A 56671-nucleotide genomic window follows, 5' to 3' on the forward strand; every position below is an offset into this window, starting at 1 on the left:
TGAAGGTGACGAGCAGGCTTGCGTTCTCGCCATCATCGCTGATGAGCGTCGCGTTGCGGATGTCGACGGTTCCGACTTTTCCGTTGACGCCGTTCGCCGCCTCGACGATTTTTGTGGTCGCCTGCGGGGTGATGAATGCGCAGCCGGCCGTGCCAAGCCCGAGAAGGGCGGCCATGGCCAGTGCGGCCCCGAGTCGTGCTCTCACAAGTTCCTCCAGAAGTGGTTCGGCGCGGTCTCTTCAGGAGACCGGACGCGGACTCCTCTAGCCTACCGAATGGCGGGCCGTGCATTCGGTCGTCGCGCGCGAGCGGAAGGGGCTCGAGCGCCCTTCGCGGCCGGGGTGAAAAGACGCGTCGTGGTATCCTGGAGGTCGTTGAAGGGATTCCATCGATGATTTTCGAAGTCGGCGAGACAGTCGTCTACCCCCACCACGGTGCGGCTACGATTTCCGAGGTCAAGACCCGCATCATCAAGGGTGAAGAGAAGACCTATCTCAAGCTCCGGGTCGCCCAGGGCGATCTGACCATCGAGGTGCCCGCCGAGAACGTCGAGCTCGTCGGCGTGCGCGACGTCATCGGTCGAGAGGGCGTCGACCGCGTGTTCGACGTGCTGCGTGCTCCGTTCACCGAAGAGCCCACCAACTGGTCGCGCCGATACAAGGCCAACCTCGAGAAGCTGGCGTCGGGTGACGTCATCAAGGTCAGCGAGGTCGTACGCGATCTCTGGCGCCGCGACCAAGACCGCGGCCTCTCTGCCGGAGAAAAGCGCATGCTCGCCAAGGCCCGTCAGATCCTCATCTCCGAATTGGCGCTCGCCGAGAAGACCGACGAAGAGAAGGCATCCCTGGTTCTCGACGAGGTTCTGGCCTCCTAGGTCGTGACCGCTCCTAGAACGGCGCCTCGCGTCGCGATCATCGTCGTGGCCGCCGGCAGCGGAACGCGCCTCGGCGAGCCCGTGCCGAAGGCCTTCGTCGACCTCGACGGGCGCAGCATCCTGTCGAGATCCCTCGATCCGATCTTCGGTCTTGCCGACCCCGCGCAGGTCGTGGTGGTGGCTCCGTCGAGCCATCTCCAGCAGGCTCGAGACATCGTCGAGCAGAGCGCGGGTGCGGCATCGGATGCCTGCGGCGTCGTCGTCGGAGGCGACTCCCGACAGTCGTCGGTGGCGTCGGGCCTCGCCGCCCTCCTTCCCTCGATCGAGATCGTGCTCGTGCACGATGCGGCACGTGCACTCGCTCCCGGCTCTCTCTTCGAGAGGGTGGTCGCCGAGGTCGAGTCCGCGGGCCGCGGTGTGATCCCGGGCCTGGCCGTCAGCGACACGATCAAGAGGGTCGACGCATCCGCGACGGTGCTGGAGACCGTCGACCGCGCGCAGCTGTCGGCCGTGCAGACCCCGCAGGCCTTTCCCCGCACCGAACTCGTGGCGGCCTACGCCGCCGCAGACCGCGAGTTCACCGACGACGCGGCGCTGATCCAGCACGCCGGCGGGTCGGTCGCCATCGTCGCCGGAGATCCGCTCGCGTTCAAGATCACGACGCCGTGGGATCTGCGCCGTGCCCAGCAGTTGCTGGCCGAGACATCGTCGGCGAGCCGGCCATCGGCATCCGCATTGGCCGTTCGAACGGGTGTCGGTGTCGACGCGCACGCTCTCGATGCAGACCAGCCTCTCTGGCTCGCCGGTCTTTTCTGGCCCGGAGAGGCAGGGCTCGCGGGCCACAGCGACGGAGACGCCGTCGCGCACGCTCTGTGCGACGCACTGCTCTCTGCTGCGGGTCTTGGAGACATCGGCGGCATCTTCGGCGTCGACGACCCACGGCTCGACGGAGCGCACGCCGACGTCTTCGTGCTCGAGACCGTACGGCTCCTGGCTGTCGCCGGCTTCGCGCCGTCGAACGTCTCGGTGCAGCTGGTGGGAAACCGTCCCCGTTTCGCGCCGCGCAAGAAAGAGGCGGAGGAGTTCCTCTCGGCGTTGGTCGGCTGCCCCGTCTCGGTGTCGGCGACGACCACCGATTCTCTCGGCTTCACGGGCAGGGGCGAGGGCGTCGCCGCCATCGCGACCGCCCTCATCGCGTCGGCGACCCAGCCCGCTGCGGGCGCGGTCACGTAACACGTGCTCCGCGCCGCCTAAACTAACTGGGTGGCGCTTCGACTGTATGACTCGAGAAGCCGGACCCTGTCCGACTTCGTTCCCCTCGTTCCTGACCAGGTGGGAATCTACGTCTGCGGACCCACGGTGCAGTCGTCGCCGCACATCGGACACCTTCGCAGCGCTCTCGTCTATGACCAGCTGCGCCGCTGGCTTGTCCACTCGGGACACCACGTCACCTTCGTTCGCAATGTCACCGACATCGACGACAAGGTGCTCGTGAACGCGGCCGGCAGCGACGAGCCGTGGTGGGCTCTGGCGTACCGCGTCGAACTCGAGTTCACGGCCGCCTACAACGCCATCGGCGTGCTCCCGCCCACCTATGAGCCTCGCGCCACCGCGAGCATCCCCGAGATGCACGCGATCATCGGCCGCCTCATCGACAAGGGCTTCGCCTATCCGGCCGACGACGAGTCGGGCGACGTGTACTTCGATGCGCGCGCCTGGCCCCTGTACGGCGAACTCACCCACCAGAGCCTCGACGACATGGCTCCTTCCACCGACTCCGACCCCCGGGGCAAGCGCGACGTGCGCGACTTCGCGCTTTGGAAGGGACGCAAGCCCGAAGAGCCGAAGTCGGCGTCATGGCAGAGCCCTTGGGGCGCCGGACGCCCCGGCTGGCATATCGAGTGCTCCGCGATGTCGACGAAGTACCTCGGTGCCCAGTTCGACATCCACGGCGGCGGCATCGATCTGCGCTTTCCCCATCACGAGAACGAACTGGCGCAGTCCACGGCGGCCGGTGACCCCTTCGCGAACTACTGGTTGCACAACGGACTCGTCTCGGTCTCGGGGCAGAAGATGTCGAAGTCTCTCGGCAACTCGATCTTCGCCGCGGAGCTCATCGCCTCGGCGCGCCCGCTCGTGCTGCGGTACTACCTCGGTGCGGCCCACTACCGTTCCACTCTGGAGTTTCACGATGGAGCTCTGGCTGAAGCCGAGGCAGCACTCGGACGCATCGAGGGATTCCTCGAGCGCGCGGAACGGCGACTCGAGGACACCCGCTTCGCCTCCGACGCCGTTCAGGTCATGCCCGACGAGTTCGTCGCGGCCATGGATGACGACCTCGGCGTTCCCCAGGCCCTCGGTGTCGTGCACGACACCGTTCGTGCGGGCAATGCTGCCCTCGACAACGAAGACCTGGTCGAGGCTGCGCACGCGTTGGGCGCCGTCATCGCGATGACGAGCGTGCTCGGCATCAACCCCCTATCCAGCGAGTGGTCGACGAGCTCGAGCGGAGCGACCGATGTCGCCCTCGCCGCGCTCGTCGAACGACTGCTCGAAGACCGCCAGGCTGCCCGGGAAGGTCGCGACTTCGTCACGGCCGACCGAGTTCGTGATGAACTGAACGCAGCCGGCATCACTATTGAAGACGGTCCTTCGGGATCGCATTGGAGTCTCGATGGCTAAATCAGGAGCGAGCAAGCCCACAAGGGCAGGCGCAGTACGCAAGGCGAGTCGCGGAAAGGCCGTCGGATCGGGCGGCCAGGGTCGGCAGGCCTTGGAGGGCAAGAAGCCCACGCCGAAGGCAGAGGATCGCCCGTACCACCCCGCCGGGAAGGCGAAGGCTGCCAAAGAGCGCTTCATCGCCGCCGGCGGCAAGGGCGGTCGGGGCGGCAGCAGCCGGGGCGCATCTCAAGACCCGAACCGCAAGCCGGCCCCGCGTCGCAGCGCCAAGAACGAGGAGTTCGAGGTCGTGACCGGCCGCAACTCGGTCGTCGAGGCGCTCCGTGCCAAGATCCCTGCGACGGCGCTGTACCTCGCGACCCGTATCGAGATGGACGAGCGTGTCAAAGAGGCGCTGGCTCTCGCAACCAACCGCGGCATCCCGATTCTCGAGGTCATGCGCCCCGAGCTCGATCGGCTCACGAGCTTCGACTCCGTGCACCAGGGACTCGCTCTCAAGGTGCCGGCGTATGAATACGCGCACCCCGTCGATCTGCTCGACGAGGTCATCTCGCGGGGCGACACCCCTCTCTTCGTCGCGCTCGACGGCATCACCGATCCCCGCAACCTCGGCGCCATCATCCGGTCGACCTCGGCCTTCGGTGGCCAGGGCGTCATCGTTCCCCAGCGCCGCTCGGTGGGCGTCACGGCATCCGCATGGAAGACGTCGGCCGGAGCGGCCGCTCGTACTCCCGTGGCGATGGCGTCGAACCTCACGGCCACGCTCAAGGCCTTCAAGCAGAAGGGCGTGTTCGTGATCGGCCTCGATGGCGGGGGAGACGTGTCGCTTCCCGGCCTCTCGTTCGCCGACGGTCCGGTCGTCATCGTCGTCGGCAGCGAGGGCAAGGGCCTGTCGCGTCTCGTCACCGAGACCTGCGACGCCGTCGTGTCGATTCCGATCACCGCGGCCACGGAGTCGCTGAACGCGGGAATCGCGGCGAGCGTCACGCTCTACGAGATCTCCCGTCTGCGCGCAGCCAAGAAGTAGGGGCCTCCGCCGATCGACCACTCTGCGCCGGTCGAGTAGGCCGCTCCGAAGTCGGAGCGGCTACTCGATCAGCGCAAAACCGCGCTAGACCTTGAGGCGCCAGTCCTCGTCGTCTTCTGCCTCGACGGGCACCGAACCCGTCTGCACGTCGACGGGCAGGGTGATCGTTCCCGTGGGCGGGTCGATGACCGTGGCCTCGTCGCGCCGGTGGCGGAGCACGTCATTGATATAGGCGTTGAGAGCCTCAGCCAGCGGGATGTCGCGCCCCTGCTGCTCGCTCATGAACCAGCGGTGCTCGAGCAGTTGGTGGAACAACTCGGCGGGCTCGAGCTTGCGCTTGAGATCGCGCGGAACACTGCGCACGACGGGCTCGAACACTTTGGCCACCCAGTCGTGCGCCATCATCTCTTCGTCGTAGTCGTCTTTGCTGTACCGCGCGCTGAAGTCGTCGAGGTCGTTGAGCAAGCGACGGGCCTGATTCTCCTGAGCGTCGACCCCGGTGAGACGCAGCAGCCTGCGCTGGTGGTGGCCCGCATCCACGACCTTCGGCTGGATGCGCACCGTCGTGCCCTCGTCGTCGGTCTTGATATCGAGCTCCTCGATGTCGAAGCCGAGCTCGTTGAGCCGGTCGACGCGCTGATTGATACGCCAGCGCTCGCTCGACGAGAACGACTCCTTGCCCGTGAGCTCAGACCACAGCGTGCGATAGGCGGCGAGGATGCCGTTGCTCACCTTGATCGGGTCGAGCTCGTCGTCGACGCGCCCGCCGGCCTCGAGATCCATGAGCTCGCCGGCGATGTTGACGCGCGCGATCTCGAGGTCGTTCTCGCGCTGGCCGTTCGAGAGCCCGCCCGAGAAGAGCTTGCCCGTCTCGGCATCGACCAGGTAGGCGGCGAAGGCGCCGGCGTCGCGGCGGAAGAGCGTGTTCGAGAGCGAGACGTCGCCCCAAAAGAATCCGATGACGTGCAGGCGCACGAGCAGCAGTGCGAGAGCGTCGACGAGCCGCGTGGCGGTGTCGGGTCGCAGCTGCTGCGAGAACAGGGCGCGGTAGGGAAGAGAGAACTTGAGGTGCCGGGTGACCAGAACGCTGGGCAGCGGCTCGCCATCGTCGTTGGTGCGGTCGGTGATCACGGCGAGCGGATCGACGCACGGGATCTCGAGGCTCTGCAGCAGGCGGAGCATCTTGTACTCTCCTCCGGCCATGTCGTCGGTGGTCTCCTTGATCGCGATGACGTGGCCGCTGAGATGGGCGAAGCGAACGAGGTGCCGCGAGAGGCCCTTGGGCAGTGCTGCGATGTACTGGTCGTCCCATTCGCCGAGGGGGACGTCCCACGGCAGGTCGAGCAGGGCGGGGTCGGTGATGGCCGAGGTGATGGTGAGGGAACCCCTCATAGCTGCTCCTTGCTGATGTGCGAGATAGAACGCTGTCGGAGGGGACCGACGCGGATGCTGCGGGGAGAAACACGACGAGCCCGCCGCCTGTGCACCGAGCCGCAGGGCTGGTGCATCAAGCGACGAGCTCGACTGTGATGTTCGTCAGACGGTGTCTGCGGAGACTAGCTCGAGACGACTGCCTTGTTGCCGAGGCGCTCGCCCGACTCCGTGTCGAAGACGTGCACGTGGTTCGGCGTGGCCGTGAGGTACACGGTGTCGCCGAGTGAGGGGTGTGAGCGGCCGTCGACGCGGGTGACGATGTCGGTGCGCTTGCCGTCGATTTCGGAGTGGCCGTAGAGGTAGCCGTCGGCGCCGAGTTCTTCGACGAGGTCGACCTCGACTGCGAGGCCCTGGCCCTGGGTGGTTGAGACGATGATGTCCTCGGGGCGCACACCAACGGTGACGCTCTTCGCGGTGGCCTGCGACAGGGTTTCACGGTCGACGGGAACGACGGAGGATCCGAACGCGATTCCGCCATCGACGACGTCGGCGTTGAACAGGTTCATCGCGGGGCTGCCGATGAAGCCGGCGACGAAGACGTTGTTCGGCTTCTCGTAGAGGTCGCGGGGGGTGCCGACCTGCTGCAGCAGTCCGTCTTTCAGAACGGCGATGCGGTCACCCATGGTGAGCGCCTCTGTCTGGTCGTGGGTGACGTAGACCGTGGTGACGCCGAGTCGGCGCTGGAGCGACGCGATCTGGGTGCGGGTCTGGACGCGGAGCTTGGCGTCGAGGTTCGACAGCGGCTCGTCCATGAGGAACACCTGGGGCTGGCGCACGATGGCGCGGCCCATCGCGACGCGCTGACGCTGACCACCGGAGAGGGCCTTCGGCTTGCGGCTGAGGTACGGCTCGAGGTCGAGGAGCTTCGCGGCTTCGAGAACGCGGGTGGCGCGGTCTTCTTTGCCAACGCCGGCGATCTTGAGCGCGAAGCCCATGTTCTCGGCGACCGTCATGTGGGGGTAGAGGGCGTAGTTCTGGAAGACCATGGCGATGTCGCGGTCTTTCGGGGGAACGTCGGTGACGTCGCGGTCACCGATGAGGATGCGTCCCTCGTTGACCTCTTCGAGGCCGGCGAGCATACGCAGCGTGGTCGACTTTCCGCAGCCGGAGGGGCCGACGAGAACGAGGAACTCGCCGTCAGCGACCTCGAGATCGATCTTGTCGACCGAGGCGCGGGTTGCACCGGGGTAGATGCGGGTAGCTTTGTCAAAAGTGACAGATGCCATGGGTGTTAATCTCCTTCACCGGCAGGTACGTGCCGGACGATCCGTTGTGATGGATTGAACTGGACAGACGACAGCGTCGGTCCATCGCTCATTATGTCACGGTTCACGGCCCCCGAATGAGGCACCCCTGCTGGGCTGTTTGGATATTTCCCAGTTAGGCCCTCTACGCTGGGGGTTCCGGCCGCTTTCGGCCCGATCGATTTTTCTCTTCTCTCACCCGGAGTTCTACACGTATGTCTTATGGCTCAGCCGGAGATGGTCGTCTCTCTAAGAACGAACGACGCGAAGCCGCCCGCGAAAAGGCGAAGGTGCTTCGCGAGCAGCAGCGTAAGAAAGACATCCGCAACAGGATCTTCCTCTTCGGAGGCCTTGGAGTCGTCGTGATCGCCATCGGCGTCGCGGTCACGCTGATCATCGTCAGCGCCATCAAGCCCGCCGGACCGGGGCCGATGAACATGGCCAGCGACGGCGTCACCGTCAGCAAGGGGTTCGTCGCGACGACGAGCCCGTCGCAGCCGGCCGACGCGGCACCCGTCGCACCGACGCCCGACTACTCCAAGGGAGTCGTCGACATCCAGGTCTACGTCGACTACCTCTGCCCGTTCTGCGGCCAGTTCGAGGCGACCAACTCCGAGCAGATCGGCCAGTGGCTCGATTCCGGCGCGGCGACGCTCACCACCCACCCGCTCGCCATCCTCGATCGCGGCTCGCTCGGAACGAAGTACTCGACCCGCTCGGCCAACGCCGCAGCGTGTGTCGCCAACTACTCGCCCGACAGCTTCTACGCGTTCAGCGCTCTGCTCTTCAAGAACCAGCCCGCCGAGAATACCGAGGGTCTCGACAACGCCGCCCTCAAGGGCTACGTCACCGATGCCAAGGCCGAGAAGGTCTCGCAGATCGAGAAGTGCATCGACGACACCGAGTTCAAAGACTGGGTGAGCGCCTCGACGGCCCGCGCCCTCAAGGGCCCGCTGCCGAACACCGAGGTCGAGAAGGTGCAGGGCACCCCCACCGTTCTCGTCAACGGACAGCAGTACTCGGGTTCCCTGACCGACGCCGACGCGTTCTCCGCGTTCGTGCTACAGGTCGCGAGCGAGGCGTACTCGACGACGACGCCCGCACCGACGCCCGAGCCCACCGTCGCGCAGTAGCGCGTCACCGGAGCGCCTCATTCGGCCGCAGGTCATGGCTAGAATGAGGTGTTCCATCTGCCGGCGTGGCGCAATTGGTAGCGCACCGCTCTTGTAAAGCGGGGGTTGCGGGTTCAAGTCCCGCCGCCGGCCCCAAAGACCGACCTAACCAACCGAGATGGTTGGTGTGGGTGACGCACAACGCTGGCGCGTTGTGGGGTTCAAGTCCCGCCGCCGGCCCCATAGACCGATCTAACCAACCGAGATGGTTGGTGTGAGTGACGCACAACGCTGGCGCGTTGTGGGGTTCAAGTCCCGCCGCCGGCCCCATTGACACCGAATGCCCCCGTATCTCCCAAGATGCGGGGGCATTTTCGCGTCGTCGACGCGTGCGGTGCGCCAGCGGAGAGCAGCCGCTGAGATGGCGCACATGGCGGCGGGATCGAGGTCAGATCAAGCCATTCGCGACATCTCGCGCCGCACTCGATGCGACAGGTCAATTGCGATGGTTGCAGTGCGACTGGTCAGCTGCGGCGGGCAGCTCGGCGATCGAGTCCCAGCGAGACGAGAAGGATGCTCACGCCGGCGATCGAGAGGCCGATACCGACCCAGGCGGGCGCGATGTATCCGAAGCCGGCGGCGATCACGATGCCGCCGAGGAAGGCGCCCAGCGAGTTGCCGAGGTTGAGCGCCGAGTGGTTGAGGGCCGCGGCGATCGACTGCGAGTCGTGGGCGACATCCATGAGTCGAGCCTGGATCGTGGGCGACGCGGCCGAGACGAACGCGCCGATGAAGAAGATCGAGATGAACAGCCCCGGCACGCTCGCCGCGGTGAGCCCGAAGGCCAGGCAGGCGAGGCCGATGCCGGGCATGAAGAGGAGAAGAGAGCGCGTCACAGACTTGTCCGCGGCCCAGCCTCCGATGAAGTTGCCGATGGTCATGCCCACGCCGAAAGTCACCAGAACGAGCGGCACGACTCCCGCCCCGAGGCCGGTGACGTCGGTGACCACCGGGGCGACGTAGCTGTAGACCGCGAACATTCCGCCGAAGCCGATCGAGGCCATGGCCAGCGTGAGCCAGATCTGCGGACGGGAGAATGCCCTGAGCTCGTTGCGGATCGTGCTCTCGGGATTGCCCGCTTGGAACGGCACCGTCGCGAGGATCGCCACGAGCGTCGCCGCGAAGATCACCGTCACGAGCCAGAACGCGCTTCGCCAGCCGAAGTTCTGGCCCAGGTAGGTGCCGATCGGAACGCCGATGACGTTCGCGATGGTGAGGCCGGAGAGCACGAACGCCACACCGCGTGCGCGCATTCCCGGGCCCATGAGGGTGGCCGCGACCAGCGAGGCGATGCCGAAGTACGCGCCGTGGGGAAGCCCAGAGACGAAGCGCGCGACGAGAACCCAGCCGAACGAGGGAAGGATCGCGGTGGCGAGATTGCCGATCACGAAGCAGGCCACGAGCACGGTGAGCAGGCGCTTACGGGGCCATCGAGCCGCGGCGGCCGCGATGGTCGGCGCTCCGACCACGACTCCCAGCGCGTACGCAGAGATCAGGTGTCCAGCCGTCGCGTTGGCATCCGCCGAATTCGAGGCGTACAGCGTCGGGAGAAGATCCTGCGCGATGTTCGGCAGCAAACCCATCGACACGAATTCGGTGACGCCGATGCCGAAACCGCCCAGAGCGAGTGCGAGCAGCGCGAACCACCGCCGCCGGGGCGAGTACTGCAGGTGTCCGACGCGTGGCGCATCGACAGCGGCCCCGTCGTTCGAGGGGGTCGTCGATCGGATGGTCTGGGTGGGTGCGTCGGATTCAGTCACGAGAACTCGATCCTATCCCTCGGAGGACCGCGGTTCGAATCGATTCGACCCAGGTTCGTTCAGAGGGTCGAGACGTGCCTGGCGACGTCAATTCGAGAGCGCCGTCGTTCCCGGGGGCGATCGACCCGCCGACCCGTGTAGATCCAACCCAGCATCTGCTCGTCGGATCCGAGACGGTGCGCGATCCGCACGGGCTCGCTGCGCGTCTGGATGCCCGTGCGCCACATCGCGCCGTAGCCGCGTTCGTGCAGCAGCAGGGTGAGAGCATGGGCGACACCGGATGCGACGGCCTCCTGTTCCCAGTAGGGCACCTTCACACTGGGCCGCGGCGAGACGACCACCGCGAGCAGCAGCGGTGCACGGAACGACTTGCGGATGCTCTTCTCTGCGTCGTGCCCGTGCAGGCCGGATGCCGCGGCGAGGCTCTCGCCGACGAGCCGCCGGGACTCTCCTCGGATCTCGATGACCCGCCACGGAGTCAGGCCGGAGTGGTCGGCCACCTGGCCGGCGGCTTCGACCAACTCGAGGATCTCGTCGTGACTCGGCGCCTCGTCTGAGACCTTCGAACTCGAGCGGCGCTCGTGCAGGGCATCGTAGACGGATGCCACGCCGTTACTCGGCAGGATCGAACTCGAGCGAGATCGAGTTCATGCAGTAGCGGTCACCCGTGGGGGTCTGCGGTGCGTCGTCGAAGACATGGCCCAGATGCGAGCCGCACGCGGCGCAGCGCACCTCGGTGCGCACCATTCCGAGCGTCGAGTCCGTGATCAACTCGACGGCGTCGGTCGTCGACGGGTCGTAGAAGCTGGGCCAGCCGCAGTGTGAGTCGAACTTCGTCGTGCTGCGGAAGAGCTCTGCGCTGCACGCCTTGCACCGGTAGATGCCCTCGCGGCCCTCGTCGAGCAGCTCGCCCGTCCATGGACGCTCCGTCGCGGCCTGACGCAGCACGGCGTACTCGTCGGCCGACAGCTCCGCGCGCCAGTCCTCATCGCTCTTCTGAACGTCGTAACCCATCGAAAAGACCCTCCTGTGTCGCCGTCTGATCACGGCATCGCGATCGTCAGGGCTCTTCCATCATCACAGTAAACTTCTCTGCCATGCCCCTCGAACCCGTACCCGCGATCGTGCAGAAGAGCTGGAGCGAGCTGACCACGGTCGAGCTGTATGAGATCATCAAGCTCCGCACTGATGTCTTCTTCGTCGAGCAGAGAGTCGACGAGAGCGAACTCGACCGTCGCGACAGGGAGGCGAGCACCGTCCACCTGTGGATCCCGGGTGAGAACGGGGACGTGGCCGCTTATCTCCGGGTGCTCCGCGACGAGATAGCGGAGTACGGCGACGCGCATCGCCTGCCCGGCCGGGTGGTCGTCGGCGCCGCGTACCGGGGCCGCGGGCTCGCCCAGTTGCTCCTCGCCCGGGTCGTCGAGCTGTTCGGGGCGGAGCCGATGCTGCTCCACTCGCAGAGCTACATCCAGAGCCTCTACGCCGCGTTCGGTTTCGTCGTGGTGGGCGATGAATTCGTCGAGGGCGGCATCTCGCATCGCACGATGTTCAGGGCCAGCACCTAGGTATCGCGGCATGCCCGGCCCATTCGGGTGATGCAAAGGATGCGAACCATAGGATGTTCAGGATCGGGGACCGACGGTTCCCGGCAGGATGTGGAGGCCGCGTGGGTGTCGCGAAGAATCTCGATGAGCAGCATGAGGGCGACGGCTCGACGCTGCGCCTGAGCGCTCGCGACATCGCGATCCTGGCCTTCGAGCGCACATGGTGGAAGCACGCGGGCGCCAAGGAACAGGCCATCCGCGACGAATTCGGGCTCTCGGCGGCCCGCTACTATCAACTGCTGGGGGCTCTCATCGATTCGCCCTCCGCCCTCGCTCACGACCCGATGCTCATCAAGAGACTGCACCGTGTGCGGGATGCCAGGACGGCGGCACGATCCGTGCGCCTCACGTCCCTCGACGACTAGGACCCGAGACCACACCATGGCCAAGCCTCCAACAGATCGCTTCGACACCATCCCCGCAGATCTCCATCGCACGGGAGCGCACCGCGGGCCGCGGCGCAAGGGCCGAGGATGGATCGCGTTCGCGTGGGCCGCTCTCGCAACCGGCGTCATCGTCGCCGGTGGAGTCATCACTCTCGCCGTCATCAACGACAGCATCAAATTCGACGATCTGCTCGGCGGCGGCACGACCGCTGCCACGCAGACCCCGACTCCGACGCCCACACCCGAGGTGACACCGGTCGTCGACCCCGCGGCTACGGTCACCGTGCTCAACGGCACAGAGACGGTCGGGCTCGCCGCGAGCGTCGGCGACGCGATGCGTGAGGCCGGATGGGCGGGCATCGGCTCGACCGCCAACGCGAGTGCCACCGACTTCAAGACGACCACGGTCTACTACGTCGACCCCGCTCAGGAGGCGGCCGCTCTCGGGCTGGCGAACTCACTGTTCACCAAGGCGACGGCCGATGCCGCGGCCAACGGAGTCACGTTGTCGATCACCGCGATCAGGGTCGAGCAGTCGGATCAGTTCCAAGGCGCTCAGCTCACCGTGGTTCTCGGCGCAGACTTCATCGAGCCGTCTGCCGACGGCTCGACAGACGAGCCCGTGCAGTAGTTCTCGGAGCCTGCCGCCTCGACCCCATATTTCGGTGATGTTTCCGTCATGTTGAGATGCGGAAACGGATATTCCGTTTCGATGTCAACGCCTGAATTCGGGCCATCTCGCTGATTAGTATCGGCCTTGGTCGCCCGTGTTCCAGCGGGTGTCCTGACGACACACATTCGGCAATGGGGAGTAACAATGGCGAACGGAACCGTGAAATGGTTCAACGCTGAAAAGGGCTACGGTTTCATCACCGTCGACGAGGGAGGACAGGATGTCTTCGTGCACTACTCGGCGATCGAGATGGGCGGTTACAAGGTGCTCGAAGAAGGCCAGCAGGTTGTCTTCGAAGTAGGCACCGGAGCGAAGGGACCTCAGGCCGAAGCCGTCAGGCTCGCCTAGCCCTGCTCGCCCGCACAGCGCGTCGCCGACCGGCGACGCCCGACACTCTGAACGCCGTCCGCGAAAGCGGGCGGCGTTCGTCGTCGCAGCTTGCACTCGCCTGCCCTGAGTGCCAATATTGTCTTAGCACTCTCTCCAATGGAGTGCTAATTCTTTGATTGTCTCCGGGAGGGACAGAAACACTTATGGCAAAGATCATTGCTTTCGATGAAGAGGCCCGCCGTGGCCTCGAGCGTGGACTGAACATTCTGGCCGACGCCGTCAAGGTCACGCTCGGCCCGCGCGGTCGCAACGTCGTCCTCGAGAAGAAGTGGGGCGCTCCCACCATCACGAACGACGGTGTTTCGATCGCGAAAGAGATCGAACTCGACGACCCGTACGAGAAGATCGGTGCAGAGCTCGTCAAGGAGGTCGCCAAGAAGACCGATGACGTCGCTGGCGACGGAACGACCACGGCTACCGTGCTCGCCCAGGCGCTCGTCCGCGAAGGCCTGCGCAACGTCGCGGCCGGCGCCGACCCCATCACGCTGAAGCGCGGCATCGAGAAGGCCGTCGCCGCTGTGACCGCCGAGCTCGTCGCCAACGCGAAAGAGATCGAGACGAAGGAAGAGATCGCGGCAACCGCATCAATCTCCGCCGGAGACCCCGAGATCGGCGCGTTGATCGCCGAGGCGATCGACAAGGTCGGCAAAGAGGGCGTCGTCACGGTCGAGGAGTCGAACACGTTCGGCACCGAGCTCGAGCTCACCGAGGGCATGCGCTTCGACAAGGGCTACCTGTCGCAGTACTTCGTCACCGACCCCGACCGCCAGGAAGCCGTCTTCGAAGACCCCTACATCCTGATCGTCAACAGCAAGGTCTCGAACATCAAGGACCTGCTGCCGATCGTCGACAAGGTCATCCAGAGCGGCAAGCAGCTGCTCATCATCGCCGAAGACGTCGACGGCGAGGCTCTGGCCACGCTCGTGGTCAACAAGATCCGTGGCATCTTCAAGTCGGTTGCCGTCAAGGCTCCCGGCTTCGGCGACCGTCGCAAGGCTCAGCTGCAGGACATCGCGATCCTCACCGGCGGACAGGTCATCTCTGAAGAGGTCGGCCTGAAGCTCGAGAACGTGACCCTCGACCTGCTGGGTAAGGCTCGCAAGGTCGTCATCACGAAAGACGAGACCACGATCGTCGAGGGAGCCGGCGACGCCGACGCCATCGCCGGACGCGTTCAGCAGATCCGCAACGAGATCGACAACACCGACAGCGACTACGACCGTGAGAAGCTCCAGGAGCGTCTCGCCAAGCTCGCCGGTGGAGTTGCCGTCATCAAGGCCGGAGCCGCGACCGAGGTCGAGCTCAAGGAGCGCAAGCACCGCATCGAAGACGCCGTGCGCAACGCCAAGGCCGCCGTCGAAGAGGGCATCGTCGCCGGTGGTGGCGTCGCCCTCATCCAGGCCGGCAAGACCGCGTTCGAGAAGCTCGAGCTCACGGGTGACGAGGCGACCGGAGCGAACATCGTTCGCGTCGCCATCGATGCTCCGCTCAAGCAGATCGCTCAGAACGCAGGCCTCGAGCCTGGTGTCGTCGCCGAGAAGGTTCGCAACCTGCCCGTCGGACACGGCCTCAACGCCGCGACCGGTGAGTACGTCGACATGCTGGCCGCCGGCATCAACGACCCGGTGAAGGTCACGCGCTCCGCGCTGGTCAACGCTGCGTCGATCGCCGGTCTGTTCCTCACCACGTCGGTGGTCGTGGCAGACAAGCCCGAGAAGGTTGCGGCTCCGGCCGGCGACCCCACGGGTGGCATGGACTTCTAAGTCCCACGTCCGACCAGACTCCGGTCTGAGTAGACAAGACACAGGCGGGCGGCTCCTTCGGGAGCCGCCCCGCAGGCGGCCGGTGCCGGCTACGCAGAGAACATGCGCATGTTCTGCAGCTCGACGTCGGCGTAGGTCTGTGCCGCCGCCGAGAGCGCCTGGGTGATCGAGGCGAGACTCTCTTCGACGCGGGTCTGGGTACCACGCCAGTCGAGCACGACCGCCTGGAACGCCACAGCCGCCTGGCCTGTCCAGCTGCCCTCGAGCGATGTCAGCTGGCCGTGCATGGCCGTGACGTCGGCCTGAATGCGCTCGATCGTATTGCGGATGGATGCGGCGCTCGCGCTGACGGCCTCGCTGTCGACCTGGTATTGGCTCATGATGGTGCCTGCTCTCTCGTCTCTGTTGCTCTGACGCCGATGAATCGATCGGCAGCTGCAACGGTAGACGCGAGCGGCTCCGGGTCAGACGGTCGGAGCGCCCTCTGTGGATGACTCGGAGGAGGCCTGCTCGACGAGGAGAGGAAGCGACACTCGGAAGGTCGCTCCTCCGCCGTCTGTCTCGAGAGCGCGCACGGTTCCACCGTGCGCGGCCACGATCGACGACACGATCGCGAGGCCGAGGCCGCTGCCGCCCGTCTCTCGGGTACGGGAGCTGTCGGCACGCCAGAAGCGCTGGAAGATCTTCTCGCGGATCTGGGGCGGGATTCCCTCGCCATGGTCGATGACGTCGACCGTGGCCAGCCGGTTGCGCTCGTCGACGCTGACGGCGAGTTCGATCGGGCTGTCGTCGGAGGTGAAGCGCAGGGCGTTGCCGATGAGGTTGGCGAGCACCTGGCGGATCTTGTTCTCTTCGGCCATCACCAGGGGCTGAATCGCGTTCTCATCTGTGGCGTGTTCGAGCTCGAACGAGGGTGTCACCGTCGCGGGCACGACGAGATCGTCCGATGAATCAGGCGCGGTCGCACCCGTTCGTCCGCTGCGACGGCGAAGCCGGGCGAACGCAGACGAGAACGGGATCGAGCCGGTCGCGGACTGGTCGGGCTGCGACGACGTGCCGTCGGCATCCTGCGCTCTCTCGGGCGCCACGGCCAGGGCCGGGTTGAACGTGATGACGGGATCGGACGGCCGCGAGGTCGAGACTCGGATGACGCGGCCCGGGCTGGAGGCCCGCGCGTCGAGGGCCGCATCCATGGCGATCGGAATGAGGTTGACCGGACTGAGCTTCAGCGGCTTGGTCTCGTCGAGTCGCGCGAGCTCGAGGAGGTCCTCGACGAGCGACCCCATACGGATCGCCTCCTTCTCGATGCGGTCCATGGCCTGGCTCACATCGTCGGGGGTCTGCAGGGCGCCCATGCGGTAGAGCTCGGCATAACCGCGCACGGAGACCAGGGGAGTGCGCAACTCGTGGCTGGCGTCGCCGACGAAGCGACGCATCTGCTCGATCGTTCGGGCTCTGTCGTCGAACGCCCTGTCGATGCGGCTGAGCATGGTGTTGAGCGACTTGTTGAGTCGACCCACCTCTGTATTCGGCGTCTCGACAGCCATGCGCTGGCTGAAGTCGCCGCCGTCCGCGATGGCGGCCGCGGTGCGTTCGACCTGCCTGAGGGGAGCGAAAGTGCTGGTCACGAGCAAGCGGGTGAGCATGGCACCGAGCACGACCACACCGATACCGAAGGCCAAGAAGATCGACAGGTAGGTGGTGGTCGTGTTCTCGGTGTCTTCGAGCGACTGGGCGATCACGAGCGTGTTGTTCGTTCCGTAGTCGTCGACCGGCAGAACCATCGCGACGGCGAGCCAATCCGCTGATCCCTTGGTGCTGTGCACCGTGAAGCGCGCGTCGGCCAAGGTCGTTGCCGTCGACATGCCGATGCCTGCGACCATCGGCGCCGGGAGCCCGGTGCCGCTCCAGTTGGTGACGATCGGCTGGCCGTTGGCATCGAGGAGGGCGACGAAGTACGTCTTCGGTGCCGAGAGCACATCGTCGAGGTCGAAGCCGCGCTGGTTCGCGTCGGGACCGAGAACAGACGTGGGCTCCGCATAGGCATTCTGCAGACGCACATCTACCTGATTCATCAGGTAGGTGCGCAGCACTGTCATGGTGCCGATGCCCGACACGACGAGGCCGAAGGTGAGCATCAGCACAGTCACGCCGGTGATCTTGTTGCGCAAGGAGATCGCGTTCCAGCGCCTGAGGATTATGTGCTGCATGTCGCAGATCAGATTACGCCAGGCGCCTGGGTAAACCGCCCTATGCCTTCGAGACCTTCAGCATGTATCCGAAACCGCGCTTGGTCTGGATGAGTGACTCCTCGGAATGCGCGTCGAGCTTGCGCCGCAGGTACGAGATGTAGCTCTCGACGATGCCGGCGTCGCCGTTGAAGTCGTACTCCCAGACGTGGTCGAGGATCTGCGCCTTCGACAGCACGCGGTTGGGGTTCAGCATCAGGTAACGCAGCAGCTTGAACTCCGTGGGGCTCAGCTCGATGGCCTCGTCTCCGACGTAGACCTCGTGGGTGTCCTGGTCCATGGTCAGTTCGCCGGCGCGGATGATGGCGTCTTCGTCGGCCTGCATCGTGCGACGCAGGATCGCCTTGATCCGCGCGACGATCTCGTCGAGGCTGAACGGCTTGGTGACGTAGTCGTCGCCACCGACGGTAAGGCCGGTGATCTTGTCTTCGGTGTCGTCTTTCGCCGTGAGGAACAGGATGGGAGCGGTATAACCGGATGCCCGCAGTCGCTTCGTAACGCCGAAACCGTTCATGTCGGGCAGCATCACATCGAGGATGATGAGGTCGGGTTCTTCCTCGAGAACGGCGGAAATAGTCTGCGCGCCATTGGAGACAGCGCGCACGGCGAAGCCTGCGAAACGGAGGCTCGTGGTAAGCAGGTCGCGGATGTTGGGTTCGTCATCGACGATAAGGATTCGGGGTCCAGTCATGAGATTAGTATCTGCGGGTATTCTGGGCGTTGTCTGGGAGTAGTTGGGGAACAAAAGTCAACTTTCCTGGGAGCCGTGCTATCGCACGTCGATCGTGCAGAGAGCATTACGATCGATCGGTGACTTTCGCCGCAACTCTGACAGACGACATCGCTCTCCGGCTCCTTCGCAAAGAGGATGCCGACGAGATAGCGCAGGCCTACTCCCGCAACCGGCAGCATCTCGAGCGGTGGGAGCCGAAGCGCACGGAAGAATTCTTCACGGTGGCGCACCAAGCAGGCGCGGCGGACGCACAGCTCGCGCAGTACGAGGCCGGAACCGGGTTGCCGCTCGTTCTCGCCGCCGGGGATCGTATCGTCGGCCGGCTGAATCTCTCGAACATCGTGAGAGGACCGTTTCAGAGCGCGAGCGTGGGCTATTGGATCGACGCCTCGCAGACAGGGCGCGGGTTGGCCACGGCGGCGCTGGAGGCGCTCATCGCTCACAGCCGTGATGCGATCGGGCTGCACCGACTCGAGGCGAGCGTCCTGCCCGACAATGCCGCGTCTCGGCGCGTTCTCGAGCGAACGGGGTTCGAACCCATCGGTGTCGCCCCCGCCTATCTGAACATCGCGGGTCTCTGGCAAGACCACCTGCTCACGCAGCGCATCCTGTACTGAGGCCCGCTCGTCAGAGGGCGGGCTGCGGGCTCAGTTCGTCGGCGTCGAGGATGGTGTAGCTGTAGCCCTGCTCGGCGAGGAAACGTTGCCGGTTCTGCGCGAAGTCCTGGTCGACGGTGTCGCGCGCCACGAGCGTGTAGAAGTTGGCCGACAGGCCAGACTCCTTCGGTCGCAGCAGGCGGCCGAGCCGCTGGGCCTCCTCCTGACGCGAGCCGAACGACCCCGACACCTGGATGGCGACGCTCGCCTCGGGCAGGTCGACCGAGAAGTTCGCGACCTTGCTCACCACGAGGATGGGCTCGGTTCCGTCGCGGAACGCTTCGTAGAGCCGCTCGCGTTCGGCCACCGGGGTGGCGCCCGTGAGAGATGGCACTCCGAGTTCCGCCTCGAGCTGCTGAAGCTGGTCAAGATATTGGCCGATCACCAGGATGCGCTCGCCGGAGTGTTTCTCGATGAGCCGCTTGACGACATCCAGTTTCGCGGGAGCCGTCGCGGCGAGGCGATACCGTTCGTCGTCGGCCGACGCCGCGTATTCGAGCCGCTCGTGCTGAGGCAGATCGATGCGCACCTCGAAGCACTCCGCGGGCGAGATGAAGCCCTGGGCCTCGATCTCCTTCCAGGGAGCGTCGAATCTCTTGGGGCCGATGAGGCTGAACACGTCGCCCTCGCGGCCGTCTTCGCGAACCAGCGTGGCCGTCAGGCCGAGGCGGCGACGGGCCTGCAGCTCGGCGGTGAGCTTGAACACGGGCGCGGGAAGCAAATGCACCTCGTCGTAGACGACGAGTCCCCAGTCGAGGGCGTCGAGCAACTCGAGGTGCGCGTAGGCGCCCTTCCGCTTGGCGGTGAGGATCTGGTAGGTCGCGATGGTCACGGGCTTGACCTCTTTGAGCTGGCCCGAGTACTCGCCGATCTCGTCTTCGGTCAGCGTCGTCCGCTTCAGGAGCTCGCTGCGCCACTGCCGAGCCGAGACCGTGTTCGTCACGAGGATGAGGGTGTTCGTCTTCGCGGTCGCCATCGCTCCCGCGCCGACGAGAGTCTTGCCCGCGCCACAGGGGAGGACGACGACGCCCGAGCCCCGTTCGAAGAAGTTGCTGACGGCGAGCTTCTGGTAGTCGCGCAGCGCCCAGCCGTCTTCTTGGAGCGCGATCTCATGCGGGGTGCCCGGCGTGTATCCGGCGCGATCGTCTGCGGGCCACCCGAGCTTGGTCAGTTCCTGCTTGAGCTGGCCTCGCGCCCAGGGGGCGACGGCATACGTGTCGGGCGCGCGTCGCTCGACCAGGAGCGGAGCGATCTTCTTGCCCGACGCGATCTGGCTGAGCACCGCGGAGTCGGTGGCACGCAGCAGCAGCCCGCCCTCCTCGTCGCGCTCGATGACGAGGCGGCCGTAGCGGGCCACGGTCTCCTCGATGTCGATCGAGACGGCCTGGGGAATCGGGAACTTCGAGTAGCGCTCGAGCGTGCCGAGGATCTCGGCGGCCTCGTGGCCTGCCGCTCGCGCGTTCCACAACCCGAGTCGCGTGATGCGATAGGTGTGGATGTGCTCGGGAGCGCGCTCGAGTTCGGCGAACACCGCGAGCTCGTGGCGCGCGCTCTCGGCATCGGGATGCGCGACCTCGAGGAGGACGGTGCGGTCGCTTTGGACGATCAATGGGCCAGACGGCATAACGTACGAGCCTACCGGCTGCCGGGCGCACCCTGCCCTGCCCGCATGGGGCTTGCGCGTTACGGGGCGGGCGCTACGGCGGTGATGTTGCGGAGGGGAAGCGTGCGTTCCACTCCGGCCTTCTCGTCGATCGCCCTGAGGCGGCCCGCCGCCAGTGAGAGCGGAGTCACCAGGAAGACCACCGTCTTGTCGTCGGGCATGCCGACGCTGACCGCGAGCGGGCTCTTCGCCTTGATGGCGACGTCGAGCTGCCGAGCGATCCACGCCTCGGGGGCGTCGCTGACCGCGTGAGCGGATTCACGGAGGCGTGCGACGAGGTCGACGAAGGGGCGCGGCTTCGGCGCGGGCGTCTTCTGCGAGACGCGGGCGCGCACCGGCGCGAATGTGGCCCCGGATGCTCGTTCGGCGACGATCGGATACCTCGCGTCGGAGATCATCCAGAACAGCGTCTCGAAAGGGAACCGGCTCGTGAGCCTGTCGCCGCCATCGTGTTCGAGGCCGAGCGAGGCGAGACCGTGGTCGACCGCGAGCGTGCTCAGGAGCGCGTCGTCGTCGCTTCGCACGTAGCTGCCGATGCCGCGCAACTCGTCCTCGGGGCTCGCCGCACCCGCCCGCAGCCTGCCGTAGCGCGAGCTGGCCTCGGTGACCAGATACTCGACGGGCTGAGGAACGCCGGTGAGCGAGACAGAGCGGAAGAACGACAGGATGCCCTCGGCCGTCTCGCCCTCGGCCAACGCTCGGGTGACGCTCGCCGCAGAGATGCGATAGGTGGATGCGAGGCCGCGGCCCTCGATGTCGGCCAGCGTTCGCAGCCGCACATCGACGTCGGGAGTCAGCGGTCCTGGAGCGATGACGGTGAGGTCGTGCTGAAGGTACACGTTCGACACCTCCGACGGCAGAAGCGCTGCTGCCACGTCGGAGAGCGGCTCGGTGGTGTTGTCGAGAAGCGCCCGAGCGGCTGCTCCCGGATATCCGTTTGCAGTGATGCCGAGATACTCGGCGCTGTCGAGTACGAAGGCGACTCGTCCCCGCAGCGCATCTCCGCCCGCCGGGTAGAGGTAGGCGATGGTGCGCTGGGCGTCGGCGCCCCACGGGCGGCGACTGCGCGAGCGCAGTACCTCTCCGATGTCGGTCGCCAGGGCGTCGAGCCACGAGGTCGCCAGGGCGATCCAGCGATCTGCCGAACCCTTGAGCAGCCAGGGCAGCGCCTTGTCGGTCGCGGTCCACAGAAGATCGTCGAGAGTCACGAGACCGGCTCGGCGCGCGATGCGCAGCAGAGCGTCGAGGTCGTTGGGCTCGATCGACAGAGAGGCGAGCAGCCTCTTCGCGTCGGGGGCTGCGACGCCACCCTTGGCGAGTTCCCTCACGGGAGTCGCACGCAGTTCGTGCAGGAGTTCGGCGATGCCGGCGGTGGCGGTGAACGCGCGTTCGGCGGCCATCCGGTCACTGCTGTCGCGCTGCGGTGCGCGGTCGGTGTCCTCCGGTGCAGGCTCGTTCGCGAGTTGCTCGGCCGACGGCAGGCCTCGGGCCGGCCACGACTCGAGAACGCGGGCGACGGCATCCAGGGGCCCGCCCGGCGTCTGACCGTCGGTCAGAAACAGTCGGTCTGCCGGCTCGAGATCGGCCGGGTCGGTGTCGGGCGACGGATGCGCGAGGGCCGCGAGAGTGCGGCGGGGGAGCGTGGCGAGTGCGGCGTCGACGGCGGCCGGGTCGAGGAGCCGGTCGGCGAGATCGAAGAAGTCCTTGATGCCGCGGGCATCGGACAGACGTGTGGAGACGAGCGCGACGAGCGCGTCGTCATCCAGAAGCTGGAGTCGACCGGCGAGAGCGAGAGTGTCGCTCATCGAGGCTTCGGTGCCTCCTTGGCGCGGCGGCGGAGATTCATGAACAGCAGCACGATGATGAGCACCAGTCCGATCGGGAGGCCGATCAGCGGAAAGATCACGACGACGGGCCAGACGCCCTGCGACAGCGCCTCGCCGCGCACTCCCACCAGCGACGCGATGAGGAACGACGCGAAGCAGAGCAGCGACGCCCCGATGATGCCGGCGATCATGAAGGCCAGGATGCGCTCGCTTGAGCGAACCGGCTGTGTCTGATTGTCTGTCACACCCCTAAGGATACGGTCTCCGCGCAGGCCGGTTAGGCTATCGTGTGCCCGCCAGCCACGTGGCGGCCAGTATTCACACAAGGAGATCCGCGAATGCCTACCGGCAAGGTCAAGTTCTACGACGATGAGAAGGGCTTCGGCTTCATCAGTTCCGATGACGGCTCAGAGGTCTTCCTGCACGCGTCAGCCCTGCCCGCCGGTACGACGGTCAAGGCGGGCACCAAGCTCGAATTCGGCATCGCCGATGGCAAGCGAGGCGCCCAGGCCCTCTCGGTGCGCGTTCTCGAAGCCCCGCCCAGCCTCGTGAAGCTCAGCCGCAAGCCGGCCGACGACATGGCGATCATCGTCGAAGACCTGGTCAAGGTTCTCGACGGCATCGGTACGAACCTCAAGCGGGGCCGCTACCCCGACACGGCGCACAGCCGCAAGATCGCTGCGCTGCTGCGCAAGGTCGCCGACGAATTGGACGCGTAGACACCGGTGCAGCACTCCGACCCCACCCCCGACGAGTCGTCTGACGACCAGGTCGAGGGCGAGACCGTCGACACAGCGCCCGTCTTCGAGGCGGATCCTGTTCTTCTGGCGGCCGTCGATCAGGCGCGCGCGGCGCTTCTCGAGATCACTCCGGCTTCGACGATCGGCGCGGTCGTCGGGCACACCGCTCACGACGAGCACGTGCTGAGCCTGCACTTCGCGTCGCTGATGCCCGGCTACCCCGACTGGCACTGGACCGCGACGCTCTCACGGATCGACGCCGACAGTGAACCCGCGGTTCTCGAGACCGAGCTGCTCCCGGGTGAGACCTCTGTTCTGGCGCCCGAGTGGACCCCATGGTCGGATCGCCTCGAGGATTACAAGCTCGCGCAGGAGCACGCCGCGGCGCTCGCGGCGGACGAAGACGACGACGATGAAGACGATGTCGACGACGACTCGGACGATGAAGACCTCGACGACGACGAACTCGATCTCGACGACCACATTCTCGACGACGACGTGCTCGACGACGCCGTTCACGAGCAGGCTGAGGCGGCCGTTCTCGACGCGTCTGTTCTCGTTCGCGGCGACGACGCACCGGCCCCGGCCAAGGCGGAGCAGACGGTCGATGTCGACGAAGAGGGCCTCACCGTGGTCGAACTCGACGACTCCGAGCCCCGCTCGAGCGTCTACTACGACGAAGACGCCCCCGAAGACCTGCGCTGAGCCGCGCCGCTCCGGAGCTCGTCGAAGGGGCGGCATTCGGCGAGCGAGAACGCAAACGGGCGGAGATTCCGCGGGTCCGACGCTCTATGCGCGTCGGATACCCCGAATCTCCGCCCGTTCTCTGCGTTCGGAGCGCTAGAGGTTCTCGACCACGTACTCGATCGACGAGATGAGTGCGCGCACGTCGGACGGCTCGATGGCCACGAAGGTGGCGACGCGCAGCTGGTTGCGGCCCAGCTTGCGGTAGGGCTCGGTGTCGACGATGCCGTTGGCGCGCAGCACCTTGGCGATGGCGGCTGCATCGATCGCGTCGTCGAAGTCGATGGTGACGACGACCTGCGAGCGGTGCTCGGGGTTCTCGACGAAGGGGCTCGCGTAGTCGACAGAGCCGGCCCAGTCGTAGAGCGCGCTCGACGACTCCGCGGTGCGAGCAGACGCCCACTCGAGGCCGCCGTTGCCGTTGATCCACTCGATCTGGTTGTCGAGCATCACGAGGGTCGCGATGGCGGGGGTGTTGAGGGTCTGGTTGAGGCGCGAGTTGTCGACCGCGTTCTTGATGCTGAGGAACTCGGGGATGTAGCGGTCGGACGCCGCGATGCGCTCGACGCGCTCGAGGGCGGCGGGGGAGAAGAGGCCGAACCACAGGCCGCCATCAGACGCAAAGTTCTTCTGCGGGGCGAAGTAGTAGACGTCGGTCTCGGCCGCGTCGAACTGGATGCCGCCGGCTGCGCTGGTCGCGTCGACCACCGTGAGAGCGCCCGCGTCGCCGTGAACGCGCTTGATCGGTGCCATCACACCGGTGCTGGTCTCATTGTGCGGCCAGGCGTAGACATCCACGCCCTCGACGATCTCGATCTCGCTTCGTGAGCCGCCCGGTGCGTTGATCACGTGGGGTGCCTCGAGCCACGGGGCCTTGGCCGCCGCGGCGAACTTCGAGCCGAACTCGCCGAAGGTGAGGTGCTCGCTGCGCTTCTCGATGAGACCGAATGCCGCCGCGTCCCAGAAGGCGGTCGATCCGCCGTTGCCGAGAACGACCTCGTAGCCCTCGGGCAGCGAGAACAGCGTCGAGAGTCCCTCGCGCACCGATCCGACGAGGTTCTTGACCGGCGCCTGACGGTGCGACGTTCCCAGTAGAGAGGCCCCGCGCGTGGTGAGGTCGACGAGCTGCTCGGGGCGAACCTTCGATGGGCCGCAACCGAAACGACCGTCGACGGGCAAGAGGGCGCTGGGAATTGTCAGTTCAGGCATGATGTTGAGTCTAGTGAGCCGAGCCTTACCCAACGCGTCCAAACGTTATGGTGGAGGCGTACGTGCGCAACTTCCTAAGGAGTGATCGTTGGCCGATCTCATTGACACAACGGAGATGTACCTCCGCACGATCCTCGAACTGGAGGAGGAGAACATCATTCCGCTGCGCGCACGCATCTCTGAGCGCCTCGGACACTCCGGCCCCACCGTCTCGCAGACCGTCGGCCGCATGGAGCGCGACGGCCTCGTCGTCGTCTCGGGAGACCGCCACCTCGAACTCACCGGCACCGGTCGCACCAAGGCCGTTCACGTGATGCGCAAGCACCGCCTGGCCGAGCGCCTGCTTAGCGACGTGATCGGTCTCGACTGGGAGTACGTACACGAAGAGGCATGCCGGTGGGAGCATGTCATGAGCGAGCAGGTCGAGCGGCGCATCATCGAGATGCTCGACCACCCCACCGAGTCGCCGTACGGCAACCCGATCCCCGGTCTCGACGAATTCGGCGACGCTCCCTCGGTTCCCTTCACCCGCGGTGTCGTGAACCTGCTCACCCTCGTGCACGGGGCCGTCGGGCCGCAGACCAAGACCATCCGCCGTCTCGGCGAGCCCGCGCAGGTCGACCCGGAGCTGCTGCTGCAGCTCAAGCAGTTCGGCGTCGTTCCCGGAAACACGGCCGCGTTCTCGCAGGTCGGTTCGTACATTCTGGTCGAGGTCGAGGGATTCGCCGAGGGGCTCGAGCTTCCCAACGAGGTCGCGGGTCACATCTTCGTCGGCATCTGATTCGCCTGCTCCGATCCTGTTTGTGCGCTGGAGGCGCGCTGTCAGGTGACCGGGTCAGTGTGACACGGGGGTCGGATTCGCATACCCTCGAACAGTTCCTGCTGCTCGTCAGAGCGGCGGAGCTCCGGATCAGGATGCGCCCTCCGACTGTCTCCTGCACTACCCGGCCCCGTTTTGCGCCAAGACGGTCGGACACGTCTGCCAGTCATGGCATCGAAGGATACTCAGCCCCGTGGTCGAACCCGCCGAATCGCAGAAAGACGCCGAGAACACTCGCCGCCGCCGCGATTCACGGTCGACGCAGCCCGCGGCCGCACTGAGCCGCCGGCAGCTGCGTGATCGGGAGCAGGCAGAGGCCGAAGCCGAGGCTCAGCACCGAGCTGCTGCCGCACAGGCGGCCGCCGGCCTGAGCCGTCGAGAGCGGCGCGAGCGCGAGTACGAAGAGCGTTACGCCACCAGGCGCGATGCGCCGGCCGCTGCTCCGGATGCCGTGGTCGCCCCCGACTCGGACGTTCCCGCCGAGCGTGTGACCGAGCCAGAGCCTGTCGTCGAGGCTGTCCTCGTCGAAGAGCCAGAGCCTGTAATCGAGCCAGAGCCAGAGCCAGAGCCAGAGCCAGAGCCAGAGCCAGAGCCAGAGCCAGAGCCAGAGCCAGAGCCAGAGCCAGAGCCAAAGCCTGAGCCCGCACGCGTTGCACCCACGTCGAGGCGAGCCCGCCGTGCGCGGATAGAGACGCCCGCCATCGAGATCGCGGCGACCCCCTCCGTCGAGGTCGAGAAGACGCCGCTAGCGGAGGCCGAGGAGGCTCCCGTCGTCGCCGAGGAGCTCGAGGCGGAGCCATCCGCAGAGCATGCGATCGACGAGCGGATGCTCGCGGTCGCCAACCTCGAGACGGTGCCGCTCGAGATCGAACTGGTGGCGCAGCATCCGATGCTCGAGATCGAGACGGCCGAGCACATCGCCGCCGAGACCGTGATGAGCGCAGAGGTCGACTTCGCCGAACATCACGTCGTGATCGAGCCGAGCACGGTGAGCACCGAGATCGACATCGTCGCGCCGCATTCGGCTTCCGAGGTGATGTCCGCCCTAGCGACAGCGGGCGACGACGCCCCCGTGCGTCCCGTGCCGATCGCCTCTCCGCGCATCAGGCGCTCGCTTCCCGTTGCAGAGCTGCTGTCGTCGTCGAGTGGCACCTTCGTGTCGCACGCGCGGTCGCAGCCGATCAAGCGACGCATTCTCGCGGGCTTCGTCATGATGATCGCTGCTCTGTTCGTCGTCTCGATCTCGATTCCCTCGCTGGGCTTCGCGAGCCCGTCGGACTTCGCGGCCAAGCAGACGCCCGGTGACGTCACCGACAGCCAGAATCTCTCTGTCGGCGAAGGCCCGGCGCTCAACGCTGTGCGCGACGACTTCTACGCCGAAGGCGCCCCCGGCTCGCTCTACTCGACCACGAACAGCTACGTCTCGAAAGAGTCGCAGAAGCTGGCTCAAGAGCTGATGGCCGCTGTGGCCGCGGGCAAGCTCAAGGGGTCGGTGCCCGATCACATCCCCGAGATCCAGGCCCTGGCCGACGGCATCGTGAAGCCGGACTGCGGCATCGACCTGCGCATTCTGCAGGTGATGGTGATCGCCGTGCGCACTTTCGACACCGTCGCCGTGAGCGACATCAACCGCAAGTGCACCGGCCAGATCGAGGGCGCGGGAACCGGGTCGTCGCACTACATCAACGGCGGTGGCCACGCCGTGGACTTCTATCTGATCAACGGTGCCTCGTTGCCCGGCGCAGACCAGAACACGGTGAAGTTCGCCGAGGTGCTCGACCCGATCATGCCCTCCGGTTCGAACCTGGGTCAGAGCGAGTGCCGCGCGTCTGCGGGAGTCTCCCTCAACCTCCTGAATTTCAAGGAGTTCCCCGACTCGTGCACCCACATGCACATCGACGTGGGTAGCACGACAGGTGCCTTGAACGTGAACCTCGACAGAGACTTCAAGTAGCCCTTCGCGCTGAGCTTTTTTCATTCCCGCCGTTACCAATCCGTTAAATTCGGTGTCATTTAGGTGACAAATAGGTAACGGTCACGTAGCATCGGACGAGTCCAGACAGCCGGAGCATGGCGAATGGACCGTTCCAAGACACCTCTTTCCCCGTCTCTTGGCATGTATACCCCGCAGACAATTCAGTGGGACGGGACGGCACCCTAGAGGCCGCGCGAGGTGCCGGAGGTACAGACTTGACCGAATTTCGTGAGTCGCTGGACGCCCCGAACGACCAGCCGAACCCGAACACCTCGATCGACGAGAACGCCATCGTTCCGGCCGTTCCGCGACCCCTCACCCCGGTGACCCGCTCGGCTACGTCGGTGATTGCGGCGCCCCGCGCATCCGCCGCCGTCGCCAAGAGTGCTCAGACCGCACCGCCGCGCCGCTTCAAGATGCCCACCAAGCGCAACGTCGCGGGCGGCGTCGTCATGGCGTTCGCCGTGGGGCTCATCGCCACGATGGCGCTTCCCGCCTACGCCTTCGGCAATGGCAACGCTGGTTTCGACGCGAAGAACTCGACCGATCTGGCCGGGGGAGCGCAGACCCTCACCGTCGACGACACCGCCGCCGCACTCGCTGTGAGCCGCGACGCCTACACCGCTCCCACGAGCGAGCAGTTGCAGGCCGCCCGCGATGCGGCCGCCGCCGCGGTCGCCGCAACCGAGGCCAGCACGGCATCCGCTTCGACCACGCCCACCGCCGGAACCTTCGCCGTGAACCCGCCCTCCGGCGCGTACAGCGGCCAGGCCGTCGTCGACTACGCCGAGCAGTTCGTCGGCGTCGTTCCGTATAGCGCCGGCGCCACTCCCGAGGCCGGTTTCGGATGCGATGGGCTGACCCAGTACGTGTTCGGCCAGTTCGGCGTGTACCTGCCCCGCATCGTCGGCAACCAGGCCGCCATGGGCATTCGCGTCTCGCCCGAAGACGCCCAGCCCGGCGACCTCGTGGTGTGGCCGATGTACCACATCGGCATCTACGACGGTGCCGGCGGAGTGATCGATTCGCCCGACTGGGGCCGCATGGTCGAGCACCGTGCGCTGTGGGGCAGCTACTACTTCGTGCGCATCGTCTAGCGATATTCGTCGCTGGCCGATTTGTGAACAATCGGTTACAGCTCACCCGAACGGCGTGCCACAAGGTTTGTGGTACGCCGTTCGTGGGTTACTCTTACTGCAATTATTCGAGCCTTTAGAGGAGACCTCGTGATAGCTGGCAGGAGCATCCGCACCACGGGTTGCCGCCTGCTTGCCGTCAGGAGTCACACGAGTGGACGTTGTCTGAGCCGGGTTCGGCTGAGTTAGGGTGCTGTCATTTTGACGGTGCCCTTTTTTGTGTCCATTTGCTCCTCTGATCGCGAAGAAATCGATGGGTGACACATCGGGTCCCTGCAAGCCGTGCAGGGCAATTCGAAAGGGCAACAATGCGAACACTTGTTTTGAACGCGGGATACGAGCCACTCGGAGTGGTCTCGTTCAAGCGCGCCATCGTTCTCGTGATGAACGAGAAGGCGACGATCATCGAGAGCGACGTCGAGCATCCGGTGTGGGCGACCTCGGGGCTGTTCGACCGACCGAGTGTCATCATCCTCACGCGCTACGTGCGCATTCCCTCGACCAGGCTCATGCCCGTGTCGCGCCGCGGAGTGCTGCGCCGTGACGGTATGCGTTGCCTCTACTGCGGGGGATCAGCCACCACCATCGACCATGTGATGCCCAAGTCGCGCGGAGGCAAGGACACGTGGGAGAACCTCGTGGCCTGCTGTCTGCGCTGCAACAACATCAAGAGCGATCGCACCCCGGCCGAGATGGGCTGGACTCTGCGAGCCACTCCGAAGATGCCGCACCAGGCGGGCTGGACGGTCCGCGGAGCGGAGCGCGCGGAGCCGGCGTGGGAGGGCTACATCGAGAGCGCGGCGTAGCTAGCGCTATTGAACGGCTTCGCCGTGCCCATCCGATTGGGCGGCTTCGCCGCGCTTGCTGGATTCGCGCTGGTCGAGTAGCCAAAGGCCGCCTGCGGCCGACGCGTATCGAGACCACCACCTCGCCGGATGCGCCGGTCGAGCGAGTCCCGCAGCGACCGTATCGAGACCACTCACCCTCGCCTCTAAGCTAAACTCCTAAAGGCCAGCCTCTGTAGCTCAATGGAAGAGCAATTCCGTCCTAAGGAACAGGTTGGGGGTTCGAGTCCCTCCAGGGGCACCACACCTTCGTAGCTCAGCGTGCGCCGACCTCGTCAAGCTTCCGCAATAAGACTGATGCGATAGAAAGATGATCCAAACAGAGATCAGGTGAATCTGTCAGATCTGTCTCGTGACCGCGAGGATTCCGAATGGCCGACTGCGCACCTGCAAAGATAAAGCGATAGCCGAACTGTTCGTCTTTGTCCGAATCCGTGGCCATTGAGTTGAGAGCGACAATAGGGTTCTGCTCGTTGAAAGCGGCCATCATCAGTTTGTTGCCGGTTAGGCCCTGAATCTTGCTGATTCGTTTGACCTCCTTTTCAACATACTTGAATGCTTCAAACGTCGCCTCTGCGTAGTAGCCATCGTCGTACAGTGCGCGAACTTTTTTTGGAAGATCCGGGTGGACATCTCTTGTCTCGAAGGGATGTAATTGCTCGGCATCCTCCTGGGTCGATTCAGTAAAAATATGAGCACGACGGACCACGTCCTCGAACCAATTGAGGTCAAGCACGGTCGATTAGGTTCTTCCTAATGCTTGCAAATATCGCGTCGTATACGTCGGCGGTTCCCGCTGCGGGCAGGTTTACCTCGATGCGGACGGTCAACCCGATATCGTCTCGCCCCTCGCCCGTCGAAGGATTTGTGCTTACAGAGCCGGGGCCTGAAGTCGAGGTCGAATCTGCTTTATCCGACTTGTTGACTTTCTTGACGACAGGCTTCGGGGAAGCGGCTGGCTTCGTTGAGATGCTAGGGCGAACCGGATCTCCGTGTCCGGCAAGTGCGGCCAGAGTGAGAAAGGTGGAAGCCTGTCGACCACCGATGAGGTCGGAAGTCTTGTCCTTAACCCGGAACCACGTAGCGAGGGTGTCTCGACTTTCATCCCATGCCGTGGCTCCGTGATCCGCAAACAGGTCGGCATAGGCTGTTTGGATTAAGCCCTCGAGCCCACTTCGGAATTCATCTTCTCCGTGAAAGAAAAGGTCCGTCGTACCGTCGACTTTTTTTCCTTCGTCGTCGATGAGGCCTAAGAAACGATAAATATTGATAACATACGATTCGTTTGCTGGGGCAATGTTAAATCGCTTGAGTGTCGAGGCATCTAATACGGGCGGGAAGGCTTTTCGGAATTGCTCGAACGCCTTAACAAGCGCTCCTTGACCGGACGTGTATGGGTAAGTGGCCAACGAAGTCTCCTAATCCGAAAAGCCTGTGTTAAACAGGACGGTTAGTTGCATTATGGCTGTTCGTTGCACAATACCGAGCAGAAACCATGATTAAGTCGAAGTCTCAGGCGCTGCGGGCTTCATCACTATGAGCTTGAACGCACTGCTAGCCCGTCAGCGCCCATATAAACTTCGCCGTCGTTGGAGTTCTGGGTCATGGCTTCGTCGCGGGCGACAGCTTTGAGTCCGTCGAACCCGAAATCGTCTCCTTTGTGCAAAAGAAGCTCGGTTGCGAAAGTGGAGGATTCGGGTAGCTGTGATCGATGTCTTGTGATTACTTCAACCGCGTCCACTACGCGATGCGAGATTCCAAACTCGACGTTAAGTTCGCCGATTTTCGCCCATCGGTAACGGGATCCGCTGTCTACGCGGGCTGGCAGCTTCTGCAGCCAATCCACGAGAGGAAAATAGTAAGCCCATAGAGCGCGACCCCCGGTAGATTGCACATAATTCGATCGGCCTGATTCGTACTGCAGGCGAGCGCGCCAGACCCCATTCGGAAATTCTGAATAGTGCGCGTAGCGGAGCGTATTTCGGTAGCCCTTGAGCGAGACGCGGGTACCGAGCTGCAGAATCGCCTTTCGTTCTGCCTCCGCGTCAACCTTGCGCCGCACCGTTCCCTTCGTTTCGATGACGAAAGTATTAAGTGAAAGCGCATCGATCCCAACAAAGTCCGGAAGGTTGCGGACACCTGCGGTCCGCCGAGATCGGTCAAGCGATAGAGCCTTTAGATGAAGCACGTGGGTAGCGCCCAACACCCGATTCGCGATGAGGCCGGTCTGAGCGTTGGAGAGAATATATGCCAGAGCCGATTTCTCACTAGGGTCTAGAAGTGCTACCCCGTCATTGATATTGAGTCGACCGGATTCGTCGAATTCTACACAGCCGTCCAGCACGCCGAGTTTCCAAACCAGTTCACCCACTGTGAAGGGGATCCTGGTGCCCAGTAGGTCGCCACCCTTGCCCGTGGTTATCGCTGCGAGAAACAATTCCTCTCGACTCACATCTATCTCTATCTGGCGCGCATAGCGATTCGGAAACCCTAGAAGCTCGACCGACAGGTTGTGTGTCACGGTGTAATTATCCCCACCCACTTGAATGAACGCGAGAGGAATCGGTACTTGTATCCAGGCAGATATTGACGTTTTGTCAATTCGCGTGGAGCGAGGCAGCCGTTGTTTTCCTCACTGCGGAGATCAGTTCGATCAACGCGAATGAGGTCGGCCAGATCTCGCGTCGTCGAGGATCGCGTCTTCGCTCGCGGCCCTTGCGTGGAATTGCATCTTGCACTTTTAGCCACTCAGTAGGTCGGGATTATTTAGCCCTGTTGTTCTCGACGTCCAGCTGGCCTCGGCATGAGTTCGGGCGGGCTTCGTGTCGAGTTTGTTCGCATGTCCGCGACAGCGGCGTCCGATCTGGGACGTAACCTCGCCGTAGGGTCTACTCTGCGCCGCAGCCCCGAGCGATTCCAGATCTATCGCTCATTGAGGAGCGCCGACCGGAGCGGCTCGCTGAGCCCGGACGCAACATCCACCTGGACGCCGAGTGCATGAAGCGCCCGGCTGTAGTAATTCCGGACGGCAGCCACGAGGGCGATGTCGACGATCTCCCGATCGGTGAACCCGTGATCGCGAAGGGTCAGGCTGTCGGCATCCGTCATCGCTGCCGAGTCGGCGCCGAGCTTCTCGGCGAACTCCATCACGGCGACCTCTGCGGCCGACAGACCGGCGTCGTGATAAGCGAATGAGCTCGTCTTTGGAGATCACGGCAGTCCTACCGAACGATTTCGATATTCACGCCTTCGCATTGTTAGTTGGAGTTTGACCAGCTGCGTCTTCGCCCTGTTCGAGAACTACAGGCTTGTTTGCTTCGGCGAATGCTTCGAACACATCAAGGTAATCAGTGATGAGGTGCTTCTGTCGGAAGAAGCGCGGGTTCTCCGACATGATCTTTCCCGCCTTATGGGTGGTGAAACCGAGAGCCACAAGCAGGCGCACCTCGAACAGCATCCGTAAAATATCCCGACCAACCTGTATTGGGATCATGTTCTTCTTGAAGAAGTCCGCGCTAGGTAAGCCGTGGATGACAGCATTCCGCACATCAGGGACTCTCGTCTTCCACGATTTATCACCCAGGGTTGTGCTCACGAATGAACCGCTTTGCTTGTCCAAGCGGCTTAGACGGCTAGCTAGGGTTGCCCAGTGAGCTTGTAGCACTGCTCTGGACAGATCACGGGCATATTGTCCAAGCTCAGGATGGTCGAGGTTCTCGGTAGCTAACTCCATGATTGCTGCTGCGTGATCTTTCACCTCAGGGCTAGGTTCAGGGTCTGGGTTCAACGAACGATCGAAAGCCTCCGTGAAGGAAGCCAATGAGGTAAATGCAGTGAGCGGCCGTATTGAGGGCTGGTGAATGAAGTCAAGGAACTGATCAATTACGAAGCCATGAGCGAAGTACGTGTCGAACACCACCGGCAGCTGCTTCTGGTAATCGAAATCTCTGAGGTGGTGAAGCATGCTTGGGTGGTCCTCCGCGTCATAGTTACGCTTCGGATTGCGCGGGATCATTTGGGTGGGCGGAAAGGGTTCTTCCGGTATTGCTGGGTCTTTCCATTCACGGTTGTGGATGTAAAGGTATTCAACTCCGGTCGTTCTCCTGGTTCCGGTAGAAACCCAGAACTGGAGTGGCTTGAGCCATTCACCTATAAACGCGCGTAGAGGTATCGAGTTAGGGAACTTTAACTTGAACTGAGCTCGCTGCAGCAGGGTGATCCTGCCCAACCCGCTGAACGTTTGCCTTGCTGAATCTTCGAGGGTCACGGTCGCTCCCTTGTACTCGGCGGTGCTCTCTGGGATACGGTGCTGGGTTATGGTGACGCCTTCACTCGCGTTCTCTAACGGCTCGATCGAGAAGCTTTCGAACGTTGCCCAGTGATCCATATCCCAAAAGCGAACCGTGGCTTCCGTGATGAACAACTCTTCTTCGGAGAAGTGGCCGTGGAGCACGAAGCTCGGGATGAGTTTCACATCAGATATCCCTGAACCATGCTGCCGATGCACAATGGTGCTGTCGATCGCGGTAAAAAGTCCCTCCAGGGTTTCCCCATAGAGAATGGGATACGTCTCCCGTTTGCTCTTACCTAAGAAGATCGCTGCGAACACATCGGCTTCGGAGACATCAGGGAACTCCTTATGGAGACGGATGGTGTGTGTTGGATGATCTGGTGATATCTCCAAGGTTCCGGGGACGGTCGCATCCTCCCACCCTTCCCGAACCAACGTCCATTCGGCTGGGATCACGCGGTTTGGCATCTTCTTCGGCATGTGTAGATGCTATGGGTTGAAAGGCAGCTAGACGCCGCATCTTGGACAGGGAGCCTCGGCGGGGAAAGTACGTCTGGGAGGTTGAGTGGCCCGCGCACGACAGGCGGAAGTCATTCCCGGATTACGGTGGTTGCTTGCACTCCAACCTCAGGTACATGCGGTCGTTCGCTGGTGCCTGGAACAACGAAGCAATCGTCTAATAGGCTTCGTCAACTCCCCTGAGAGGAAACATCGTGCTTCTGAAGATGCGTCAAAGACGCGGATGATGCGACCGGAACTGGCGTCGCCGTTCCGTGGAAGACTCAGCCGGTTGCCCTCGAGCGGTCGGCGTATTCGACGAGGTCGGTGCCGGTGCCGAGAATTCGCGCAACGTTGCGCCGAGAATAAGCGCGATACGTACCCTCGAGTTCGTGACCGTTGTTCTAGTCTCACGCACAGTCGTGCGCAGTCTCCTACGCCCAACAACGGCGCGAAGCTATCTCAGCCGGCCGCGCCCAGGATGAGCTCCGCGATCCTCTTCTCCACCGCGGGCGTGATCTCGAGCACGGCAAACGACGTGGGCCACATCTGCCCGTCGTCGAGCTGCGCGTCTTCACTGAAGCCCAGCGTGCAGTAGCGCGTCTTGAACTTCGCCGCGCTCTGCACGAACAAGATGACTTTGCCCTCTGTGTTCGCGTAGGCCGGCTGGCTGTACCAGGTCTTCGGCATCAGCTGGGGCGCGTGCTCTGCGACGAGTTCGTGGATGCGGCCCGCGATAGCGGCATCCGATTCGGGCATCTCTTCGATCGCCTTCGCCACGGCCTTCTCGCCGGCCTCGCGGTTCTTGCCTGCCTTGGCCTCCTCGCGCAGCTCCTTCGCCCGCTCCTTGACGGCGTCGCGTTCCTCTTTTGACAGCCCTGCGCTCGACTCGGCCATGCCGTGCTCCTTTGCTCGTGTGGCTCTAACACTAGGGATAGCGGGGGAGTCGGCGCTGCTTTATTCGGGGTCGGATGTTGCGTCGATCAGCACGCGGCGCTTGTCGAGCGGCTGCCTCGGCGCGTCGACCACGGCGTTGTAACGCAGGCTCGGTGGCTCCGCCTGCAGAGACGAGATACTCGCCGCCGTGATCTCGAAGGGGAACGCGGTGAGCAGCTTGCCGTCGACGGCGTAGAGGAGCGCCGAATACCCGCTACCCGGGTGGCGCACCAGAACGGTCGTGGCCACGATGCGATCCGAGCTCTCGTGCATCACGAACTCGACGCCGGGCGCCTGGTCGGGAGAATCGAAGATGGGCGACAGCGCGACCGCCAGCCGGTGCAGGGGAGTGGTCGCCGACGCGGGCCCGAACCACGGAGTAAAGACGGATGCCTCGAGGCCGAGGGCACGCGCCACATCGCCGTTCACCCAGCGGTCGCGCTTCAGTCCATAGGGCGTCGACACGGTCGACAGCAGATAGCCGTAGACGTGGATGAGCCCGGCATTGCCGACGGGCCAGGTCGCGTCGAGGCCGGCCAGTCGGTGCAACTCGGCGAAGAGCTCGGGCGAGATGACCGGCGTGCCCGTGTTCTCGTCGACGACGGTCGACAGGCCCCACTGCGAGAACCGCCGGGCCGACGCATCCTGCCCGATCTGGCGCGCGAGAAGCGAACCCTCGAGCACGGCCCGCGGTGATTCACCCGCGTCTATCCGGGCGGAGGCAGCCAGCAGGTCGTCGATCGTCACGTCGCCATCGTAGGCGGCGACGGCCGCTCGAAAAATCGTTTACATGCTGTTCACCCAGCGTGGTCATTGCGTCTATACGCTCTACCTATCATGGACGCTGTGTCCACAAGTGAAAGGAAAAGCGTGCCGTACCGCGACAAGAGCCTGCTGTTCGATTTCGATGGGACGCTCTCCCTCGGGGTGGGACCGGTCGTCGCCTACGCCCGCGCTGCGGCTCAGCAGCTGTCCGCTGACCAGGCCGACGCCTTCGTCGAGACCGTCGTCGCGATGCTCGAGCAGCACCCCTCCGGCCGCGCTCCCGGCACGAGCGCCATCGACGGATACGACCTGGTGCGGCTCATGTCGGCCGACCACGGCATCCGGCCCGACACGCTCGGCAAGGCCTATCTGGCCAGCCGTGCACACCTCGGCTCGCCGCTCGCCCCCGTCGTGGCCCCCGACGGCCTCGCCGAGTTTCTGAGCGAGGCGCGCCAGCACGCCAACCTCATCGTCGCCACCAACGCACCCGACATCCGCATCGATGCAGCCCTCGAGATGCTCGGTCTCGCGGGCCTGTTCGATGCCACCTACACCTCACTCGGCAAGCCGAACGGCATGGGCGCCGTGCTCGACGAGTGGCTGCCCCGCGGCCAGGTTCTGAGCATCGGCGACGTCTGGGTCAACGATCTCGCTCCCGCTCACGCACGCGGGGCGCTGACAGCTCTCGTCGGCTCGACCCCAGACGAGACGCCGGATGTGACGCCCACGTTCTCGGCGCACCACCTGCCCGACCTCTACCCGGCCATCACCGAGTGGCTCCGCGACTCCTCTTCTTCATCCTCCTCACCCGCTCCTCTCATCACACCCTCCGAAAGGTAGTTCCATGATCTCTCGCAAGCGCCTCACCTTCGCCGGGGCGGCCACCGTCGCCCTCGCGACCGTCGCCCTCACCGGATGCTCGGCCTCCGGCTCGACCGACGGCTCGACGGACGCGGCCCAGGCCGACCCGACCTCGCTCACGCTCGCCCTCGTTCCCTCGCAAGACCAGGGCGCGCTCGTCGACACCGCTAAGCCGCTCACCGACATGCTCACGAAGGCCCTTGGCATCCCCGTCACCGGCGTGGTGTCGAAGGACTACCAGGCCGCCGTCGAGGCGATGGGTGCAGGCCAGGCGCAGATCGGCTTCCTGCCGTCGCTGCAGCTGTGGCAGGCGAGCGACATGTACGGCGCATCCGTCGTGCTGCAGACCGAGCGCAACGGCAACATCACCTACCCGGCCCAGTTCATGACGAACAACCCCGACAAGTACTGCGACGACACCCCCGTCGAGCGCGACGGCAAGCTCTTCTGCAACGGCGCCGACGCTCTGAAGGGCCCGGCCGGGCTCGACTCGATCTCGAAGATCAAAGACGGCGTCAAGGTGGCCATGCTCGGCCCCGGATCGCCCGCCGGTTACATCTACCCGGTGCTCGCCCTGCAGGAGGCCGGCATCGACACAGACAACGACATCGAACAGCTGCCCGTCACGGCCAACGACGCCAGCGTTCTGGCCGTCTACAACGGCGACGCCGAGGTGGGATTCAGCTTCTGGGACGCCCGCGACATTGTGAAGAGCGACAAGCCCGACGTGGGACAGAAGGTCGTTGTCTTCGCCCTCTCCGACGAGATCCCCAACGACGGAGTGGCGCTCACGAAGGACCTGCCGAAGGACATGCAGGACAAGATCACCAAGGCGCTCGAGGACTACTCGAACACCCCCGAGGGGTCGAAGGAACTTACCGCGATCTACTCGATCACCAAGCTGGCTCCGGCCGACCCGGGCTCGCTCGACGTCGTCGCCCGCGCGGCCGACAAGCTCGGACTGAAGTAGCGTGACTCAGCACACTGCGGAGGTCGGGGCAGTCGCCTCGGCCTCCGCGCCGTGGGTTATCCGCATGCGCGATGTCAGCGTGCGCTACCCCAACGGCGTCGTCGCGCTCAAGAGCATCTCGATGGACATCGAGCCGGGCGAGATGGTCTCGGTCGTCGGCCTGTCCGGCTCCGGCAAGTCCAGTCTCATCCGCACGATCAACGGGCTCGTTCCCATCACGTCGGGTCAGCTGACCGTGGGCGGGCACAATCTCGGCGAGGCGAAGGGTCGCGAGCTGCGTCGCCTGCGCGGCGAGATCGGCATGATATTCCAGGGGTTCAACCTGGCCGGTCGCACGAGCGTTCTGAACAACGTGCTCGTCGGTCGTCTCGCGCACACTCCGACGTGGCGCACGCTGCTCGGCGTGCACACGACCGCCGACAAGCAGATCGCGTTCGACGCGCTCGAGCGGGTCGGCATTCTGGCCAAGGCATGGGATCGCGCCTCGTCGCTCTCGGGCGGCCAGCAACAGCGGGTCGCGATCGCGCGGGCCCTGTCGCAGGAGCCGCACCTGGTGCTCGCCGACGAACCCGTGGCCAGCCTCGACCCGCCCACCGCGCACGCCGTGATGCGTGACCTGCGTCGCATCAACACCGAGCTCGGCATCACGGTGCTGACCAATCTGCACCTCGTCGACCTTGCACGTGAGTACGGCACCCGCCTCATCGGCCTGCGCGCCGGCGAGGTCGTCTACGACGGCTCTGTCGACGACGCGAGCGACGCCGTCTTCGAAGAAATCTACGGCCGCTCTATTCGGGCCGAGGACGTGCTCGACCGATGACTGCACCCGCATCCGTGCCCGCCCCGGCCGCGACGGCGAGGGCGGCGTCGTCTGCCGCCACCCCGCCGCCGCGGCCCGCTGGCCGATGGAAGCCGTGGCTCGCGTTCGGTGTGATAGCCCTGATCACCGCCGTCACGCTGAGCCCGCAGCTCGGGATCGCGTTCTCGCTCGACGCCATCGCGCGCAACTGGCAGAACGGCGCCGCCAAGATCGTTCAGCTTCTGCAGCCCGACTGGTCGTTCTTTCCCCGCACCATCCCGCCCATGCTCGAGACGCTCGAGATGGCGGTCATCGCCACCGCGGTGAGCACTCTCATAGCGCTTCCGCTCAGCCTCTGGGCAGCCCGCCTGACCAATCCCAACTGGGTCGGGCGCGGCATCGTACGCGTGATCCTCAACATCGTGCGTGCCGTGCCAGAGCTGCTCTACGCCGCGATCCTCGTCGCCATGGTCGGCGTCGGCGCGTTGCCCGGCATCCTGGCGCTCGTGCTGTTCAATGTGGGCATCATCGTGAAGCTCGTCTCCGAGGCCATCGAGTCGAACGACGCCGGCCCGCTCGAGGCGGGTCGCGCCGCCGGTGGCACCCAGGCGCAGATCAACCGCGCCGTCGCCCTGCCCGACGTGTGGCCCAGCTTCGTGAACCAGGTGCTCTACGTTCTCGAACTCAACGTTCGCTCCGGCACCGTTCTCGGTCTCGTGGGCGCCGGCGGCATCGGCTTGCTCATCGACGCCGTGCGCACCTACTTCCGCTACGACCAGCTGTCGGTCATCATCCTCGAGGTCCTCGTCGTCGTCATCCTGCTCGAGCTCGTCTCCAGCGCCATCCGGAAGAGGCTCGTATGAGTGTCATCGCCCCACCCCGCCCCTCCCGCACGCGCGGCCGGGTCGTCGCATCCATCGTCTGCGTCATCGTGGTCGTCGCCTTCTGGTCTGTCGACATCAACTGGGCCAGGCTCGGCAATCTGCCCTCCGAGATCGTTCGTTACCTCTGGCTCATGTTCTCGGCCCCCGACTGGTCGAAGCTCGGCGAGGCGCTCTACCAGACCTGGCGCTCGGTCGAGATGGCATGGGTGGGAACGGTGTTCGGCATCATCGTGGCGACGCCGCTGAGCTTTCTTGCCGCGAAGGGGTTCGGCCCGCCGCCCGTGCAGGCCGCGCTGCGCGGAGTCTTCGCCGTGATCAGGGCGGTGCCCGAAATCATCATCGCCATCATCATTCTGTCTGTCACCGGTCTCACGCCTCTGACGGGTGCGCTCGCGCTCGCGGTCGGGGGCATCGGAACGCTCGGCAAGTGGGGCTTCGAGTCGATCGACGGAGTTCCCCGCGGCCCGATCGAAGCCGTGCGCGCCGCCGGTGGCTCGACGTCGCAGGTGCTGCGCTGGGGAGTCTGGCCGTCGGCCAGCCCCGAGTTCCTGTCGTTCTGGCTCTACCGCTTCGAGATCAACGTGCGCGCGTCTGCCGTGCTCGGTCTGATCGGTGTGGGTGGCATCGGAGACATGCTCACCTCCTACACTCAGTATCGGCAGTGGGGCGTTGTCGGAATGCTGCTGATCGTCGTCGTGATCGTGACGATCGCCCTCGACGCGATCTCGGGGGCCATCCGCCGACGGATAACCGAGGGAGCACCCGTACATGACCTGGAGCGGTAGCGAAGACGTCACCCCCACGACGCGTATCGCCACGGTGATCAACTCGCTGCTGCCCAGCGAACGCCGTGTGGTCGAGCTGATCCTCGCCGATCTCGAGGGCATCGTCGAGACCACGGCGCAAGACCTGGCCGACCGCGCCGGAGTCGCCAGGTCGACGGTCATCCGCACCTGCCAGAGCCTCGGCTACCGCGGGTATCCGCAGCTGCGTGTGGCGCTGACCCGCGAACTCGCTCAGGGCGAGGGCCGCGAGCGCGAGCGCGACTACGGCTCGGGAGCCCTCGGCAGCATCCGCGCCGACATCGATGCGCTCGCCGCCTCCCTGCCGCAGATCGCCAGCGTGCTCACCGACGAGTCGGTCGAGAAGTCGCTCGAGCTCATCGTCGGCGCCTCACGTCTTCTCGCCATCGCCAACGGCCTGTCGTCGCCGCTCGCTCTCGACCTGGCCATGCGGCTCACCGCCGTGGGCCGACCCACGGAGTTCGTCGCCGACCCCATCGGGCAGCAGATCGCCGCGCGTCAACTGAGCCCCGCCGACACGTGCATCGTGATCAGCGGAAGCGGCGCGAACGAGTCCAGCCTGCGTTCGGCCCGCGCCGTGCGGGCGGCGGGCGCCCGACTCGTGGTGGTCACCTCGTTCGCGAGATCGCCGCTGGTGACACTCGCCGACGCCGCTCTCGTGGTGGCTCCGGCCAGCGGATCGTTCCGGCATGAACTCGAGCACACCTCGCGCATCCCGCACGTGGTGCTGCTGGAGTCGCTCGTCGAGGTGGTGGCCGCGAGGCTCGGCGACGTGGCGAGGCAGTCGCGGTCGACCGTGCTGTCGATCCTCAGCGACAACCTCAGCGACTGACCGAGCAGCGCGCCCGATGAGGGCGCCGCTGCAGGCCACCGTTGGTGGGCCGTTCACCTCGGCGCTCGGGCTTGTTCATGTCGTGGATGCCGCCGGCTCTTAGCGTCACATCATGAATCGACGACGGGCCCTCGCGTGATCGGCCACGTCGACCCGTTCCTCGGGTCGGAGCCCACGAACCTCCCCGCGCAGACCGGGCTCGCCGCGAGCTGGTGGTGGCCCAAGCCGCAGATCGGCAACACGCATCCGGGAGCCACCTACCCGCTCGGCATGGTCTCGGCCTGCGCCTATTCCGGCGCCTATCCGACCGGCTACGGCCGCTTCGATCTGAGCCTCGAGGGCGTGCCCTCGACCCTGCACGACCGGCCCACGGCATCCGGTTTCACCCACTTTCAGCAATCGGGCACCGGCGCGATTCGCAAGTACTACAACTACTTTCGCGTCACGCCGATGGTCGAGCCGCTGGATGCGTTGGGTCGGCATTGGGATCTCACGGACGAGACCGCAGAGCCCGGCTTCTACTGCGCCACGCTGGACTCCGGCGTGCGAGCAGAACTGACCGTGGGGCCGAAGAGCGCCGTTCACCGGTACACGTTCCCCGAAGACCCGAGGGCACGCGTGGTGATCGACTTCTCGCTGGGCGGGCTGTCGATTCCCTACGGCGCGACCATTCCGCTGCGTGCTCACCTCGAGACGCTGGAGCCCGGAGTCGCGCAGGGCGAGATCGTGGTCGAGGGCACGCCGATCGCCGTGTACATCGAGTGCGACACCCCGCAGTGGCGGCAGATGCTGTTCTACGACCGCCGTCTGATGCCGGGTGGCAAGAGGCTCGACTTCGACCACATCAGGCCCACGACCCTGCGCCCGTTCGGGCTCATGTGGGCGGGGCCGAGTCGGGCGGGAGAGACCATCGAACTGCGCATCGGTTTCTCACTGCGCGGTGTCGAGCAGGCCCGGCGCAACCTGCGCGAAGACTGCGGCGACGGGCCGGGTCGCTTCGATCACCGCCGCGAGAAGACCAAACGGCACTGGCGCAAGCAGCTGAAGTCGGTGAGCGTGAAGACGACCTCGACCGAGCGGCAGACCGTCTTCTCGACCGCGCTGTATCACTCGCTGATCAAGCCCTGCCTGGCTCCCTCGGAGAGCCCGTTCTGGCCGAGCGACGGACCGTTCGCCTTCGACATCAGCACGATGTGGGACATCTATCGCACCCAGCTGCCACTGCTCACAGCTCTGCTGCCGGAGCGTGCCGTCGAGCTCGCCAACGCGCTCCTCACCATCTGCGAGGAGGAGGGTAACTTTCCGATCGGCTACCGCATGGCCCGAGGGAGCGACCGCTTCTCGCGCCAGGGCAGCGCTCTAGCGCACACCTTCCTGGCCGATCTGTGCCAGCTAGGACTGCCCGGCATCGACTGGGAATGGGCACTGGTGCACATGTCGGACGACCTGCGCCGCACCTACGGCGAGGAATTCCTGCTGCACGGCGAGACGCATCCGATCAGTCACACCCTCGACCTGGCCTTCGGCTACTGGGCCACGGCGAAGGTGGCTCGGCGGGTGGGAGACACCGCGCTCGCTCTGCAATTCGAGGCGCTCGCGGAACGCTGGGTCAACGCCTTCGATCCGGAGAGCGGGCTGTTGAAGGACTCCACCTACTACGAGGGCACCCGCTACAACTACTCGTTCCGGCTGCTGCACGACATGGCCTCGCGCATCGAGCTGAGCGGTGGCGCCGACGCGTTCGTGGCGCAGCTCGACGAGTTCTTCGGCTTTGGAGCCCCCGCCGTGACGCAGCCCGGCAACAGGCCGGCCGTGGCGGAGATGCTGGCCGGCTACGCGCTGGGCCGCTTCGAGGGGCTCAACAACGAGCCCGACATGGAGGCGCCCTGGGCGTATCACTACGCTGGCCGCCCCGATCGAACGGCCGAGGTCGTGCACAACGTTCTGCTGCAGCAGTTCGGATCCGGCCGCGGCGGGCTGCCGGGAAACGACGACTCGGGCGGGCTCAGCTCGTGGAACGTGTGGGCGTCGCTCGGCCTGTTTCCCGTCGCCGGCCAGAACATCTTTCTCGTGAGTGCTCCTCTGTTCTCGTCTGCGACCATCGCTGTCGGCGACGAGAGTTTCAGGGTGCGCACCAAGAACTACGTCGAGCCCGTGCACGGCGGCCCCGTGCAGTACGTGCAGTCGATGCTGCTGAACGGCGAGCCGCTGGAGCGCAGCTGGATCGGCGGAGCGGAGCTGCACCGCGGAGGCGAGATGCTCGTCGAACTCGGCCCCGAGCCCAGCGCCTGGGCCACCACGAATCTTCCCCCCTCGCGTTCCGGCCCGGTTCGTGAACCCCTCACCCCCACACACCCGGGAGCACAGCCATGACCACCATCGAGAACCGTCTTGTGATCATCGTGCGAGCAGATCCGGTGATCTGCGGCCACTCGGTCGAGGCGCGCAACCTGGCCGAGACCGCGCTCGAGCGCGGCTTCGACGAGGTGCGCATCGTGACCTGGCCCATCGACGTGCTCGAGCGTGCCGGGCTTCCGCTCAAACCTCTCGACTCGGTACTGCCGTACAGCGACGGCATCATCGTCGAGCGACCAGCCCCGGTCGGCGACTACAAGGTGCCGGACGGGCGCCACCTCGCCGGCATCACGGGTCGCCTGGTCGAACTCTTCACCGATGGAGTGCCGACGGTGTGCCTCTCGCTCTACCTGAGCCCGCACACCATCGCCGCCGCCGACGCGGTTCGAGCTGCTCTCGGTACCGGACTGCCCGTGAACGTGACCACGATCGCCGAGGCCGTCGGCTCCGACGTGACCAACGTCGTGCGCACCGCCGTGGAGGAAGGTCGTCTCGGCGCCGCCGCCCACATTCTCACGAGCTATCTCAGCCAGGACTACTGCGTCGCCGTCTCTGACTACACCCGCCAGCTCATCATCAGCGAGGCCGAACGGGTCGACGAACAGCACGGAACGCGCTTCGCCGAGCAGTGCCGCGCCAAGATCACGGTGTCGTACCCGGCGATCGACGCCGATGCCTACGTCGATCTCGACGACGGGGTGCTGGGCGAGGTGCTGGCGGCGCGCGGGCTCGAGCGCGACGACTACGTGCTGTTCCTCTCTCGCCTCACCCACGCCAAGGGCGTCGAAGAACTCATCGAGGGCTTCGAGCGCAGCGGCGTGCACCGCGACAAGACCCTCGTGATCGCCGGCCGCGGACCGCAGGCCGACGCGTTCCGCGCCGCCGCGGCGGCATCCGGGGTCGCGTCGCGCATCCGCTTTCTCGACGACGTGGGCGACGCCGAGAAGCCGTATCTGATGAAGGGATGCGCCGCGTTCGTTCTGCCCAGCAAGCCTCGGCCCGAATTCGTGGAGACCTTCGGCATCGCCCTCGCGGAGAAGATGCTCGCCGGAGGCGGCCCGATCATCACGACGCTCACGGGCGGCATCGGCGAGGCGATCGGCGATCACGCGATCGTCGTTCCCGTCGAAGACCCGGATGCGATCGCCCGCGCTCTCGTGCGCGCCATCGTCGAGACCACAGCCGATGAGCGCAACGAATGGGCCGCACGCGCCCGCGAGTACGCCCTGCAGTTCGACCGTCGGGTGGTGTTCGACCGCATGTTCGAGCCGGTCGAGCGTCGGGCGGTTGTCGTTCGATAGGCGTGCGGTGAGCGCGACCCGGCTCGCGTGGGTGGATGCCGCGCGCGGCATCTGCGTGCTGCTGGTCGTTCTGCTGCACGTGCGCATCTTCGTCTACGAGCCCCTCGTGCCGCCGAGCAACGGGGTCGCGGTCTGGACGCAGCTGACGGAGTTCTTCGGGGCGTTCAGGCTGCCGCTGCTCTTCGCGGTGTCGGGGTTTGTGGCGTCGCGCCGGGTGCGTGCGGGATGGAGCGACCGTCGAACCGTGCTTCGAGCCGTCTCGCTGTCGTGGCTCTACGTCGTCTGGCTCACGGTGTACGCGGTGCTCTCGATCGTGGTCATCGACCCGGGCGTGCCGTTTCGGGTCATGACGCCGCTGCACTACCTTGAGCAGCTCTTCGTTCCCGACTCGATGCTCTGGTTCATCTTCGCGCTCGCCGCCTACGTCGTGGTTCTCAGCAGTCTGAACCGGGTGCCGCCCGCCGCGATACTGGGTGTGCTCGCGGTGCTGGCCATCGCATCCGGTGCTCTGCCTGTGACGCGCGACGAGGCGCTCTGGCTGCACGTCGTGTACTACGCGGTGTTCTTCGCCGTGGGCGTCTACGGCTCGTCGGTGTTGACGCATCTCGCGGGCGTGCGCAGCGCGTTCGCGCTCGCGCTCGGCGTGGCCTCGTTCGTCGCTTTCGAACTGATGTGGCAGCAGAGCGTCGAGGGGACTGTACTCGAGACGGGGCTGCGGCTGCTGCGCGACGGGGCCGCCGTGGCGGTGTCGATCGTGCTGATCTCGCTGCTGGTGCGCTGGCGGCCGTTCGACAGGGTCGCCTCCGCTGTCGGCCGGCGCACCCTGCCGATCTTCGTGCTGCAGCTTCCCCTCATCTGGACGCTCTTCCTGCTTCCTCCGGTCGAGTGGTCACTCGAATTCGCTCCCGTGCGGTATCTCGCTCCCGTGCTCGGAACCGCACTGATCGTGCTGGCGGCCCTCGGCATCCATCGCTTGATCGTGCGGGGACCGGCGCGGGTTCTCTTCGCGCTGCCCGAGGCGTGGAGAACCCGAATTCTGCACGGAGCGGCGAGGGGTGTTCTCGGGCGGTGAACTCACGGTAATGTGTGCGCGTTCCCTGTGAGGAACATGTCCCTTTACTTATGGAGAGCAGCCTGATGACCACACCCTCGTACAGCCCCGCACCGACCGCCTCGAGCAAGAAGACCATGGCGATTCTGTCGCTCGTCTTCGGCGCCGTAAGCATCGTCTTCAGCCTGTTCCTGCCGATCCTGTGGATCCTGCTGGCCATCGCCGGTGTGATCCTCGGCTTCATGTCGCGCAAGCGCGAGCCGCAGGCACGCACCCTGGCCCTCGTCGGCATCATCCTGAGCTTCGTGGGAATCGCGGCGAACATCGTGTCTATGATCCTCGGGGCCATCGTCGCAACCTCGATGATGCAGAGCTGACGCACCGGCATCACGAACGGGCCGCGCTCCGCCGACTATCGGTGGGAGCGCGGCCCGTTCTGTGTTTCATGGTTCGGCAGCGGTCAGGCCGGCGACGAGTGCCTCATGTGATGACGTCCGATCGGCAGCATCAGGGGCTGTCCCGAAGTGGGATCGATGATCACCCGGCTGTCGAGCCCGAAGACCACACGCACCGTATCTTCGGTCAGCACGTCGCCAGGTGGCCCCGACGCGTGCACACCGCCGTTCGCCAGGGCGATCAGGTGGTCGGCATAGCGTGCCGCCAGGTTGAGGTCGTGCAGCACCATCACGATCGTGGTGCCCCGCGTGCGGTTGAGATCGGTCAGCAGATCGAGCACCTCGACCTGATGGGTCACATCGAGGAAGGTGGTGGGCTCGTCGAGCAGCAGCAGATCCGTCTGCTGCGCGAGCGCCATCGCGATCCACACCCGCTGGCGTTGACCGCCCGAGAGCTCGTCGACCGGTCGGTCAGACAGCGCTGCCGTGTCGGTGGCGTCGAGCGCGTCGGCGACGGCGATGTCGTCGGCGTGGCTCCAGCGCGAGAACATGCCCTGGTGGGGGTGGCGTCCCCGGCCGACCAGGTCGGATACCGTGATGCCCTCCGGCGCGATGGGCGACTGCGGAAGCAGGCCCAGAGTGCGCGCGAGCTGCTTGGCTGGAATGCGCTGCACGTCGTGTCCGTCGAGGAGCACGTGACCGGTGCGGGGCGAGAGAAGGCGCGACATCGATCGCAGGAGAGTCGACTTTCCGCACGCGTTCGCTCCCACGATGGCCGTGACCTGGCCCGGCGGTATGAGCAGGTCGAGGTTCTCGATCACGGCGCGATCGCCATAGCCCAGCGTGAGCGTGTCGATGGTGAGCGAATGGGCTGTCGTCACAGCGAGCCTCCCGAGCGGTTGCTTCGAACGATCAAGTAGATGAGGTACGGGGCGCCGAGCACTCCGGTGACCACGCCGACGGGCAGACGGGTGCCCAGGGCGAACTGTCCGATGAAGTCGGCCACGAGTACGAGAAGGGCACCCACGAGTGCGGCGGGCACGAGGAGCGAGGCCCCGGGCCCGACGATGCGCGCCGCGATAGGGCCCGAGAGGAACGCTACGAAGGCGATAGGGCCGGCGGCCGCGGTGGCGAACGCGATCAGCAGCACGGCGGTGACGATGACGATGAGTCGGGTGCGATCGACGCGCACGCCCAGGGCAGAGGCGGCGTCGTCGCCGAGTTGGGTCACGGCGAGATTGCGCGACTGCCCGAGAAGCACGGGGCTGAGCGCCACGACCGCGACGAGAACGGGAACGACCTGTGCCCATCCGGCGCCGTTCAGGCTGCCCGTGAGCCAACGCTGGGCGGCCTGCAGATCCCAGTCGGCGGCCTGAGACAGGATGTACGCCGTGACGCTGTCGAGCATCGCGGCGATGCCGATGCCGATCAGAATAAGGCGGGTGCCGGCGACGCCACTCTTGAACGACAGTGTGTAGATCAGCAGAGCCACGGCCAGCCCGACGACGATCGCGAAGATGGATACCTGGGTTCCGCCGAGTCCCAGCGTCACGATGGCGAACGCGGCTGCGGCGCTGGCGCCGGAGCTGATGCCGATGATGTCGGGGCTCGCGAGCGGGTTGCGCAGCATCGTCTGGAACGTGACGCCGCCGAGGCCGAAGCAGAGCCCGGCAAGCAGCGCGAGCGAAGCGCGGGGCAGCCGGAGCCGGCCGACGGTGAAGGTGGCTCCAGGAACGTTCTCGCCGAGGATCACGCGGAAGACCTCGCCGGGGGAGTAGATCGTCTGACCGACCACGAGCGTGACGCCGAACATGATCACGATGAGCGCCGCCAGCACGACAACGACGGTGCGCCGGCGCGCGACTCGGGCGACGCGACCGCGCAGCACGGTCTGCGTCGTCGGGCTCGGCTGGGTGGGCGGCGGCGTCGACGCCGTTCGCGCGGGCCGTGCCTGCTTCATGTCGGCGCTCACAGTGCGCGGATCTTCTGTCGGCGCACGATGGCGATGAAGAACGGGGCTCCGATGAGTGCGGTCACGATGCCGACATCGACCTCTCCCGGCCGCGAGGCGATGCGGCCGAGAACATCGGCGATGGTCAATAGGATCGCACCCGCGAGAGCAGAGAAGGGAATCAGCCAGCGATGATCGACGCCGACGATGAGGCGGCACGCGTGCGGCACGACGAGGCCGACGAAGGCGATGGGCCCGGTCACCGCGGTGGCGGCTCCGCACAGCACGACGGCGCCGAGTGCAGCCGATCCGCGAGCCACGGCGACGCGCTCTCCGAGGCCGGCCGCGAGATCGTCGCCCAGCGCCAGCGAATTGAGGCCGCGGGCCGAGAGGAGGCACACGACGAACCCGATCGCGAGGAACGGGAGGACCTGTTCGATGCTCGCGAACGTCGAACCGCCGACTCCGCCGATCTGCCACGAGCGCACGGTTCCCGCGATGTCGTTGCGGCCGAGAACGACGGCGCTGATGAACGAGACGAGAGCGGCCGACGTCGCAGCACCGGCCAGTGCGAGCTTCAACGGAGTGGCGCCGCCACGACCGAGCGAGCCGACCGTGTAGACGAAGACGGCCGTCACCGCGGCGCCGGCTATAGCGACCCAGATCTGCAGGCTGGGCGACGCGAGGCCGAAGAAGGCCAACCCCGCGACCACCGCGAGCGACGCACCCATGTTCACGCCCAGGATGCCGGGGTCGGCCAGCGGATTGCGTGTCACACCCTGCATGACCGCTCCCGAGACACCCAGAGCAGCCCCGGCGAGCACCGCGAGCAGAGTGCGGGGAATGCGCTTGACGACAGCGGCCTGTTCGAAGCCGTCGGCCGATCCGCCGAACGCGGCGACGACATCCCCGAGCCCGACATCGCGCGAGCCGATCATGACCGACGCCACCATCACGGCCGCGAGAACGACGAGCGCGCCGAGGAGTCCGAGCGCGCGAATGCGCCTCGAGCGCCGTATGAGAACGACGCCCGAGACGCGGGGTGCGACTGTCGCGGTCACTCGGCCTTGTCGGCCGCTGCCGCCAGCAGCTGCAGGTAGTCGTCGAGCACCCACGAGATCGAGAGCGGGGTGGGGTTCGCGGCCGTGCCCAGCGGGCTGGTGCCGGGCAGATTCACGATGGCGCCGTTCGCGACCGCGGGCATCTGCGACAGCAGCGGGTCTCCGCTGAGAGCCGTGAGCATCTCGTCTCCTCCATAGGTGACGATGATGTCGACGTCATTGAACGCGTCGGCCTGCTCGGCGCTCTGGGTCAACGAGAACTTGTCGGTCGTGGCGGAGGCCGAACCGATGCTCTCCGGCGTGGCCAGTCCGAGGTCGTCGAAGAACATCGCCCTGGTGTCGTGTGTCGTGTAGAAGCTGACCTCGCTCAGGTCGGAGGTATCGACGTGGGTCAGGAAGGCAGCCGACACGCCCTCGAGCTGCGGGTACTTCGCGGCGGCGTCGCTGATCTCGGTCTCGAGCTCGGCGACCAGGGCCTTGCCCTCCTCGGCCATGCCCATGGCCTCGCTGTTGAGCTCGATCATGTCGCGCCATGACGTTCCCCACGCCGTCTCGGGGTACGCGACGACGGGTGCGATCTCACTCAGGGTGTCGTAGTCCTCTTGGGTCAGACCGGAATACGCGGCGAGGATGACATCGGGCTGGGTGTCCGCGACGGCCTCGAAGTCGATTCCGTCTGTCTCATCGAAAAGCACGGGCGTCTCGGCGTCGAGCTCGGTGAGCTTCTCCTCGACCCAGGGCAGGATGCCGTCGCCGTTGTCGTCGCCGAAGTTCGCTGCGGCCATGCCGACGGGAACGACGCCGAGAGCGAGAGGTACTTCGTGGTTGGCCCAGTTGACCGTGGCGACGCGTTCGGGCTTGGTATCGATCGTCGTGGTGCCCAGGGCGTGCTTGATGGTGATCGGCGAGAATCCGTCGGCCGCCGATGTGTCGGCGGAGGGCGTGGAAGAGCACGCCGCGAGTCCCACGGCGAGCAGGCCTGCGGCGGAGAGAGCGAGGAGTCGGGACGCGCGGGGCATGGATGCCTTTCGGTTGTGGTGCGGTGCGTGCTCTGTCGACGTCGTCACGGGGCACCCGATCGCGGGCGCACCGGATGTGCCGAGCGCGGGCGGTGGCCGGCGCGACCGGCGACAGTCGAGCGTGTGATGGAGTGCGACCCGTCCGCGGCAGGGGTGCGGCGTATTTAGGATTGCCTAACCAAAGTTAGCCGCCCAACGGCGATGACGCAATCCAGTGTTTGAGACAGTGAATAGCGCGAAACGGACATCCGTCTCGACTCCGGCTCGCGGCTACTGCGAACGGAAACGACCGGGGGTCATGCCCGTGACCCGGCGAAATGCCGTTCCGAAGGAGCTGGCCGATCGATAGCCCACCGCCGCAGCGACGTCGTCGATCTCGCGGCCCTCGCCCAGGAGGACGATCGCATGCTGCGCCCGCGCGGCGACACTCCACCGTGTGAACCCCATTCCGGTCTCCGACGTGAACTGGCGGGTGATGGTTCGGGTGCTCACGCCGAGCCGGGTCGACCACTCCACCAGGGTCGTCGCATCTGCCGGGTCGGTGCGCACCGCGTCGACGACCGGCTGCAGCATCGCGGATTCGGGGATGCGCAGGAGGAGTTCGTGTGCTGCCGGCTGGAGCACATCGATCACCATGGCCTCAGCCGTTTCTCGGGAGCGATCATCGAGCTCCGTGCTGTCGACGCGGTCGAGGAGCAGCCGGAGCAGGGATGAGATGTCGACCGCCACAGGATCGGGTGAGATCGACGGCACGCGCCGAATGCCGAAGTGCGCTGCGCGCTGACGGGTACCGCCAGGCGACCAGCCCGAATGCGCGATACCGGCCGGGATCCACAGACCGATCGACGGGGTGATCGTGTAGATGCGCGATCCGATCATCGCCCTCGACGTTCCCACCTCGTTCCACAGGAGCTCGTGGGTGGGATGCGAATGCTCTTCCCAGTGCGTGTCGCGATCGATCAACTCGCTATGACCCGCGATGACGAAGGGCACCTCGATCTCGCCGGCCTCGTAGAGAGGCAGTCGGCGGCTCTCGGGTCGGGTCACGCCTTCAGCGTAGGTGAACGCAAGGGGGGATGCGCGTACGGTCTCGGGCTGTCAGGCTGAGAGTGCAAGGGCGTGCGAGGGGAGGAGGCCGGTCATGGCATGGAATCCGTTCCGCCGCGCATCGGGTTCGGACGAGACTCGGCAGCAGGACGCGGCGCCCCAACGACATTCCTCCGACGACGACGATGCCGCACGCTGGCGCGAGCTCTCGCAGCTGCTCTCGCCGGACGCCGGGCTGGCGGAGGTGGTGCTGCAGGCCTACTCGGCTCCATCCGCGTACCTCGAGCTGCACGCCGCGGAGGCCGAGAACCGAGGCCTCGAAGACGACGATGTCGACCCGTGGTTCGCCCTCGTCGACTGGCTGATCGAGAACGAGCTGGCACATGAGCTCGACTGGAAGGACAATGCCGCGGAGCTGGCGTGGGCCCTGAGCCGCATGAGCGCGGTGCTCTCGAGCGGCGTCGACCTGCAGTCTGTCGACGACGCGGATGCGCACCTCACGTTCGGCATGCTGCGGGCGAACGCGCTGCTCGCCCCGGCGGGCCTCGTACTGCTCGTCTTCGGCATCGACTCCGATTCGTACACGATCGTTCTCGTTGAGAGCGCCAAGCGAGATCGCGTCGTGGCGCTCGCGGCAGAGCTGGGGCATCGCGTCGACGTGATGACCACGGAGCACGCGCGGCATTCCGGTGGTCGAGACTACGACGGCGGCATCGAGCTCTAGAGGGTGCAGACGTGTCGACGCGCAGCGACGACGTCGTAGTTCTCGGCGTCGAAACGCGACAGGCGTCGTTGGAAGGCGTACGCGAAATCGGGCCAGAGCAGGGTCAGCCGTCTGCTGCGCACATCGACGTACCAGCTCTCGCATCCACCGGTCAGCCACACGGTCGACGCGGCCTTGGCGTCGATCTCGCGAGTGTAGGCATCCTGTGCCTCGAGCGAGGCATCGAGAGCGTCGATACCCTCGGCGTCGCGGTGATCGAGTGCCGCCAGCACATAGTCGATCTGCGCCTCGATCATCACGATGGCGCTGTTGTGGCCGAGGCTCGCATTGGGTCCGTCGAGCACGAACATGTTCGGAAAGCCGTGCACGGCAGTGGACGCGTGGGCGCGCATGCCGGCTGACCACACCTCGGAGAGGCGCACTCCGTCGGCCCCGAAGGTACGTCTCGCGAAAGGCGGCCGGGTCGACTCGAATCCGGTGGCGAACACCAGCACATCGAGTTCGAATCGTGCGCCATCGGCCGATGTCGCGACGCTACCGGAGACCGAGCGCAACGCCGACGGCTCGAGGGTGACCGAGGTGGAGGAGAGCGCCGGGTAGTAGTCGTTCGAGATGATCACGCGCTTGCAACCGATCTCGTAGTCGGGTGTGGCGGCGGCTCGCACGGCAGGGTCGGCGACCTGGCTCTCGAGGTGACCGAGTGCACGATCGCGCAGCCGATCGATGAAACCGGGCAGACGCATCCGTTCGGCGAAAGCCGTCTCTGCGCCCCAGAAGAGGTCGTCGCGCATCGCCGCGTGAGCGATCGGGTCGGCGAAGTCTCGTTGCTCTTCGGGGGAGTAGTCGTGATCGGGACGAGGAACGACATAGGGCGCGCTGCGCTGGAAGACGACGACACTCGAGGAGAGGCGCGCGAGCCGGGGAATCAACTGGGCTGCTGACGCTCCCGTTCCCACGACCCCGATGCGTCGGTCGCCCAGCTCGACGGAGTCGTCCCATGCCGACGAGTGCATGACGGGGCCGGTGAAGGAGCCGAGCCCGGCGACGCCGGGCATGCGGGCATCCGAGAGTCGCCCGGCGGCCACGATGAGCGTTCGGCACACGAACTCACTCGAGCTCGTCGTCACCCGCCAGCGCAGTTCGTCGGCGAGCCAGCGCATCTCGAGCACCTCCGACCCCAGTCGCAGATGCGGTTCGAGGCCCTCCGAGCGCACGGCGTCGCGCAGGTAGTCGTGGATCTCGCTGCCGCTGGCGAAGAAGCTCGACCAGTCGGGGTTCGGCAGAAACGAGAACGAATACAGGTGCGAGGGAATGTCGCAGGCGACACCGGGGTACGTGTTGTCGCGCCACGTTCCGCCCACGTCGTGTGCGCGCTCGAGGATCACAAATGACGCATCGCCCCGACGCTTCAGCCGGATGCCCGCGCCGAGCCCCGCGAACCCGGCACCGACGATCACGGTGTCGATCTCGGTGACGGTGTCGATCTCGGTCACGTCGGGCGGCCCGAACGACGTCTGCGCGCCGGTGGTCGTGCTCCGGCCGACGGGCCGCGGGGGAGCGTCGTCGAGGAACTCCTCGATCAGGCTCAGGATGCGTGCCGGTTGTTCCCGCAATGCGCGGCGAACGTCGTCGAGGCCCCGCTCTTCCGAGGCAAGAATCAGCACATCGGGCCCGCCGAGCACGTCGGTCTCGGGTGCAGCATCGGCGTACTCGGGATCGATGAGCACAATTCGAGTGATGCGACCGGGCGCGCGGCGCGCCGCCTGGATCGCGGCGTCGGCGTGCGCCCCGATCGCGATCAGGCAGCATTCGTCACCTGCCCTGGTCAGTGCGGGTGCACCGTCTTCGGAGCACCCGCCCGAGAGTGCGATCGGATCGAGCGCGATCACGTGGCGGGTGCGTGCCAACATGGGAGCGAGAAAAGCCATGTCCTCGTCGCTTCCCGGCGCGCCGAGCAGAACGATCGTCGAGCGCCCCGAGGGCTGCGTCATGAGCGAACGGCGAGGAGCGCGCCGCGGCGCTCGGAGATCGGCAGCTGAAGCCGCGTCGCGGGAGGCGCATCCGCTCGCCGTGCGAACGCCAGCTGCTCGGCCGTCGGAGAACCGTAGCTCGTTGTGCGCTGCCGCACGCCGCGCCCGATCTCACTGGCCGTACGCTCGAGGTCGGCGATGGTGAGCGAGCGATGCGCTTCGGCTCCGGCCTCCGGCTTGGCCGTTCCGTCGAGAAGAAGGCCGCCCAGGTCGTCGGCGCCGCCGGTCAGCACCGCCTGGCTCTCGGCCAGTCCGAGCTTCGTCCAAGCCGCTTGTACGTGGTCGATGCGTCCGTGCAGCAGCAGTCGTGCGACGGCGTGCAGAGCACGGGTCTGCCGGGCATCCGGGCCTGGTCCGGCGATCCTGGTGACGCTCGCCGGCGCATCCAGTCGCACGTAGGGCATGGGGATGAACTCGGTGAAACCGCCCGTCTCGTCGTGAAGGCGTGCGAGTGCGCGCAGATGCGCCAGCTGCTGAATCGGGGTCTCGACATGGCCGTAGATCATGGTCGAGGTCGAGCGGAGTCCCGCTCGATGTGCAGCCGTCATCGAGGCGATCCACTCGGAGGCGGGCGGGTCCCCGCCCTCGCTGAGCACGCGACGCACGTCGTCGTCGAGGATGCGAGCTCCGGTTCCCGGAACGCTGTCGACACCCGCTTCGCGCAGTGCCAGCAGATACTCGCCGAGGGGCAGGCCGAGGCGGCGTGCCCCGTCGGCGATCTCGGTCGGGCGGTAGGCGTGCACGTGCAGTCCGGGCTGCCGGGCTCTGATCGCGCGCACGATATCGAGATATGCCGTGGCGGGCATGTGGGCGGCGACCGAGCCCTGCACACACAGCTCGGTCGCCCCCAGCGCAGTCGCTTCGTCGGCGAGCTCGCCGATCGTCTCGACGCTCAGTCCACCCCTCTCGGGGTCGACGCCGTAGAGCGAGGAGTCGATGTTGCGGTTGATCACAAAGGTGACGTCGTCGCCCACGGCGTCGCGACGGATGTCGTCGGCCAGTGATGTGAGAGCGTCGAGTTCTGCGCCCGATGCCCCGAGGAGCTCGAGGTAGTGAGCGTCTGAGAGGGCGGCGGGGGCGTTCGAAGCGGCGAGGATGGCAGCGTTCGCGGGCGTTCCCTTCGACAGGCTCAGGGAACGGGCCTTCGACGTGTCGAGCGCGCGGCCCCAGGGGCGACCGATGACGGGCGCGTCTTCTTCGGCGAGGCCCGACGGCGCGGACAGCGCGTCGACATGCGGCCTGATGCGCTCATCGATCCACTCTTCGGGCTCGAGCACGAACTGCGGATGCGCGGTCAGCCGTTCGCGCAGTTCGAATCCGGCGTCTGACGTCAGCGCCGCGAGGGTGTCGAGCTCGGGCCAGGGGCGCTCGGGGTTGACGTGGTCGGCGGTGAGCGGACTCACTCCGCCCCAATCGTCGATTCCCGCGCGCAGCAGCAATCCCAACTCGTGCGCATCGGTGAGGTTCGGCGGGGCCTGGATCGTCGCGTCGGGGCCCATCACGACGCGGGCGACGGCGACGGCGGCAACGTACTCCTGCAGCGCGAGGTCGACCTCGTTCTGCATGGCAGTCCGCGGCTTCGCGCGGAAGTTCTGAACGATGGTCTCTTGAATGTGCCCGTGGCGGTCGTGCGAGGCGCGGATCTCGAAGAGCGCCTCCGCGCGTTCGGCATTGTTCTCGCCGATGCCCAGCAGCACTCCCGTGGTGAACGGAACCTTCGACCGGCCCGCGTCGTCGAGAACGCGGAGCCTGAGGGCCGGATCCTTATCGGGTGAGCCGTAGTGCACGCCACCCTTCTCCGACCACAGCCTCGTGGCGGTGGTCTCGAGCATCATTCCCATCGACGGCGCGACCGGCCGAAGCGCCTGAAGCTCGCTCCACGACATGACCCCCGGGTTCAGGTGCGGAAGCAGACCCGTCTCCTCGAGCACGAGAATCGCCATCGCCCTGATGTAGTCGATGGTCGAGGCGTAGCCGTGGGCATCGAGCCACTCGCGCGCCACCGGCCAGCGGTTCTCCGGGCGGTCGCCGACCGTGAACAACGCCTCTTTGCAGCCGAGGGCCGCGCCGGCTCTGGCCACCTCGAGGATCTCGTCGGGAGACATGTAGATGGGCTTGCCCTTGGTGGCCAGCTTGTTGGGGGTCTCGACGAAGATGCAGTAGTGGCAGCGGTCCTGGCACAGGTGCGTGACCGGGATGAAGACCTTTTTGGAGTAGGTGATGATGCCGCGCCGACCCGAGCTGTCGAGCCCCTCGTCGCGCAGCCGCGTCGATACGGCGAGCAGCCGATCGAGCTCGTCGCCACGAGCGGAGAAGAGAAGTTCCGCATCGGCCTGCGACACGCGGGCGTCGCGCTCGACGCGACCCAGCGCATCCTGAATCTCGGAGATCGCGGGGGCGGGTGAAGCGTCTGTCATCAGCGTCTTTCTGCGAGGGGAGGGGTGGAACCGGCACTCGACAGAGTGCCGCTGAGCCCAAATCCAGGCCCGCGCGC

General features: G+C 65.7%; 55 protein-coding genes and 2 tRNA genes (1 of these 57 only partly in view). 30 read left to right on the forward strand and 27 right to left on the reverse strand.

Annotated features, from left to right (window positions below):
• Positions 1 to 205: the beginning of a hypothetical protein gene (locus tag ASF79_RS14065; protein ID WP_156366265.1), read on the reverse strand. Its footprint begins 362 nt before the window's first position; only the first 205 of its 567 coding nucleotides appear in the window; it begins with the start codon at positions 203 to 205; the stop codon falls past the left edge of the window.
• A 185-nt stretch (positions 206 to 390) separates the two neighbouring features.
• On the opposite strand from ASF79_RS14065, the gene ASF79_RS14070 reads away from it, so the two are divergent.
• The 4 genes from ASF79_RS14070 to rlmB are packed head-to-tail and all read left to right on the forward strand — an operon-like array spanning position 391 to position 4579.
• Positions 391 to 873: a CarD family transcriptional regulator gene (locus ASF79_RS14070; protein WP_055777778.1), complete on the forward strand. Its 483-nt coding sequence runs from the start codon at positions 391 to 393 to the stop codon at positions 871 to 873.
• Between the two features lie 3 nt (positions 874 to 876).
• A complete protein-coding gene (gene ispD, locus ASF79_RS14075; RefSeq protein ID WP_055855824.1) occupies positions 877 to 2106 on the forward strand; it encodes a 2-C-methyl-D-erythritol 4-phosphate cytidylyltransferase in 1230 nt (409 codons plus the stop codon).
• Positions 2107 to 2136: 30 nt separating this feature from the next.
• Entirely contained in the window at positions 2137 to 3555 is a 1419-nt protein-coding gene (gene cysS, locus ASF79_RS14080) for a cysteine--tRNA ligase (RefSeq protein WP_055855828.1), read from the forward strand.
• Entirely contained in the window at positions 3548 to 4579 is a 1032-nt protein-coding gene (gene rlmB / locus ASF79_RS14085; RefSeq protein ID WP_055777773.1) for a 23S rRNA (guanosine(2251)-2'-O)-methyltransferase RlmB, read from the forward strand. The genes cysS and rlmB overlap by 8 nt, the downstream gene beginning before the upstream one ends.
• Before the next feature lie 84 nt (positions 4580 to 4663).
• Here the strand turns inward: rlmB and ASF79_RS14090 are convergent, their stop codons facing one another.
• Together ASF79_RS14090 and ASF79_RS14095 are read right to left on the reverse strand one after the other, a co-directional pair.
• Complete coding sequence (locus tag ASF79_RS14090; protein ID WP_055777770.1) at positions 4664 to 5971, reverse strand: DUF4032 domain-containing protein; 1308 nt, start codon at positions 5969 to 5971, stop codon at positions 4664 to 4666.
• Between the two features lie 164 nt (positions 5972 to 6135).
• Complete coding sequence (locus ASF79_RS14095; protein WP_055777767.1) at positions 6136 to 7239, reverse strand: ABC transporter ATP-binding protein; 1104 nt, start codon at positions 7237 to 7239, stop codon at positions 6136 to 6138.
• 233 nt (positions 7240 to 7472) lie between these two features.
• On the opposite strand from ASF79_RS14095, the gene ASF79_RS14100 reads away from it, so the two are divergent.
• Positions 7473 to 8390, forward strand: coding sequence for a DsbA family protein (locus tag ASF79_RS14100; RefSeq protein ID WP_055777764.1), 918 nt, complete (start codon positions 7473 to 7475; stop codon positions 8388 to 8390).
• A gap of 59 nt (positions 8391 to 8449) precedes the next feature.
• Positions 8450 to 8525: transfer RNA gene (locus ASF79_RS14105), tRNA-Thr, on the forward strand.
• Between the two features lie 368 nt (positions 8526 to 8893).
• On the opposite strand, the gene ASF79_RS14110 is transcribed toward ASF79_RS14105, so the two are convergent.
• From ASF79_RS14110 to msrB, 3 genes are all read right to left on the reverse strand, one after another.
• Positions 8894 to 10099 carry an MFS transporter gene (locus tag ASF79_RS14110; RefSeq protein ID WP_055856182.1) on the reverse strand — a complete coding sequence of 402 codons (1206 nt, stop codon included), beginning with the start codon at positions 10097 to 10099 and terminating at the stop codon, positions 8894 to 8896.
• Between the two features lie 149 nt (positions 10100 to 10248).
• The gene (locus tag ASF79_RS14115) at positions 10249 to 10797 is read right to left on the reverse strand and encodes a nitroreductase family protein (RefSeq protein WP_055855831.1); all 549 of its coding nucleotides are present in this window, start codon (positions 10795 to 10797) and stop codon (positions 10249 to 10251) included.
• A 4-nt stretch (positions 10798 to 10801) separates the two neighbouring features.
• Positions 10802 to 11203, reverse strand: a complete 402-nt coding sequence (msrB, locus tag ASF79_RS14120; protein WP_055855834.1) for a peptide-methionine (R)-S-oxide reductase MsrB — start codon at positions 11201 to 11203, stop codon at positions 10802 to 10804.
• Positions 11204 to 11286: 83 nt separating this feature from the next.
• Here msrB and ASF79_RS14125 point away from each other — a divergent pair, with 83 nt between their 5' ends.
• From ASF79_RS14125 to groL, 5 genes are all read left to right on the forward strand, one after another.
• Positions 11287 to 11757, forward strand: coding sequence for a GNAT family N-acetyltransferase (locus ASF79_RS14125; protein WP_235500766.1), 471 nt, complete (start codon positions 11287 to 11289; stop codon positions 11755 to 11757).
• Positions 11758 to 11858: 101 nt separating this feature from the next.
• Positions 11859 to 12161: a DUF3263 domain-containing protein gene (locus tag ASF79_RS14130; protein ID WP_055777754.1), complete on the forward strand. Its 303-nt coding sequence runs from the start codon at positions 11859 to 11861 to the stop codon at positions 12159 to 12161.
• Positions 12162 to 12177: 16 nt separating this feature from the next.
• Positions 12178 to 12813 (forward strand): LytR C-terminal domain-containing protein, encoded by a 636-nt coding sequence (locus ASF79_RS14135; RefSeq protein WP_055777751.1) that lies wholly within the window; start codon positions 12178 to 12180, stop codon positions 12811 to 12813.
• 186 nt (positions 12814 to 12999) lie between these two features.
• Positions 13000 to 13203, forward strand: a complete 204-nt coding sequence (locus tag ASF79_RS14140; RefSeq protein WP_044440195.1) for a cold-shock protein — start codon at positions 13000 to 13002, stop codon at positions 13201 to 13203.
• A 185-nt stretch (positions 13204 to 13388) separates the two neighbouring features.
• The gene (gene groL, locus ASF79_RS14145; protein ID WP_055777748.1) at positions 13389 to 15008 is read left to right on the forward strand and encodes a chaperonin GroEL; all 1620 of its coding nucleotides are present in this window, start codon (positions 13389 to 13391) and stop codon (positions 15006 to 15008) included.
• Positions 15009 to 15097: 89 nt separating this feature from the next.
• Here groL and ASF79_RS14150 read toward each other — a convergent pair whose 3' ends face one another.
• The 3 genes from ASF79_RS14150 to ASF79_RS14160 all read right to left on the reverse strand — a co-directional run bounded on the left by ASF79_RS14150 (position 15098) and on the right by ASF79_RS14160 (position 17948).
• Positions 15098 to 15388 (reverse strand): WXG100 family type VII secretion target, encoded by a 291-nt coding sequence (locus ASF79_RS14150; RefSeq protein ID WP_055777745.1) that lies wholly within the window; start codon positions 15386 to 15388, stop codon positions 15098 to 15100.
• 84 nt (positions 15389 to 15472) lie between these two features.
• Positions 15473 to 17218, reverse strand: coding sequence for a sensor histidine kinase (locus ASF79_RS14155; RefSeq protein ID WP_055855837.1), 1746 nt, complete (start codon positions 17216 to 17218; stop codon positions 15473 to 15475).
• A 40-nt stretch (positions 17219 to 17258) separates the two neighbouring features.
• A complete protein-coding gene (locus ASF79_RS14160) occupies positions 17259 to 17948 on the reverse strand; it encodes a response regulator transcription factor (protein ID WP_055777739.1) in 690 nt (229 codons plus the stop codon).
• A 119-nt stretch (positions 17949 to 18067) separates the two neighbouring features.
• Here ASF79_RS14160 and ASF79_RS14165 point away from each other — a divergent pair, with 119 nt between their 5' ends.
• The gene (locus ASF79_RS14165; protein ID WP_055855839.1) at positions 18068 to 18607 is read left to right on the forward strand and encodes a GNAT family N-acetyltransferase; all 540 of its coding nucleotides are present in this window, start codon (positions 18068 to 18070) and stop codon (positions 18605 to 18607) included.
• Positions 18608 to 18617: 10 nt separating this feature from the next.
• On the opposite strand, the gene ASF79_RS14170 is transcribed toward ASF79_RS14165, so the two are convergent.
• The 3 genes from ASF79_RS14170 to ASF79_RS14180 are packed head-to-tail and all read right to left on the reverse strand — an operon-like array spanning position 18618 to position 22380.
• On the reverse strand, positions 18618 to 20270 hold the full coding sequence (locus tag ASF79_RS14170) for a DNA repair helicase XPB (protein ID WP_055855841.1): 1653 nt from the start codon (positions 20268 to 20270) through the stop codon (positions 18618 to 18620).
• A 59-nt stretch (positions 20271 to 20329) separates the two neighbouring features.
• Positions 20330 to 22114: a helicase-associated domain-containing protein gene (locus ASF79_RS14175; RefSeq protein WP_055855844.1), complete on the reverse strand. Its 1785-nt coding sequence runs from the start codon at positions 22112 to 22114 to the stop codon at positions 20330 to 20332.
• Positions 22111 to 22380, reverse strand: a complete 270-nt coding sequence (locus tag ASF79_RS14180; RefSeq protein WP_055777727.1) for a hypothetical protein — start codon at positions 22378 to 22380, stop codon at positions 22111 to 22113. The genes ASF79_RS14175 and ASF79_RS14180 overlap by 4 nt, the downstream gene beginning before the upstream one ends.
• Before the next feature lie 93 nt (positions 22381 to 22473).
• Between ASF79_RS14180 and ASF79_RS14185 the strand changes: the two genes are divergently transcribed.
• Positions 22474 to 22854: a cold-shock protein gene (locus ASF79_RS14185; protein ID WP_055777724.1), complete on the forward strand. Its 381-nt coding sequence runs from the start codon at positions 22474 to 22476 to the stop codon at positions 22852 to 22854.
• A 6-nt stretch (positions 22855 to 22860) separates the two neighbouring features.
• A complete protein-coding gene (locus tag ASF79_RS14190; RefSeq protein ID WP_055855847.1) occupies positions 22861 to 23580 on the forward strand; it encodes a DUF3027 domain-containing protein in 720 nt (239 codons plus the stop codon).
• Between the two features lie 135 nt (positions 23581 to 23715).
• Here the strand turns inward: ASF79_RS14190 and serC are convergent, their stop codons facing one another.
• Positions 23716 to 24828 carry a phosphoserine transaminase gene (gene serC / locus ASF79_RS14195; RefSeq protein WP_055855850.1) on the reverse strand — a complete coding sequence of 371 codons (1113 nt, stop codon included), beginning with the start codon at positions 24826 to 24828 and terminating at the stop codon, positions 23716 to 23718.
• Positions 24829 to 24916: 88 nt separating this feature from the next.
• Here serC and ASF79_RS14200 point away from each other — a divergent pair, with 88 nt between their 5' ends.
• The 5 genes from ASF79_RS14200 to ASF79_RS14220 all read left to right on the forward strand — a co-directional run bounded on the left by ASF79_RS14200 (position 24917) and on the right by ASF79_RS14220 (position 29848).
• Positions 24917 to 25609, forward strand: a complete 693-nt coding sequence (locus ASF79_RS14200) for a metal-dependent transcriptional regulator (protein ID WP_055777714.1) — start codon at positions 24917 to 24919, stop codon at positions 25607 to 25609.
• A 232-nt stretch (positions 25610 to 25841) separates the two neighbouring features.
• A complete protein-coding gene (locus tag ASF79_RS17565; RefSeq protein ID WP_055855853.1) occupies positions 25842 to 27602 on the forward strand; it encodes a hypothetical protein in 1761 nt (586 codons plus the stop codon).
• Positions 27603 to 27838: 236 nt separating this feature from the next.
• A complete protein-coding gene (locus ASF79_RS14210) occupies positions 27839 to 28720 on the forward strand; it encodes a C40 family peptidase (protein WP_055855857.1) in 882 nt (293 codons plus the stop codon).
• A gap of 347 nt (positions 28721 to 29067) precedes the next feature.
• Entirely contained in the window at positions 29068 to 29565 is a 498-nt protein-coding gene (locus ASF79_RS14215) for an HNH endonuclease (protein ID WP_055777703.1), read from the forward strand.
• Positions 29566 to 29773: 208 nt separating this feature from the next.
• A tRNA-Arg gene (locus tag ASF79_RS14220) sits at positions 29774 to 29848 on the forward strand.
• Between the two features lie 12 nt (positions 29849 to 29860).
• Here the strand turns inward: ASF79_RS14220 and ASF79_RS14225 are convergent.
• From ASF79_RS14225 to ASF79_RS14250, 7 genes are all read right to left on the reverse strand, one after another.
• A complete protein-coding gene (locus ASF79_RS14225; RefSeq protein ID WP_055855860.1) occupies positions 29861 to 30340 on the reverse strand; it encodes a TIGR02391 family protein in 480 nt (159 codons plus the stop codon).
• Positions 30333 to 31013, reverse strand: a complete 681-nt coding sequence (locus ASF79_RS17420) for a DUF5343 domain-containing protein (protein WP_156366267.1) — start codon at positions 31011 to 31013, stop codon at positions 30333 to 30335. The genes ASF79_RS14225 and ASF79_RS17420 overlap by 8 nt, the downstream gene beginning before the upstream one ends.
• A 125-nt stretch (positions 31014 to 31138) precedes the next feature.
• Positions 31139 to 32125 (reverse strand): hypothetical protein, encoded by a 987-nt coding sequence (locus tag ASF79_RS14230; protein ID WP_156366268.1) that lies wholly within the window; start codon positions 32123 to 32125, stop codon positions 31139 to 31141.
• Positions 32126 to 32526: 401 nt separating this feature from the next.
• Positions 32527 to 32751, reverse strand: coding sequence for a hypothetical protein (locus tag ASF79_RS14235; RefSeq protein WP_235500767.1), 225 nt, complete (start codon positions 32749 to 32751; stop codon positions 32527 to 32529).
• Between the two features lie 94 nt (positions 32752 to 32845).
• Complete coding sequence (locus tag ASF79_RS14240) at positions 32846 to 34375, reverse strand: hypothetical protein (protein ID WP_156366269.1); 1530 nt, start codon at positions 34373 to 34375, stop codon at positions 32846 to 32848.
• A 480-nt stretch (positions 34376 to 34855) separates the two neighbouring features.
• Positions 34856 to 35290 carry a hypothetical protein gene (locus ASF79_RS14245; RefSeq protein WP_055855872.1) on the reverse strand — a complete coding sequence of 145 codons (435 nt, stop codon included), beginning with the start codon at positions 35288 to 35290 and terminating at the stop codon, positions 34856 to 34858.
• A 60-nt stretch (positions 35291 to 35350) separates the two neighbouring features.
• Positions 35351 to 36076 carry a hypothetical protein gene (locus tag ASF79_RS14250; RefSeq protein WP_055855877.1) on the reverse strand — a complete coding sequence of 242 codons (726 nt, stop codon included), beginning with the start codon at positions 36074 to 36076 and terminating at the stop codon, positions 35351 to 35353.
• A 123-nt stretch (positions 36077 to 36199) separates the two neighbouring features.
• On the opposite strand from ASF79_RS14250, the gene ASF79_RS14255 reads away from it, so the two are divergent.
• The 10 genes from ASF79_RS14255 to ASF79_RS14300 all read left to right on the forward strand — a co-directional run bounded on the left by ASF79_RS14255 (position 36200) and on the right by ASF79_RS14300 (position 46327).
• Positions 36200 to 36934: an HAD family hydrolase gene (locus ASF79_RS14255; protein WP_235500768.1), complete on the forward strand. Its 735-nt coding sequence runs from the start codon at positions 36200 to 36202 to the stop codon at positions 36932 to 36934.
• A gap of 4 nt (positions 36935 to 36938) precedes the next feature.
• Positions 36939 to 37925, forward strand: a complete 987-nt coding sequence (gene phnD / locus ASF79_RS14260) for a phosphate/phosphite/phosphonate ABC transporter substrate-binding protein (protein WP_055777688.1) — start codon at positions 36939 to 36941, stop codon at positions 37923 to 37925.
• Between the two features lie 64 nt (positions 37926 to 37989).
• The gene (gene phnC, locus ASF79_RS14265; protein ID WP_055856188.1) at positions 37990 to 38745 is read left to right on the forward strand and encodes a phosphonate ABC transporter ATP-binding protein; all 756 of its coding nucleotides are present in this window, start codon (positions 37990 to 37992) and stop codon (positions 38743 to 38745) included.
• Positions 38742 to 39587: a phosphonate ABC transporter, permease protein PhnE gene (phnE, locus tag ASF79_RS14270; RefSeq protein ID WP_055855884.1), complete on the forward strand. Its 846-nt coding sequence runs from the start codon at positions 38742 to 38744 to the stop codon at positions 39585 to 39587. Before phnC ends, phnE (ASF79_RS14270) begins: the two co-directional genes overlap by 4 nt.
• Positions 39584 to 40393 (forward strand): phosphonate ABC transporter, permease protein PhnE, encoded by an 810-nt coding sequence (phnE, locus tag ASF79_RS14275; protein ID WP_055855887.1) that lies wholly within the window; start codon positions 39584 to 39586, stop codon positions 40391 to 40393. Before phnE (ASF79_RS14270) ends, phnE (ASF79_RS14275) begins: the two co-directional genes overlap by 4 nt.
• A complete protein-coding gene (locus ASF79_RS14280; RefSeq protein WP_055777679.1) occupies positions 40377 to 41243 on the forward strand; it encodes a MurR/RpiR family transcriptional regulator in 867 nt (288 codons plus the stop codon). Before phnE (ASF79_RS14275) ends, ASF79_RS14280 begins: the two co-directional genes overlap by 17 nt.
• Before the next feature lie 135 nt (positions 41244 to 41378).
• A complete protein-coding gene (locus ASF79_RS14285) occupies positions 41379 to 43616 on the forward strand; it encodes a glycoside hydrolase domain-containing protein (protein ID WP_156366270.1) in 2238 nt (745 codons plus the stop codon).
• Positions 43613 to 44899, forward strand: a complete 1287-nt coding sequence (locus ASF79_RS14290) for a glycosyltransferase (RefSeq protein WP_055855889.1) — start codon at positions 43613 to 43615, stop codon at positions 44897 to 44899. The genes ASF79_RS14285 and ASF79_RS14290 overlap by 4 nt, the downstream gene beginning before the upstream one ends.
• A gap of 7 nt (positions 44900 to 44906) precedes the next feature.
• Positions 44907 to 45971: an acyltransferase family protein gene (locus ASF79_RS14295; RefSeq protein WP_055855899.1), complete on the forward strand. Its 1065-nt coding sequence runs from the start codon at positions 44907 to 44909 to the stop codon at positions 45969 to 45971.
• A gap of 65 nt (positions 45972 to 46036) precedes the next feature.
• Positions 46037 to 46327 (forward strand): DUF4190 domain-containing protein, encoded by a 291-nt coding sequence (locus ASF79_RS14300; protein ID WP_162234548.1) that lies wholly within the window; start codon positions 46037 to 46039, stop codon positions 46325 to 46327.
• Positions 46328 to 46410: 83 nt separating this feature from the next.
• Here the strand turns inward: ASF79_RS14300 and ASF79_RS14305 are convergent, their stop codons facing one another.
• From ASF79_RS14305 to ASF79_RS14325, 5 genes are all read right to left on the reverse strand, one after another.
• On the reverse strand, positions 46411 to 47226 hold the full coding sequence (locus ASF79_RS14305) for an ABC transporter ATP-binding protein (RefSeq protein ID WP_055855902.1): 816 nt from the start codon (positions 47224 to 47226) through the stop codon (positions 46411 to 46413).
• Positions 47223 to 48305, reverse strand: coding sequence for a FecCD family ABC transporter permease (locus ASF79_RS14310; RefSeq protein WP_055856194.1), 1083 nt, complete (start codon positions 48303 to 48305; stop codon positions 47223 to 47225). Before ASF79_RS14310 ends, ASF79_RS14305 begins: the two co-directional genes overlap by 4 nt.
• A gap of 8 nt (positions 48306 to 48313) precedes the next feature.
• Positions 48314 to 49357 (reverse strand): FecCD family ABC transporter permease, encoded by a 1044-nt coding sequence (locus ASF79_RS14315; protein WP_055855905.1) that lies wholly within the window; start codon positions 49355 to 49357, stop codon positions 48314 to 48316.
• A complete protein-coding gene (locus tag ASF79_RS14320) occupies positions 49354 to 50376 on the reverse strand; it encodes an iron-siderophore ABC transporter substrate-binding protein (RefSeq protein ID WP_055855908.1) in 1023 nt (340 codons plus the stop codon). The genes ASF79_RS14315 and ASF79_RS14320 overlap by 4 nt, the downstream gene beginning before the upstream one ends.
• A 270-nt stretch (positions 50377 to 50646) precedes the next feature.
• Complete coding sequence (locus ASF79_RS14325; protein ID WP_055855917.1) at positions 50647 to 51423, reverse strand: helix-turn-helix domain-containing protein; 777 nt, start codon at positions 51421 to 51423, stop codon at positions 50647 to 50649.
• Positions 51424 to 51517: 94 nt separating this feature from the next.
• On the opposite strand from ASF79_RS14325, the gene ASF79_RS14330 reads away from it, so the two are divergent.
• Entirely contained in the window at positions 51518 to 52147 is a 630-nt protein-coding gene (locus ASF79_RS14330) for a DUF6630 family protein (RefSeq protein ID WP_055855919.1), read from the forward strand.
• On the opposite strand, the gene ASF79_RS14335 is transcribed toward ASF79_RS14330, so the two are convergent.
• Both ASF79_RS14335 and cofG read right to left on the reverse strand, forming a co-directional pair.
• Positions 52144 to 54138, reverse strand: coding sequence for a flavin-containing monooxygenase (locus ASF79_RS14335; RefSeq protein WP_235500770.1), 1995 nt, complete (start codon positions 54136 to 54138; stop codon positions 52144 to 52146). The two genes, ASF79_RS14330 and ASF79_RS14335, sit on opposite strands and share 4 nt — an antisense overlap.
• A complete protein-coding gene (gene cofG, locus ASF79_RS14340) occupies positions 54135 to 56594 on the reverse strand; it encodes a 7,8-didemethyl-8-hydroxy-5-deazariboflavin synthase CofG (protein WP_082495913.1) in 2460 nt (819 codons plus the stop codon). The genes ASF79_RS14335 and cofG overlap by 4 nt, the downstream gene beginning before the upstream one ends.
• Positions 56595 to 56671 lie beyond the last annotated feature (77 nt).

Source organism: Agreia sp. Leaf335, from assembly GCF_001423605.1.
Taxonomy (GTDB): domain Bacteria; phylum Actinomycetota; class Actinomycetes; order Actinomycetales; family Microbacteriaceae; genus Agreia.

What these genes read in the sequence shown, in the direction of transcription:
- ASF79_RS14215 (WP_055777703.1), top strand. Translation starts at nt 29,068, where the DNA reads ATGCGAACACTTGTTTTGAACGCGGGATACGAGCCACTCGGAGTGGTC.
- ASF79_RS14140 (WP_044440195.1), top strand. Translation starts at nt 13,000, where the DNA reads ATGGCGAACGGAACCGTGAAATGGTTCAACGCTGAAAAGGGCTACGGT.
- ASF79_RS14095 (WP_055777767.1), bottom strand. Translation starts at nt 7,239, where the DNA reads ATGGCATCTGTCACTTTTGACAAAGCTACCCGCATCTACCCCGGTGCA.
- groL (WP_055777748.1), top strand. Translation starts at nt 13,389, where the DNA reads ATGGCAAAGATCATTGCTTTCGATGAAGAGGCCCGCCGTGGCCTCGAG.
- msrB (WP_055855834.1), bottom strand. Translation starts at nt 11,203, where the DNA reads ATGGGTTACGACGTTCAGAAGAGCGATGAGGACTGGCGCGCGGAGCTG.
- phnD (WP_055777688.1), top strand. Translation starts at nt 36,939, where the DNA reads ATGATCTCTCGCAAGCGCCTCACCTTCGCCGGGGCGGCCACCGTCGCC.
- ASF79_RS14320 (WP_055855908.1), bottom strand. Translation starts at nt 50,376, where the DNA reads ATGCCCCGCGCGTCCCGACTCCTCGCTCTCTCCGCCGCAGGCCTGCTC.
- ASF79_RS14300 (WP_162234548.1), top strand. Translation starts at nt 46,037, where the DNA reads ATGACCACACCCTCGTACAGCCCCGCACCGACCGCCTCGAGCAAGAAG.
- ASF79_RS14100 (WP_055777764.1), top strand. Translation starts at nt 7,473, where the DNA reads ATGTCTTATGGCTCAGCCGGAGATGGTCGTCTCTCTAAGAACGAACGA.
- cofG (WP_082495913.1), bottom strand. Translation starts at nt 56,594, where the DNA reads ATGACAGACGCTTCACCCGCCCCCGCGATCTCCGAGATTCAGGATGCG.
- ASF79_RS14245 (WP_055855872.1), bottom strand. Translation starts at nt 35,290, where the DNA reads ATGGCCGAGTCGAGCGCAGGGCTGTCAAAAGAGGAACGCGACGCCGTC.
- ASF79_RS14290 (WP_055855889.1), top strand. Translation starts at nt 43,613, where the DNA reads ATGACCACCATCGAGAACCGTCTTGTGATCATCGTGCGAGCAGATCCG.
- ASF79_RS14280 (WP_055777679.1), top strand. Translation starts at nt 40,377, where the DNA reads ATGACCTGGAGCGGTAGCGAAGACGTCACCCCCACGACGCGTATCGCC.
- phnC (WP_055856188.1), top strand. Translation starts at nt 37,990, where the DNA reads ATGCGCGATGTCAGCGTGCGCTACCCCAACGGCGTCGTCGCGCTCAAG.
- rlmB (WP_055777773.1), top strand. Translation starts at nt 3,548, where the DNA reads ATGGCTAAATCAGGAGCGAGCAAGCCCACAAGGGCAGGCGCAGTACGC.
- ASF79_RS14330 (WP_055855919.1), top strand. Translation starts at nt 51,518, where the DNA reads ATGGCATGGAATCCGTTCCGCCGCGCATCGGGTTCGGACGAGACTCGG.
- ASF79_RS14185 (WP_055777724.1), top strand. Translation starts at nt 22,474, where the DNA reads ATGCCTACCGGCAAGGTCAAGTTCTACGACGATGAGAAGGGCTTCGGC.
- phnE (WP_055855887.1), top strand. Translation starts at nt 39,584, where the DNA reads ATGAGTGTCATCGCCCCACCCCGCCCCTCCCGCACGCGCGGCCGGGTC.
- ASF79_RS14135 (WP_055777751.1), top strand. Translation starts at nt 12,178, where the DNA reads ATGGCCAAGCCTCCAACAGATCGCTTCGACACCATCCCCGCAGATCTC.
- ASF79_RS14175 (WP_055855844.1), bottom strand. Translation starts at nt 22,114, where the DNA reads ATGAGCGACACTCTCGCTCTCGCCGGTCGACTCCAGCTTCTGGATGAC.
- ASF79_RS14090 (WP_055777770.1), bottom strand. Translation starts at nt 5,971, where the DNA reads ATGAGGGGTTCCCTCACCATCACCTCGGCCATCACCGACCCCGCCCTG.
- ASF79_RS14335 (WP_235500770.1), bottom strand. Translation starts at nt 54,138, where the DNA reads ATGACGCAGCCCTCGGGGCGCTCGACGATCGTTCTGCTCGGCGCGCCG.
- ASF79_RS14155 (WP_055855837.1), bottom strand. Translation starts at nt 17,218, where the DNA reads ATGCAGCACATAATCCTCAGGCGCTGGAACGCGATCTCCTTGCGCAAC.
- ASF79_RS14070 (WP_055777778.1), top strand. Translation starts at nt 391, where the DNA reads ATGATTTTCGAAGTCGGCGAGACAGTCGTCTACCCCCACCACGGTGCG.
- ASF79_RS14170 (WP_055855841.1), bottom strand. Translation starts at nt 20,270, where the DNA reads ATGCCGTCTGGCCCATTGATCGTCCAAAGCGACCGCACCGTCCTCCTC.
- ASF79_RS14125 (WP_235500766.1), top strand. Translation starts at nt 11,287, where the DNA reads ATGCCCCTCGAACCCGTACCCGCGATCGTGCAGAAGAGCTGGAGCGAG.
- phnE (WP_055855884.1), top strand. Translation starts at nt 38,742, where the DNA reads ATGACTGCACCCGCATCCGTGCCCGCCCCGGCCGCGACGGCGAGGGCG.
- ASF79_RS14150 (WP_055777745.1), bottom strand. Translation starts at nt 15,388, where the DNA reads ATGAGCCAATACCAGGTCGACAGCGAGGCCGTCAGCGCGAGCGCCGCA.
- ASF79_RS14235 (WP_235500767.1), bottom strand. Translation starts at nt 32,751, where the DNA reads ATGGAGTTCGCCGAGAAGCTCGGCGCCGACTCGGCAGCGATGACGGAT.
- ASF79_RS14240 (WP_156366269.1), bottom strand. Translation starts at nt 34,375, where the DNA reads ATGCCGAAGAAGATGCCAAACCGCGTGATCCCAGCCGAATGGACGTTG.
- serC (WP_055855850.1), bottom strand. Translation starts at nt 24,828, where the DNA reads ATGCCTGAACTGACAATTCCCAGCGCCCTCTTGCCCGTCGACGGTCGT.
- ASF79_RS14160 (WP_055777739.1), bottom strand. Translation starts at nt 17,948, where the DNA reads ATGACTGGACCCCGAATCCTTATCGTCGATGACGAACCCAACATCCGC.
- ASF79_RS14310 (WP_055856194.1), bottom strand. Translation starts at nt 48,305, where the DNA reads ATGAAGCAGGCACGGCCCGCGCGAACGGCGTCGACGCCGCCGCCCACC.